Genomic DNA, 44,055 nt, shown 5'->3' with positions numbered 1-44,055 from the left:
CCCCTCTGCAATTCTTGAATCCGCTCTTTACGTCACCGACCTCGCCGCTGCCGAAGCCTTCTACACCGACATCCTCGGCCTCACTCCTCTCGGCAAGGTCGAGGGCCGCCATCTCTTCTTCCGTTGCGGAGCCGGCGTGCTGCTGATCTTCAACGCGGAGGCGACCAAGGTCCCGCTCGCGCCCGACGCGAGGCTGAAAGTGCCGCCGCACGGCACATCAGGCGAAGGCCATCTCTGCTTTGCGGCGACCGCCGATGAAATCAGCCGCTGGAAATCCCATCTGAAGGCGAAGAACATCGCTGTCGAAAGCGAATTCGAATGGCCGCAAGGCGGCCGCTCGCTTTATATCCGCGATCCCTCCGGCAATTCGATCGAATTCGCCGAGCCGAGAATCTGGGGACTTTGATGCATTCTCTCGACGGAAAAAAGATCGTCGTTGCCAGCCACAATGAAGGCAAGCTGCGCGAATTCGCCGATCTGATGGCGCCATTCGGATTCGAGGCGAAATCGGCGAAGGACTATGGCCTGCCCGAACCCGACGAGACCGGCACCACCTTCGAGGACAATGCCTATATCAAGGCCTTCGCCGCGGCCAAGGCGACGGGCCTGCCGGCGCTGTCGGACGATTCGGGCCTGTGCGTCGACGCGCTTGACGGCGCGCCCGGCGTCTACACCGCCAACTGGGCCGAAACGCCTGATGGCAGCAGGGATTTTGGCATCGCCATGCAGCGCACCGAAGTGGCGCTGCAGGAAGTCGGCGCCGCCTCGGCCGAGCAGCGCAAGGGTCGCTTCGTCGCCGTCATCTGCCTCGCCTTTCCTGATGGCGAGGCCGAATATTACCGCGGCGAGGCCGAAGGCACGGTGGTCTGGCCGCCGCGCGGCGAGCTCGGATTCGGCTACGACCCGGTGTTCCTGCCCGACGGCTTCAAAAAGACCTTCGGCGAGATGAGTGCCGAGGAAAAACACGGCTGGAAGCCCGGCCAGGCCACGGCGCTGTCGCACCGCGCCCGCGCCTTCCAGAAATTCGCCCAAGCCCGATTGGGTCTGGCCAGGTCAGGTTCGGCATGATCAGGCCCGGCGCCACCATGCCGCTCGACCGCAGCCCCGGTTTCGGCGTCTATGTGCATTGGCCGTTCTGCGCGGCCAAGTGCCCCTATTGCGACTTCAACAGCCATGTCCGCCACCAGCCGGTCGACCAGGAGCGCTTTGCCGCCGCCTTCGAGGCGGAACTGGCGACGATGCGCCAGCGCACCGGCCCACGCGAGGTGACCAGCATCTTTCTCGGCGGCGGCACGCCGTCGTTGATGAAGCCGGAAACGGTGGCCAGGGTCCTGGACGCCGCGGCGAAGAACTGGACGGTGCCCGACGGCATCGAGGTGACGCTGGAGGCCAATCCCTCCTCGGTCGAAGCCGAACGCTTTCGCGGCTATCGCGCTGCGGGCGTCAACCGGGTCTCGCTCGGCGTGCAGGCGCTGAACGACAAGGATTTGCGCTTCCTTGGCCGGCTGCACAATGTGGACGAGGCGCTGCACGCGATCGGGCTCGCGCGGGAGATATTCCCAAGGCTCTCCTTCGACCTGATCTACGCACGGCCAGGCCAGACGCCGGAGGCCTGGGCATCGGAGCTCGAACAGGCGATCGGCCACGCCGCCGACCATCTGTCGCTCTATCAGCTGACCATCGAGGAAGGCACGCCGTTCCACGCGCTGCACGCGGCGAAGAAATTCATCATCCCCGACAACGACCACGCCGCCGACCTCTATGCGCTGACGCAAGAGGTGACATCGGCCCATGGTTTGCCGGCATATGAGATCTCAAACCACGCCCGGCCGGGTGCCGAAAGCCGGCACAATCTGACCTACTGGCGCTATGGCGAATATGTCGGCGTCGGCCCCGGCGCGCATGGCCGCTTCGTCGAGAACGGCCACCGCGTCGTGACCATCGCGGAGAGGATGCCGGAAACCTGGGCCAATCTGGTCGAGGCCAAGGGCCATGGCGTCACCGGAGGCGAGACCCTGACGCGCTCCGAAGAGGCTGACGAGTTCCTGCTGATGGGACTGAGGCTGGCGGAAGGCATCGACCTGTCGCGCTACGAAGCGTTTTCCGGGCGCGGCCTGTCGAGCGCACGGCTGTCGGTGCTGCAAGGCGAAGGGCTGGTGGCGCCGATCGGCAACGCCCGCCTGCGCGCCACGCCCGCCGGCATGATCGTGCTCGACGCCGTGGTGGCCGATCTGGCACGGTAGGCTGGGATGCTGCTCCCAATCTCGAAGCCAAGATTACGCTTCTGGAGGCGGCTGTTTCGCGGTATCTGAGTTGAGACCCGACCGGTGAGGCTATCCGAATGAACCTGCCGCTCTCCTGGCAATTCTGGGCGCTGTTGTCGGCGACTTTCGCGGCGCTGACGGCGATCTTCGCCAAGGTCGGCATCGAGACCATCAATTCCGATTTCGCCACCCTCATCCGGACAGCCATCATCCTGGTCGTGCTTGCGGCGATCCTCGCCGCCAGCGGCCAATTCCAATCGTGGGCCTCGATCTCCGGGAAGACCTGGCTTTTCCTTAGCCTGTCGGGACTGGCGACCGGAGCCTCGTGGCTCTGCTATTTCCGCGCGCTGAAAATCGGCAATGCGGCGCAGGTGGCGCCCATCGACAAGCTAAGCGTCGTGCTTGTGGCGGTGTTTGGCGCGGTCTTTCTCGGCGAGCGGCTCACCGGTGCGAACTGGCTTGGCGTCGCCCTTATCGCGGCGGGCGCGGTGCTGGTCGCTTATCGAGGGTAGTGCTGCGCCGTGGCGGGCGTTCTTGGTTTCGAGACGGGTGATGAAAATATCGAAGCGATTGGGCATCGTCCGGTCAGTGCTCCGTCGTGCTGTCGGGTTCGTTGTCGGGTAGCTTGATCTCTGGTGGCGGGCGGCGCGCGGGCCCCTGCTTGCCGTCCGTGGTGGCGGGCGGCTTCCCGTCTCCTTGCGCGGCAAAGCGCTTGCGGCCTGCATAGTAGGGCTCGAAAGCGTCCTGTATGGTCAGTCTGTCCATCCTGTCCTCCCGGGGGAATCAGGGGCTAAATCTGCGAAAGACGGTTTCGTTCCCTACTGTGGCGAAGGAATGGCGCTCGCCTTGCATTACAGCGGCTTTTGCAACCCGGCGCGGGCCGTGCCAAACAGGGCGGATGATTTCGGAACGTCCTTCGCGGCTCCATCTGGACGCGGGCGCGCCGCTGACGGAGAAGGCACCGGTGACTGGCGAGACGGGAAAGCGCAGCTATGTGATCGGGCAGACCGAGATCGCGGCCCGGCCGCTCGAACCGGCACTCTATCTGGTGGCGACGCCGATCGGCAATCTCGCCGACATCACGCTGCGCGCGCTTGAGACGCTGGCCGCCGCCGACATGGTCGCCTGCGAGGACACGCGCGTGTCGCGCGTGCTGCTCGACCGCTACGGCATCCGCCGCCGCACCACGGCCTATCACGAGCACAATGCCGGCGAGGCCGGGCCAAAATTGATAGCGGCGCTCCAGTCGGGGCAGAGCGTGGCGCTGATCTCGGATGCCGGCACGCCGCTGGTTTCCGATCCCGGCTACCGGCTGGTCGGCGAGGCGCTCGACCAAGGCATTCGCGTCGTGCCCATCCCCGGTCCGTCCGCGCCGCTTGCCGCGCTCACCGCATCCGGCTTGCCTTCGGATGCCTTCCTGTTCTCCGGCTTCCTGCCGGTCAAGGCGGGGCAGCGGCTGGCGCGGCTGGACGCGCTTAAAGCGGTGCCGGCGACGCTGATCTTCTTCGAATCGCCGCGCCGGCTGGCCGAGTCTCTCGGCGCGATGGCCGAAGCGCTTGGCGGCGAGCGCAAGGCAGCGATCGGCAGGGAATTGACCAAGACCTTCGAGGAGATGCGCACCGGCACGCTGCGGGCGCTGGCCGACCACTATGCGGCGGCCGATACGCCGAAGGGCGAGATCGTGGTGTGCGTCGGTCCGGCCGAAGCCAGGGCGAACGAGCCGGCCGATATCGACCGGATGCTGTTGTCGCTCGCCGCCGAAATGCCGGCTTCGAAGGCGGCGGCGGAAGCGGCGAAGATGACCGGCGGCCAGAAGCAGGCGCTTTACCGGCGGCTGCTGGAACTCAGGGACGCCTCTGGAGAGGACCGTGGCTAGGCTCCCGAGCGCCAGCCGTCAAAAGGCCTACCGGCGCGGCCATCGCGGCGAATGGCTGGCGGCGGCGGCGCTGGTGCTGAAAGGCTACCGGATCCTGGCGCGCCGCCATCGCACCCGTTTCGGCGAGATCGACCTGATCGCGCGGCGCGGAGACCTGGTGCTGTTCGTCGAGGTCAAGGCGCGCCGCACGCTGATGGAAGCGATGGAGGCGATCGCCCATGAATCGGAGCGCCGCATCGAAGGCGCCGCCGACATCTGGCTGTCGCGCCAGCCGGATTACGGCAGGCTGTCGATGCGGTTCGACATGATCGCCGTGCTGCCATGGCGCTGGCCTGTGCATGTCCCGAACGCGTTTTACGGGCGCAATTGAGGGCTGCGTCGCTCGGGTTCAGCGTTCGACGGGCCATTCGCCCGCGCCAAGTGCCGCGATCGCCGCGATTATGAGCCGGAACGCCTCGGCGGCGGCCGGCACGGTGGTGCGGGCGCGCAGGAAACTGTGCACGAGGCGCTTCTCCTCGTGCCAGCTCGCTTTGCCGCCGGCGGCCAGGATGCGGTCGCGATAGGCCTCGCCATCCGACGACAGCGGGTCGCATTCGGCGGTAATGACGACGGTGGGCGGCAGGCCGGAGAAGTCGGCGGCGCGCAGCGGCGAGAAGGTCGGATCGTCCGATGCCTGTCTCTTGGCCGAGCGGACGTGGCGGTAGAAGGCGACGTCGCCGGTCGACAGAAGCGGCGCCTCGGCATGCTCGATATAGGAGCGGGCAGTTTCGTCGCCGCCGAGGCCGGGATAGATCAGCACCTGGCCGGCCGGCCTCTTCGCGTGAGCGCGCGTCGCGTGACTGACCGCCGCCGCCAGATTGCCGCCGGCGCTCTCGCCGGACAGCAGCAGTGGCCCGTTCGCTCTGGCCGCCGCCCATTCGAAGGCGGCCAGAGCGTCGTCGAAGGCGGCGGGGTGGAGATGTTCGGGCGCCAGCCGATAGTCGACCGAGAGCACGGCAAAGCCGGTGCCGGCGCAGATCTCGGCGCAGATGTCGTCATGGCTGTCGAGCCCGCCGAGGATGAAGCCGCCGCCATGGTAATAAAGCATCGTGGCCCGCGCGGCCGTGCCTGCCATCCCGTAGTGCCGCACCGCGATGTCCCGGCCGGGGGCGGCGATGAGGTCGTCGCTCGCCGTCACCCCCGGCGGATAGGGCTGGCGAAGCGCCCGGCACATCCTGTCATAGATCGCACGCTGCTTGGCGATCGGCAGGTCGATCGTCTCGGGCGGATACCAGGCGTTGATGCCGTCTATATAGGCCCACAGCGCAGGGTCGAGCCGCGTCGCGTATTTGCTGCGACCGGTCATTTCAGTGCTGCCCACGGTTTCGGAAGGCATTGCCTCAAAGCTCGCTGTAAAGCCTGGCCGCGTTTTCAAAGCTGAAGCGCAGCGGCACCGAGCCCTCGACCTGCCAGACGGCGACGCTCTCGCCAGCCAGCAGCAGGCAGGCGCCGTCGGTGTCGGTGACGGCGCCGCCATAGAGCCGGTTGGCGAGGTTGAGGATTGCGGTCTGGTGCATGGCGGCACTGCCGCTGCCGCAGGCGTCCTTGACCAGCAGCACGCGAAAGCCGCGCGCCACGGCGTCCTTCACGGTGGCATCGATGCAGGCCTCGGTCCACACGCCAGATATGACCAGCCATTCGACGCCGGAAGCCTTGAGCCGATCGGCGGCCGGTCCCGCGCGGAAGGCGCTGGCCTCGGCCTTGATCAGCAGCGCCTCGCCATCAGCAGGCGCCACCTCACGGCAGATCTCGGTCAGCGGATCGCTCTTGTCGGAGAAGGCCGACTTGCCGTCGGTTCCAACAGGGTGAAAGGGCCGCTCCTGCTTGTCGAGATCGACAATGTAGGCCCAGTGATAGAGCGGCACATTGTTCTGCCGCGCCGCCGCCTGCAGCCGCTGGACGTTGGCGAGAATCTTGTCAAAACCCTCGACCAGGTAGCGCGGGTCCTGCCGGTGCTCTTCCTGCAGGTCGATGAAGACAGCGGCCACGGTGCCGCGCTTGACGGAGATAGGGCTTTTCATGCGGATGCGCCTGGCCCCCAAGATACTTCCAAACGCTGGAGGGACAGAGGGGGGCGCCAAGGAATGAGGCGCTCGTTCTGCAGCTGCGATGCGTCGCCGAGGCGGGCAGTGGATGTCAAACCTGCTTCTCCAGAAACTCATCCTCATAGGGGAAGCGCGACAGGAGCTCGGTGCCGGTCTCGGTGATCAGGATTTCATCCTCCAGCTTGACGCCCTCGCGGCCGCCCTTCTCGCCAATATAGCTTTCCACGCTCACCACCATGCCTGGCACGATATGGCCGTCGCGACCATAGGTTTCGTAGTCCATGGCGTGCGCGATGAAGGGCGTCTCGCCATGCATGCCGACGCCGTGCATGACCGAGGTGTAGCGCTGGTCGACGAAGCGGTCGGGGATCTTCCACGCCTTTTCGGCGATCTCGCGGAAAGCCATGCCCGGCTTCACGATCGAGATATTGTGCTGAACCTGGTCGTGCGCCATGCGGTAGAGCGATTTCTGATAGGGGGTCGGCTTGCCGGGCCCGCAGCGGAAGGTGCGCGAGAAATCCGAATAATAGCCATAGCAGCCGATCGTGTCGGTATCGAGCGCCAGCAACTCGCCCGGCCGGATTTTTCGCCCGCTGGCCTCGTTGAACCAGGGATTGGTGCGCTGGCCGGACGTCAACAGCCGCGTCTCGATGAACTCGCCGCCCTGGCGGATGACCTCGCCATACATGATGGCGAACAGCTCGTTCTCGGAAACGCCGGGCTTGATCGCCTCGCGCACCGCATAGACGGCGGCTTCCGCGCCGGCCATCGACACCTGCAGGCATTTCACTTCCTCCGGCGTCTTGACCGCGCGCACCGCCAGGATCTCGCCCTGGCAATCCCGGACCTCGCAACCGCGCTTTTCCAGCGCCAGCGCCTGCAGATGGCTGCAACGGTCGAGCCCGAGTTTCATCGAGCCGCCGCCATGCTGCTTCAGGAGTTCGGCGATCTCGTCGGCGAAGGGACCGGCGGTCTCGTCGTCGCGGCCCGATACCGACGACCAGACGAGCTTGGAAGGACGCGCCTCGTCGATCGTGTCGAGCACCATCGAGACATGGTAGCTCTGCGGATATTCGAACAGCACGATCGGCCCTTCGGTCGGAATGAAGAAATAACGGGTCGAGTTGCGCAGAAAATAGCCGAACATGTTGCGCGAGCCGGTGGCGTAGCGCTGGTTGTACGGGTCGAACAGCACCACGCCGCCATAGCCGGCCTCGCGCATCCAGCCGCGCAGCTTGGCCAGCCGGCCTTTTCGAAGGGCGTCGGCATCGATGAAGGACGGCTCGGTGTCGGACAGCCACATGCCGCCCGCCGAATCGGCCGCCGCGGGGTGGCGCATGCGGTCCTTGAAGTCGACGTCTTCAGTGCTGTCGGGGTCGAATACGACGATGCTCATGGGGGCTGACCTTGGGTGGTTTGCAAGATCAGACCATGGCGCAGGAGGGGCAGGGGAATTGTGCGGAAAACCGCGTGGGTTGTGCGGGATGCCGCTGGGGTAATGAGAGATGCAGGTGCCAGTCGCCCCCCGCTGTCCCGCCAACGTCTCTCAGTGCCAGCAGGACCTCTAATGCCGTCGCGCCAGCTTCGGCGGATGGCCGTGCTCCTCGCGAAAGGCACGCGCGAAGCTAGACATCGAGGCAAAGCCGCAGGCGAGCGCCACGTCGCGCACGGCGAGCGTCGAGTGCGCCAGGAGATCGGCGGCGCGTTTCAGCCTGAGCCGCCGATAGTAGCCATTGGGCGAGATGGCGAGTTCGGAGCGGAAGGAGCGTTCGAGCTTGTCGGACGACACGCCGAGCCGCGCAGTGAGCTCCGCCATGCCGAGCCGCTCCTCGACCGCGTCCTCCATGATGGCGATGGCCGACAGCACCAGCTCGTTCCGGACGCCGGTACGCAGGCGCAGCGGCATCAGCTTGCGGTCGACGCTGGAGCGCAGCTGGCTGTGCACGAACCATTCGGCGACGCCGGCCGCAAGCTCGGCGCCGTAGTCGCGGGTAATGATCTCCAGCATCATGTCGAGGCTGCCGACGCCGCCGGCCGAGGTGAAACGCTTGCGGTCGATGACATAGAGGTCGCGCCTCAGCTCGACATTGGGAAAGGCCTCGGTGAAGGCCGCCTGGCTGGTCCAGTGCAAGGTGCAGGCATGGCCGTCGAGCAGGCCGGCGCGGGCGAGGAAGAAGGCGGCGTCCGCCACCGCGCCGATATGGGCGCCACTGCGCAAGCTGCGGCGGATCCAGCTTGCCGCATCCTCGGCAACGAGATGATCGGCATCGCCGCCTGAGCAGACGACGATGCGGTCGACCTTCGGCGCATCCCCGGCATAGAAGCGCGGCTGGATGACGACGCCGTTCGAGGCCTCGACCGCGCCCTGGGTAGCGCCGACGATGATCCAGCGATAGCATTCCCGCTTCGCCAGCACATTGGTCGCGCGCAGCGGCTCGATGACCGAGCTGAACGCCATCATCGGAAAGCCGGGGAAGACCAGCACCGCGAAAGTGAGGGGCGTATCGGGAGATGTGTCGCGCGTGGGCATGGGGCGCTACAATTCGGGCAGATGGGGTTTGGGGTCAACGGGGTTGTGGCTGGCTTTCTGCGAAGTTGGCGCTGCCCCTCATCCGCCTGCCGGCACCTTCTCCCCGTATAGTGACGGGGAGAAGGGAGATACCGCAACCCCGGCTCCCTCTTGCCGCCGTTGGCGCAAATCGAGACACAGCGCCCCTCTCCCCGTCACTATACGGGGAGAGGATGCCGGCAGGCAGGTAAGGGGCAGCGCTGGCTTTGGAGACTGGCTCGTCTCAGCGGGGGGCGCCGCCGCTCAGCCCCCCAGCGCCTGCTCCAGATCCGCGATCAGATCGTCGCCATCCTCGATGCCCGCCGACAGCCGCACCAGCGAATCCGATATGCCGATCTCTTCGCGCTTCTCCGCCGGGATCGATCCATGCGTCATCAGCGCAGGGTGTTCGATCAGGCTTTCCACGCCGCCGAGGCTTTCGGCCAATGTGAACAATTGCGTGCGTTCGAGGAACCGTTTCGTGCCGGCGAGGTCGCGGTCGAGCACGGCTGATATCATGCCGCCGAACGCATGCATCTGCTGGACGGCGACGGCATGCTGCGGATGGCTGGCCAGACCGGGATAGATGACCCGGCGCACATCCTTGCGGGCCTCCAGCCACTGCGCGATCTTGAGGCCGTTCGACGAGTGCCGCTCCATCCTCAGCGCCAATGTCTTGAGGCCGCGCAGGGCGAGAAAACTGTCGAACGGGCCCGAAATGGCGCCGATGGCGTTCTGCAGGAATTTCAGGCGATCGGCCAAATCCTTGTTGTCGCCGACAACAGCCACGCCGCCGACCATGTCGGAATGGCCGTTGAGGTACTTCGTCGTCGAATGCACCACGACGTCGATGCCGAGCTCCAGCGGCCGCTGCAAATAGGGGCTGCAGAATGTGTTGTCGGCGACCGAGAGGATGCCCTTGCGCCTTGCAAGGGCCGCGACGCCTTCGAGATCGACGATGCGCAGCAGCGGGTTGGTCGGCGTCTCGACCCAGAGCATTTTCGTCTCCGGGCGGATTGCCGCCTCTATAACCGCAAGGTCGGTGCAGTCGACGAAGCTCACCTTGAGATCGGCGGAGCGCTTGCGCACACGCTCCATCAGGCGGAAGGAGCCGCCATAGATGTCGTCGGTGGCGACGATGTGGGCGCCGGAATCGAGCAGTTCCAGCACGGTGGCGATCGCCGCCAGCCCGGAGGCGAAGGCGAAGGCAGCCGAGCCGCTTTCAAGATCGGCCACCGCGCGCTCGAAGGCAAAGCGCGTGGGATTCTGGCTCCGGGCATATTCAAAGCCCTTGTGCACGCCGGGCGACTGCTGGCCATAGGTCGAGGTGGCGTAAATCGGCACCATCACCGCTCCGGTCAGGGGATCGTGGCTCTGGCCGCCATGGATGGTGCGGGTGGAGAAGGCCAGGCGGTTCTTTCCGGATGCGGTCATCGTGCACGGCGCCTCAAATGGTTGATCAGGTCGATGCGGGTTATCAGGCCGACGAACTCGTCGCCGTCGAAGATGATGGCGACCTCGTTGCGGTCGAATACCGGCAGCAGCGCGTCCAGCGTCTGGCTGGCCTGCAAAGTATGCAGATTGGAGGTCATCGCCGTGCGTACCGGCGCGTTGAAGCGCTCCCAGCGGCCCTCATAGGGGCCGTCGACCTTGGCCAGAATGTCGCTTTCGTCGACGATGCCGACCAGCTTGCCGTCGTCGAGCACCGGCAGCTGCGAGACATCGGAGCGGCGCATGCGGCCATAGGCGTTGAGCAGGCTTTCGTCCGGACCGACATAGACGGTGTCGCCGGTGCGGTGCGTGCGCATCACCAGGTCGCGCAGGTCACCATGCTGCTCGTGCTCGGCCAGCCCCTGCTCGGCCAGCCAGAAATCGTCGAAGACTTTCGACAGATATTTGTTGCCGCTGTCGCAGACGAAGGTGACAACGCGCTTGGGCGACGTCTGCTCGCGGCAATAGCGCAAGGCGGCCGACAGCAGCGTGCCCGAAGATGAGCCGGCCAGGATGCCTTCCCGGGACAGGAGATCGCGCACCGCCAGCATGCTCTGCTTGTCCGATATGGAATAGGCTTTCTTGACCAGCGACAGCTCGGCATTGGGCGGCACGAAGTCCTCGCCGATGCCTTCCACAGTCCAGCTGCCGGCCTCCACCATCTTGCCGGTCTTGATCAGCGGCGCCAGCACCGAGCCGACCGGATCGGCCAGCACCATTTCCGTCTTCGGCGATGCCTTGGCGAAGAACCGGCCAAGGCCGGTCAGCGTGCCGCCTGAGCCGACGCCGACCACCACCGCGTCGACATCGCCGTCGAGCTGCGAAAAGATTTCCGGACCGGTGGTGGTTTCGTGCGCCTCAGGGTTGGCCGGATTGGCGAACTGGTTGGCGTAGAAGGCGCCGGGCAGCTCGGCCGCGATCTTTTCGGCCATATCCTGGTAATATTCGGGGTGGCCCTTGCCGACATCGGAGCGCGTCATGCGCACTTCCGCGCCCAGTGCGCGCAGGTGCTGGATCTTCTCGCGCGACATCTTGTCGGGCACGACCAGGATGATACGGTAGCCCTTGGGGATGCCGACCTGGGCCAGGCCCAGCCCCGTATTGCCGGCCGTCGCCTCGACGATCGTGCCGCCTTGCTTCAGCCTGCCCTCCTTCTCGGCCGCCGCGATCATCGACAGTGCGATACGGTCCTTGATCGAGCCGCCAGGATTCTGGCTTTCGAGCTTGATGAACAGCCGGCACTTGCCGGTGTCGAATTGGGTCAGTTCGACCACGGGGGTCTGGCCGATCAGGTCGAGCACCGATCCGTAAGGCGGCCGCAGGCGCGACATTGCGTTTTCCGAAGCGGCGTTTTCCAAAGGGGCGCTATCCGAGGGCGCGATCTTGTGCCTGCTCATATCGATGCTCCATGATCAAGCGGCCGCCTCGTGCAGGGCGGCAGCGTATCCTCTTTTCCAGCCCTTTGCAGTGGGAAAGAAGATAGATCGTGCCAATCGACCGGCTAGATGGAGAATGAAATTCCGGGGCGGGCTCCGTCGTGCAAATCGCCCGCAGGCTTGTGGGGCGGCGTAGAACGCCGACGCCCTACCCCAGCAGCTGCTTGCTCAGCCTCGCACACTGGACGCGAATATCCGGGATGGCGTCGATCTCGAAGAAGGTGCCTCTGGTCAGCGGGCCGACGGCGAGGATTTTCCTGGACACCGTGCCGTCGCCGGCGATGATCTCGCAATTGGCCGTAACGTCGAGGCCGATGCGCAGCGGATCCGGCCGCGCCAGCCCGCGGTCGACCAGCGAGCGCACCACGCTGTTCGACGAGCCCGAGATGTCCCTGACGATGCCGGAGCAATCATAGATGCGGGCGACCTCGAATCTCTCCAGCCGCTTGGTGTGGCGCGACTGGACCTGGACCGTGAACTCGTCGCCCGCCGCGATGTCGACGACACGGCCGGCGACGAGGCGGATGCGGCCGGACTGCACCGCTTGCGTGACGCGGGCATGGACCTCGGGCGCCATGCGGTGGCGGTGGATGTCCCACCACGCCTTGGTGTGCTCGACGAAACGGCGCTTGGCGGAGGCCGGCCAGTTCTGCCAGATCTTCTGGTTGAACGGACGCAGGCCGTCGACGACGTCGCGCCAGTCGATGCCGGCCTTCTGGTTTTCCCGGATCAGGTCGCGGAACCAGCCGACGAAATAGGAAAGCTGGGTGCCGAGCGGGATATCGGCGACGTCGAGCTTGATCGGATTGCCCTTGCGGTGCGGCGAGGGCAGCAGGCCGCGCCGCGACACCGCGACGATCTCCGCGCGGTGGCCGCGCTGTTCGAGCGCCAGGAATGCGTCGACCATGCTGAGGCCCGTTCCCAGCACCATGACGCTCCGGTCGGGATCGAGCGCGGTGTCGGCCTCCGATCCCATCCGAACCGCATGGCCTTGCCCCATGGCCGGCACCTCGTCATGGCCGGTGGCGAGCACCGCCAGATGGGCGACGACGCTGGTGCCGTTGGCGAGCGCCACTTCGACCCCCGAGGCCGTGGGCGAGATCGACAGGCTCTCCTCATGGATCAGCCGAAGCCGTCCGGTCTCCCTCTCGCGCGCCTCGAGATCGTCCAGCAATTCGCCGAGATAGCGGGCATAGATGCTGCGCGGCGCGTAGACCGGCGCCTGCTCGGGCGTTGCCAGGCCGCGTTCCACCAGCCAGCGCCAGAAATTGCCGGGATCGTCGGCATAGGCGCTCATACCGGCGGCGCTGACGTTCAGCACATGCGCGGAGAGCAATGTGGAATAGGCGATGCCCTGGCCGAAATGCGGGCGCTTCTCGACCAGCGTGACGCGAAGGTCGGGATTGGGCTGTCTCAGCAGATGCGCGGCGAGCACGACCCCGCTGGCGCCGCCGCCGACGATGATGATCGAGTTGCCGCGGCCGCTCATGCCAGCCCCGTGCGACGCGCCGGCGTCAGGCCTTCACCGCAACCGAGAGGTCGTCGAGGCCCCTTGCGACCCCAAGGTCGTCGAGGCCGATGTCGCGCATCTCGGCGAGGCTGCGCTGGTCGAGCACCTCGGCGATCGCTTGCCGGACTTCCAGCATCAGATGTCGAACCTGGCATGTCGCCTCGTTACAGTCTTCACAGCGCTGGTATTGGGTACGGCTGGCGCAAGGGATCGGCGCCAGCGGGCCGTCGAGCACACGCACGACATGGCCGACCCTGATTTCCTCCGGTGGCCGCGCCAGGCGATAGCCGCCATCCTTGCCTTTGCGGCTCTGCACGAAACCGGCATTGCGCAATTCGCCCAGGATGGCGTCGAGAAACTTCTTCGGGATGCTGTTGCCGGTCGCGATGTCGTTGACGAAGGCAAGCTGCCCGGCCGGCATCCGTGCCAGATGGACGAGCGCCTTGAGGCCGTACTTGCCTTTCTTGGTGAGCATGATCCGAACGTTTCTCTGTCATGCGATGGCTCGAGGCCATCCTTTGCGAAACGCCTGGCGTGCCTCCCGCCGCGCTCAAGCATCCATGACACATAAATTCTACCAACATGATATACAAGCCAATCGCGATTGATCTTGCTTGATTTTCAAGCCATTGCGGCCATTTTGGACCTGACTTGTTACGCCTGGGACACAAACCGTGGCGCGACGGCCCGAGACCGGTGCCACCGGCGATCGCCGCGATACGGATGGGTATGACCTCTCATCGTCGCCTCCAAGTCTCTATGTCGATAAGTTTACTATACTTAAACGCGAACAGGCGGAACACGTTTTTAAATTCCAATCCATCTGAAGCATGGATTTGCCTTTCAAGCGGCTGCAACGTGAATTCTCGTTCGCGATCGGAGGCCGTAGCGGTGGCTGGAGCTTCCCGAACGTGATGATCTCGCCACTCTTGAAGCGCCATAGCCGCCAAATCCGCCTGGGGACCTCGGCACCGGCAGCTTTTTCCAACAAATCCGGCCCCGCTAGAAGAATTTAACTCTACAAGAACCATAGAATTAGCGGACTATCATGAAGCAATCCGGTTTTCCCCTGTTTCATGGAGCCCTTGATGTCCACCACCATTTCGCGACGCATCCTTCTCCTGTCTACGGCCGCACTTGCCGGCGCCGCCTTCCTCGGCCCGGCTTTTGCCGACGACCTCAAGATCACCATCGGCTACCAGACGGTGGTCGAACCCTCCAAGGTGCCGCAGGCCGATGGTGCCTATGAAAAGGCTACCAACGCCGCCATCGACTGGCGCAAATTCGATTCCGGCGCCGATGTCATCGCCGCGGTCGCATCCGGCTCGGTAGACATCGGCTATGTCGGTTCGAGCCCGCTGGCGGCGGCGGCGAGCCGCGAATTGCCGGTCCAGACCATCTTCGTCGTCGGCCTGATCGGGCCATCCGAGGCCTTGGTCGCACGCAACGGCGCCGGCATAGAGAAGGTCGCCGACCTCGCCGGCAAGAAGGTGGCCGTGCCCTTCGTCTCGACGACGCATTACAGCCTGCTTGCCGCGCTGAAACATGAGAATGTCGACCCGAAATCGGTCGAGATCCTCAATCTCAGGCCGCCGGAAATCGCCGCTGCCTTTTCGCGCGGCGATATCGATGCGGCCTATGTCTGGGATCCGGCGCTCGGCCAGGTCAAGACATCAGGCAAGGTGGTGCTGAATTCCTCCCAGGTCGCCGCCTGGGGCGCGCCGACCTTCGACGCCTGGATCGTGCGCACCGACTTTGCCGAAAAGAACCCGGAAGCGGTGCGCGACTTCGTCAAGGTGACGGGTGCGGCCTATGCCGAGTACCTGGCTAAGCCCGACGCCTGGTCGGCAGCGTCGCCGCAGGCGGCCGAGATCGCCAAGCTGACCGGCGCCAAGGTCGAGGAAGTGCCTGAACTGCTCAAGGGCTACGTCTTCCCGACACTCGAAGAACAGGCCTCCGACAAGTTCCTCGGCGGCGGCACGGTCAAGGCGATCGCGGCCGCGTCCGCCTTCCTCAAGGAGCAGGGCAAGGTAGACGCCGTGCTGCCGGACTATTCGAAATATGTGACATCGAAATACGTCACCGAGGCGCTGGCCTCGAACTGACCCGAGCGTTGGAGCGCCCCATGCCACGACGGGCAGGTGGCGCCCCGATGAGACGCGCGCGGCTTTCCTGACGCCGCGTGTCGTCTGTCCCGGAGCCGCTGACGAGGCGCGGCTTCGGGCAGGCGGACTTCAACGAACTCCTGCGAGGGCTCATGTCGCATCTCGTGCTCGACAGAATCTCGATCCACTATGACGGCCAGCCCGCACCCGCCGTCGAGCGGGTATCGATCGACGTCGCCAGCGATGACTTCGTCGTCCTTGTCGGCCGTTCCGGCTGCGGCAAGACCTCGCTGCTCAATGTAGCCGCCGGCTTTGTCGCGCCGGCACGCGGCACGGCCGCGATCGACGGCCGGCCGATCGCAGCACCCGGTTCGGACCGTGCGGTGGTGTTCCAGAACGACGCGCTGTTTCCCTGGCTGACGGCGCGCGAGAACGTCGCCTTCGCGCTCAGGCTGCGCGGTGTCGGGCCATCCGAGCGGGCGCGCCGCGCCGACGAATTGCTCGGCCTGGTCAAGCTCACCGATGCCGGCGACAAGCGCATCTGGGAGCTGTCCGGCGGCATGCGCCAGCGCGTCGGCCTTGCCCGGGCGCTGGCTGCCGAGCCGCAATTCCTGCTGCTCGACGAGCCGCTCGGCGCGCTCGATGCGCTGACGCGCGAGCGCATGCAGACGACGCTGCTCGACCTGTGGACGGCAAGCAATGTCGGCGTGCTGATGGTCACGCACGGCATCGACGAGGCGCTGGTGCTCGCCACCCGCATCGTCGTCCTGGCGCCCGGGCCGGGCCGGGTGGTGCGGACCTTGGAGCCGGGCTTCTCCAGGCGCTACGCAGCGGGCGAGGCCATCCGCGCCATCAAGGCCGATCCTGGCTTCGCCGCGGCGCGCGGCGAACTGACCGACGCGATCTTCGAGGGAGAGGCGGCATGACCATTTCCTCCTCCTACACCGAACGCTCCGGCTCCAGGACCGAAGAGGCCGACGGCCTGTCGGTGCCATGGTCGCGCCCGGTCCCGAAGCGCAAGGGCGTTTCGGCGCGCATGGTCAGCGCGGCTACCATTCTTCTGGTGCTGGCGCTTTGGACGCTGTCGGCCCGCCTGCAACTGGTGTCGCCGGTATTCCTGCCCTCGCCTGTGGCGGTGTGGAACAAATTCATCATCGTCGCCCGCGATGGCTTTGTCGACGCAACGCTCTTCCAGCATATCGCCGCCAGCCTGGGGCGGGTGTTCGCCGCGCTCGTCGCGGCGCTCCTCGTCGGCGTGCCGGTTGGCCTCGCCATCGGCATCAGCACCGTCGGCCGCGGCATTTTCGATCCGCTGCTGGAATTCCTGCGGCCGATCCCGCCGCTCGCCTATCTGCCGCTGGTCATCATCTGGTTCGGCATCGGCGAGCCGTCGAAGGTCCTGGTGATAGCCATCGCCATGCTGGCGCCGGTGGCCTTGTCGACCGCGTCCGGCGTCCGCGGCGTCTCGCAGGAGCGCATCAACGCCGCGCGTTCGCTTGGCGCGACGAGGCGCCAGGTGGTCCGCCACGTGATCCTGCCCAGCGCGCTGCCGTCGATCCTGACCGGACTGCGCATCGCGCTCGGCGCCGGGTGGTCCACGCTGGTCGCCGCCGAACTGGTGGCGGCGACGCGCGGGCTTGGCTTCATGATCCAGTCGGCGGCGCAGTTCCTGGTCACCGACGTGGTGGTCATGGGCATTTTGGTGATCGCGGCCATCGCCTTCGTGCTCGAATTCGCCATCCGCAGGATCGAGCGCGCGCTCGTGCCGTGGGCGGGACGCGAATGATCGGGAAACGGAGATGACGATGACCCATTCCACCGCCATGCTGTTCGCCCATTTCGGCACCTGGCTGCTGGGCCTGACTTCCGATGGCAAGGCGACAGAGGAGGACAAGGCGACAAGGGAGGACGGTCCGCGCTCGCCGGCGCCCGTCCGACTCCCGGCCGGGCGTGACCGCCTGCCGCCGCGAGACGAAAGCTTCTACTGGGCCTGGCAGTACTGGTCGCAGTGAGAGCGGCTCAACCGCGGGAACGGTTCGCCCACACGAGCCCGGCGAGACCGACCAGCATGACGATGATGCCGATGGTGAGCCATTGCGACTGGCCGCCGCCGATCGCGCCGATGCCTTGCAGCGACCACAGCGCGCCGACCGCCAGCACAATCAATGCCAGCAGATTTTTGATCAGTCTCATTGCCGGATTCTCCTTCCGAAGTTGATCGGTCGCGTCGTCGCCACCGCGATGAAAGAGGCAAAGGAATCGGTTCCGCAGCAGCATCTTCTACTTGGATGTTGCCGCTCGATCTTGTCAAACAAGACATGGATATCCGCTGGAACATCATCGTGAGTTGATCGCCGACCGTCGGGAAATCACTGACAGACTGTTACCGGGCGACTCTAAACGTGTGCCGATGCCATGGAACTGCCGGATGATTGCCGCATTTCGTGCCTTATTGTCTCCGTAACGGCTGGGGCCTGTCAAAAACGGAGCCTTCCCCCAAATATGAATAACAACAACCGGACCGCGCTTGCCGCGGTGACGATCGCTGCTGGCCTGATGGTCGGCGCCTCCGCCACTCCAGCCGCCTCCGCCGCCGGCCAATGCGGCCGCGCTTCCTGGTACGCCCTGCACTCCAGGACCGCGTCGGGCGAACGGATGAACCCTTCGGCCTTGACCGCCGCACACCGCACGCTGCCTTTCGGCACCAAGCTGCGGGTCACCAACCAGAACAATGGCCGCAGCGTCGTGGTGCGCATCAACGATCGCGGACCGTTCATCCGGGGACGCGTGCTCGACCTGTCGAAGGGTGCCGCCGGCCAGCTCGGCTTCATCGGTTCGGGCCACACCGCGGTCTGCATGGCGCGCGTCTGACCACCACTGCCCGGCCCGAGGGCCGGGCCCCTGGCCTTCGCACCTGCACAATGAGCCGGCTTGTACCGTCCAAGGCTGATTTCCAACGCTTCGGACCAAGAATGCGTATAGATCACGCCACGTGACGTATTGCATCGCAGCAATTAGTTGTTAACTTCCCCGCGAGACAGTTAGGGCCAGGCACTGCTCGCCGCCCCTTCGGTCGCAGGCCGCAGCGGGGTAAACGGATGTTCTACCAGCTCTATGAAATGAACCACGCCGCCCTGCAGCCGGCCCGTCTCTATGCCGATGCGGTGCGGCTGTTCTATTCCAACCCGCTCAATCCGTTCTCGCACACGTCCTGGGGCCGCTCGATCGCGGCGGGCGCCGAGTTGTTCGAGCGCACCACGCGCCGCTACGGCAAGCCGCAATTCGGCCTCGACAAGACGGTGGTCGACTGGAAGAGCGTGGCAGTGACCGAGAAGACCGTCTGGTCGCGGCCGTTCTGCAACCTGGTGCATTTCGAGCGCGCCGTTCCCGCCGGGCGGCGGCGAGATCCGAAGCTTCTGATCGTGGCGCCGATGTCGGGCCACTATGCGACGCTGCTGCGCGGCACGGTCGAAGCCATGCTGCCCCATGCCGACGTGCACATCACCGACTGGATCGACGCCCGCATGGTGCCGACGGCCGACGGCCAATTCGATCTCGACGACTATATCGACTATGTCGTCGACATGCTGCATGTGCTGGGCCCCGACACGCATGTGATGGCGGTTTGCCAGCCTTCCGTGCCGGTGCTGGCGGCCGTGGCGCTGATGGAAACGCGCGGCGACCCCTTCATTCCTGCGACGATGACCCTGATGGGCGGGCCGATCGACACGCGCCGCAACCCGACCGCGGTCAACCTTCTGGCCGAGGAGAAGGGCATAGACTGGTTCCGCGACAATGTCGTGATGCGCGCGCCCTGGCCGGTGCCGGGCTTCGGCCGCGAGGTCTATCCAGGCTTCCTGCAGCTTTCGGGCTTCATGAGCATGAACCTCGACCGCCACATCATCGCCCACAAGGACTTCTTCATGCACCTTGTGAAGCATGATGGCGACAGCGCCGAGAAGCACCGCGACTTCTACGACGAGTACCTGGCGGTGATGGACCTGACGGCGGAGTTCTACCTGCAGACGGTCGACACGGTGTTTGTCCGGCATGCCTTGCCCAAGGGCGAGATGACGCATCGCGGCACGCCGATCGATCCCTCGGCCATCCGCAATGTCGCGCTGTTCACGGTGGAGGGCGAGAACGACGACATTTCCGGCCTTGGCCAGACGCGGGCGGCGCACGATCTGTGCGTCAACATTCCCGCCGACAGGAAGGCGCATTACATGCAGCCCGCGGTCGGGCACTACGGCGTCTTCAACGGTTCGCGCTTCCGCGCCGAGATCGTGCCGCGCATCATCGACTTCATCACCAGCTATGGCCGCCAGAACCGGGTCGCCGTGAAACCGAAGCTGGTCCGCACCGCCAAAAGATAGGCAGCCGGCATTGCCGGCCCGATAGCGCCGCACAGGCCGGGCAGGCCTGTCGCACGGGTGCCGCTGCCATGCGTCTCGCGGGTAACCATGTCGCAAATCACCCAATCGTGGTAATTGACACGGACTGTAGATCGCCCTTAACCTTTCATTAATAACAAGGGCGAGCGGGGACAATGAATTCCTCACCAATGGCGCGAACGCTTCGTGCGTGCGCAGTAGCCGGACTGGCGACAATGATGGGAGGCTGGGTGGCACCGGCCCTGGCGGCCGGAGCGATGACGACCGGCGGCGTCGCGTCGCAACCGATCGGCCATTATGATTTCTGCAGGCTCAATGCCCGCGAATGCGCGATCCGTCCCGGCAATCTGGCGCCGGCCGCGATGACGGACAGGTTGTGGCGCAAGCTGGCCAAGGTCACCGCCAGGGTGAATGCCGCCGTCAAGCCGATGAGCGACATGGACATCTATGGCAAGGACGAGGTCTGGGCCTATCCCGCCAAGGGCGTCGGCGACTGCGAGGACTATGTGCTGGAAAAGCGGCGCCTGCTGTCCCGGATGGGCATATCGCTTGCCGATCTTCTCATCACCGTGGTGCGCAAACCCGACGGCGAAGGGCACTCGGTGCTGACGGTGCGCACCGACAGGGGCGACTATGTGCTCGACAATCTGACCGACAAGGTCAAAGCCTGGGACGACACTGGCTACCATTTCCTCAAGCGCCAGGCGATCGACAACACCGGCCGCTGGGTCTCGATCCGTGGCGGCCAGCAGGTGCTGGTCGGGTCCGTGGAGTAGGGACTGCGGCGGGCGGCGCGCCCAACCGCCGGATGTCGGCCCCGCCCCTCATTGCCCTGCCGGGCATTTCTCCCCGTATAGTGACGGGGAGAAAGACGCTGTCATCGACGATTTCCCCAATTGCCGACGTCGCAAGAAATACGCCAAGGGCGCGGCTGTCTCCCTTCTCCCCGTCCTATACGGGGAGAAGGTGCCGGCAGGCGGATCAGGGGCGGCGCCGACGTTGCAGTCACGCGCCGCGCGCACTCCCCAAAAAATTCCCACCCTCCATGAACCATTTCGGCCCGGCCGGCGACACACAGCCGTGAACCGAAACCAACCATGGAGACTTCAAATGACTGCTTTCCTGCGTAACACCCTTCTTGCCGCCGTCGCGGTGTCGGGCATGGCCGGATCCGCTCTGGCCGATCAGACCATTCGAAGCTGCGCCAACACCAATCTCAACGACCTGTGGAGCGGCCGCTGTTGCGGCGCCGCCGGCGCATCGGACTGCCTTGGCGGCGGCAATGGTGGCCGCGGCCATGGTGATCACGGCCGCGGTGGCAATGGCGGCAGCACGGCCGGCAAGAACTGATCTCATCACGGCGGCCCGCCGGCTGCTGCTGGCGGGCCGCCGTTTCGCGATCGGGAGCTCAGCCGCCGCGACAGCCGGGCAAACCCGGCCTACCGCCGTCGTCCCAGCGCCGCTCGGATAGAGAAGGTTATGCGGCGCAGTTCCTCCTCGTCGAGCTTTTCGATGTTCTCGGCCAGGAGGTTGGCAAGCTCGGTCGCGGCCGGGCTCAGGCCCGACGTGTCGAGCCGGACGCGCGGATGCGAGCCTTCGGCCAGTCGCGCCAGTTCCTCGGCGTCGTCCCAGATGATGTTGAAATAGCCGATGATCTTCTGGATCAGCGTCCAGGTCGGCGCGCCGCGCCTTCCATGCTCGAGCGCCGACAGATAGGCGGCGCTGACGCCGATGGCGGCGGCCATGTCCTTCTGGGTGACGCCGCGCTCGGCCCTCAGCGCCCGCAGCCTCTCGCCGAACGGGGTCACGATCCCATCCTCACGACCGGACCCGCCGCAGCCTGACATAGAGCGCGCCCGAGCCGCCATGATTGCGCGCGGCGTGATCGTGACTGGAGACCAGCGGCCGGAACGCCGGCGTCGACAGCCAGGCCGGCACCGCGCGGCGCAGCACGCCGTCGCCGCCCGACGAAGAGCCCTTGCCGGTGATGACCAGGACATAGCGGATGCCGCCGGCATGCGCGCGGTGCAGGAAGGAAAACAGCAGCGAATAGGCTTCGTCCTGCGTCATGCCGTGCAGGTCGACGCGGCCTTCGATGGGCAGCCGGCCTTTCGATAGTTTGTCCAGCGTCGGCTCGTCGAGCACATGGGAGACATGCTGGGCCTTCGGCTTCGCCGCGCCTGCCGGACCGGCAACGGGCCGGGCTTGTTGCGTCGGCGCCGGCTTCGCCTCGATGCCGAAATCCGGGACAGGCACGGCGGCCTTGCCCTTCAGCGGCTTGGCCGTGCGCGCCACCAGGTTCCACAGCACCCGGTCGTCCTCGCTCAATCTGTCGCTGCGGCGGGTCATGGCTTGGACCCCGAGACGAGCGGGCGCGGCACCAGTGCGTAGAAATCGGCCGGATTGCGCACCACGCCGGCGATCTCGCCGGCGGCGTCGCCCGACCCGGCGAAGAGATCTCCGCGCGCCGGCCCAGTGATGGCGGAGCCGGTGTCCTGCGCGATCATCAGGCACCGGAACGGTTTTGCCTCGAAAGCCGTCAGCGATGGCGCGTCGATGTAGAAGGGCGTGCCGAATGTGTGCAGCAGCCGGTCGACGGCGATCGAGCGGCCCGGGGTCAGCGGCACCTTGGCGGCGGCGATCGGCCCGAGCGTTGCGTCCTCGACCGCGGCCTCGCGGAAGAAGATATAGGAACGGTTCCGCCACAGGATCTCGTCGACGCGGCCCGGATGCGCCCTGAACCAGGCGCGGATCGACTGCATCGTCACGTTTTCCAGCGGGATCTCGCCGAACTCGCTCAACACCTTGCCGGGCCCGGTGAAGCGCTGGCCGGACTTGGCGGCATAGGTGACGCGGCACAGCCGGCCGTCGGTCATGAGAAGCCGCGCCGCGCCCTGCACATGGATGAAGAAGGCATCGACCTTGTCGGCCAGCCAGGCGATCTCCAGGCCCTTGCCGGCGAGCGCGCCGCGCTCGATCGCGCCGCGGTCGAAATATTCGGCCGGCCCGTCCGGCGTCCGGCGCGCGAAAGCGAGATAGGGGTCCATTCCGTCGGGCCGGTTGGCGTCGTCGACATCGACGAGATCGGCGGGACGCGACAGAAGCGGCACGGCAAAACGCTCCGTGCGCACCGGCGAGGCCTCGACCTCCGGTTCGTAGAAGCCGGTGACGAGGCCGGCGCCGGTCTCTGGACGCACCTGCATGGGGACGAAATGACGCTCGAAGAAGGCGCGGGCCTCAGACCGGCTGGCAGGAGGGGCCGCGCGCGCCTCGGCATAGGCACCGGCAAAGGCGTCGAAGTCGACGCCGAGCGCGCCGCTGCGATAGGGCTTGGCCAGGACATGGAAAGCGGAGCGGCGAAAGGCCTCGAAGGCCGCCAGATGGTCGTCGTCATCCCAGCCGGGCAGAGCGCCGAAGGATCTTTCGCTGAATGCCTGATGGAAGGACACGACAGGCCCGCCGCGGTCAGGGATTCAATCTTCTTCTTCGGTGGCGACGAGCTTCCAGTTCGGGTCGCGCGAGCGCGTGTCGCGGGCGAAGGTCCAGACGTCCTTGACCTCGGCGACGGTTTCGGGGTCGCCGTCGATGACCGCACCGGCCTTGTCGCGCGTCGCCGAAATCAGCTCGCTGATGATGCGCAGCGTGACATGCGCCTCGCCGCCCTTCATCTCGGCCGAGACGATGTCGGCCTTGTCGATGCCGACGAAGGAAGACTGGATCTTTTCCGACCGCGCCTCGCGCTCGCCGATCGCGGCGACGAAACCGTCATAGACATCGCGCGACAGAAGGTTCTTCAGCGTTTTGCGATCGCCGTCGGCATAGGCCATGACGATCATCTCGTAAGCCATCTTGGCGCCGTCGACGAAACCCTTCGGGTCGAAGGACGGATCGTTGTCCTTGATCGTGCGCAGGCCCTTGTTGAGGTCGGTTCCGGGCTTGGCAAAGGCGTCGATGGCCGCATAGACCTCGCCGGCCGGCTCGCCGGGCTGGCGCTTGCGCGGCAGCGACACGACATTCTCGGATTTCTGCGCATCCTTGTCGCCGGTGCGGGCGGCGGTATAGGGATCGAAAGGCGGCCGTTCGCTGCCGGTACGACGGCCCAGCACATTGCGCAGCTGGAAAAAGATCACAACTGCCGCAATCAGAAAGAAAATCGTGCCGAAGTCGAAGAAACCCATATCTTCCGCCAATCAATCCTGCCCTCGGCCGGACCGCCCGGCCAACAGGGCAGCGGTCGCATAGCGTTCAACATGCAAACCATATAGAACGCAAGGCGCAATCATTCAAATCAAAGGCAGCCATACCTATCTAACAGCCTCGGCGCCAGCGGCCGGCGGCCCGCTGGCAGGCAAAACAGACCAACGCCAGAACGATCGGAAGGGTCGGCAAGACTTGCGCATTTCGTTATTTCCCGTTTTTCTTCTGGCGCTTCCGCTGCTGGAGATCGCCGGCTTCGTCATAGTCGGGCGCCAGATCGGCGCGCTGGCGACGGTCGGCCTGGTGCTCGCCTCGAGCATCGCCGGGGCGCTGCTGCTCAGGCATCAGGGTTTTGGCGTCATGAGCCGCATCAGCACCGAGATGGGGGCCGGCCGCGATCCGAGCCGCCAGCTCGCGCACGGCGCCATGATCGTGCTCGCCGCGATCCTGCTGATCATCCCGGGCTTCATATCGGACATTTTCGGCATTCTCCTGTTCCTGCCGCCGGTGCGCGATCTTGCCTGGCGCAGGCTCAAGGGCCGCATCGTGGTGGCGACGAATTTCTCGGCCGGCGGCTTCCGCGGCCGGCCGCGCGACAAGGTCATCGACCTCGACGACGGCGATTATTCGCGCGAAGACGATTTCAAGCGCGGGCCGGACCACAATTCGCCATGGCGCCGCCTGAAGGACGACTGAGGCTATATTGATGTTCAGGTGATGCCGGCCTGACCTGAATCTCGACGCAGTCTGGATCCCCTCCGGTCGCAAGGCGGCAAACCTTGTCTTGTCATGCCGGCCATGGTAGCGAACGCCCGATTTCAATTCGGTCAGCAATGCTGCCCAGGCAAAAGGACACAAGGCTCATGGCCAGCAAAGATGACGCGCCGGTCGGCGCCAACGGAAACGGCAACACGGCGCAGCCCTCGCTCAACGTCCTTGCCCAGTATGTGAAGGACCTTTCCTTCGAGAGCCCCGGCGCGCCGAACTCGCTGCGCGGCCGCGATAAGGCGCCCGGCATCGCCATCAACGTCAACGTCAACGCCAATCCGCTCTCCGACAAGCAGTTCGACGTCAACCTGACGCTGAACGCCAAGGCGTCCTTCGACCAGGAAGTGCTGTTCAATGTCGAGCTGGTCTATGGCGGCGTTTTCGCCATCAGTGGCTTCCCGCAGGAACACATGCTGCCGATCCTGTTCATCGAATGCCCGCGGCTGCTGTTCCCGTTCGCCCGGCAGATCATCGCCGAGGCAACGCGCAATGGCGGCTTCCCGCCGCTGATGCTCGACCCGATCGATTTCGCGCAGATGTTCCAGCAGAAGCTGGCCGAGGATCAGGCGGCGTCGAAGGTCCAGGTGAGCTGATTCCGGCTCGTACGGATATTGCAGAAAGACCCGGCCTCGCGCCGGGTTTTTCGTTTTAGAGGCTGGTGTGGCCGGTTTGGCCGCAGAGCCCCCGACCTCGTCATCCTAGGGTCTCCGCGACGTCGCTTCGCTCCTGCTCCGCCGTAGGATGACGAAGGCGAGGAGAACGGCGCGCTTAGGCGCCCATCACCTTCAGCCACAGCGCCTTCTCACCCAGCGTGGCGACCATGCCGGCATGCGCAGCGCGCTCGGCTTCGCTCAGCCGCGGGGGCAGGGCGATCGGCCGTGCGCCGACCGAGATATCGATGTCTGCCACTTCGCCCGCGCCGTTCATCTGCACTGAAACGGTGTCCAGGATCAGAGCCGTCTGCTTGCCGCCGATCAGCTCGATATAGACTTCGGCCAACAGCTCCGAATCCAGCAAGGCGCCGTGCTTGGTGCGCCGCGCATTGTCGATGCCATAGCGCCGGCAGAGCGCGTCGAGCGAATTGGGACCCATCGGATGCCTGCGCCGCGCCAGCGCCAGCGTGTCGACGACGCGCCCGATGTCGACGGCCGGATGGCCGAGCCGGCCGAACTCGACATTGAGGAATCCGATGTCGAAGGTGGCATTGTGTGCGACCAGCTTGGCGCCGTCGGTGAAGGCGATCCACTCCTCGACGATCTCGGCGAAGGACGGCTTGCCTTGCAGGTCCGCCATGCTGATGCCGTGCACGGCCTGCGCCTCGGCATGGATCGAGCGGCCCTGCGGGTTGATGTAGTGGTGGAAGGTCTTGCCGGTCGGAAAGCGGTTGACCAGCTCGACGCCGCCAAGCTCGATGATGCGGTCGTCGCGCATGTCGAGGCCGGTGGTTTCCGTATCGAAAATGATCTCACGCATCGAATCAGTCGCTCCTGGTGAGCAGAATCGTGAGAGCGGAACAAAATGGCAATGGGCAATGACTTTTTTCCTTCTCCCCCTGTGGGAGACGGAAAAGAGGCGCCGATCTAACCTCTCAAATCCGCGATGATAGCTTTGACCTCAGCCCGCGCGGCATCCAGGCCCCGGCTGGTATCGATGACGAAGTCGGCCTGGCGGCGCTTTTGCGCATCCGGCACCTGGCTGGCCAGGATGGAGGCGAGTTTCTCTTCGCTCATGCCGGGCCGCGCCAGCACGCGCTGGCGCTGGACTTCGGCCGGCGCGGTGACGACGACGACCTTGTCGACGCGGTCGCGGCCGCCGGTTTCGAACAGGAGCGGAATGTCGAGGACGGCAAGCGGCGCGCCGGCGGCGCGGTTGCGCGCCAGGAACGCGTCGGCGTCGGCGCGCACCATCGGATGGATGATCGCTTCCAGCCTTTTCAGCGCGGCCGCATCGCCAAGCACCCGAGCGCCGAGCTTTGCCCGGTCGACGCCTCCGGCGCCGGTGGTTCCTGGAAACGCGGCCTCGACCAGGGGGGCTGCCTTGCCGGCATAGAGGCGATGCACCGTCTCGTCGGAATCGTGGACCGGGATGCCGGCCTCGGCAAACATTTTCGCGGTGGTCGACTTGCCCATGCCGATCGAACCGGTGAGGCCGAGCACGATCATGGTTTTGGCGCCAGATCGGCTTCGACGAGCGCGCGCAATTCGGGTGTGACCTGGGGCCGCACGCCGAACCAGCGCTCGAAACCCGGCACCGCCTGGTTGAGCAGCATGCCGAGGCCGTCCACCGTCTTCAGCTTGCGCGCGCTTGCCGCCGCAAGCAGCGGCGTCTCGAGCGGCACATAGACGATATCGGTGACGATCGCGTGGTCCGGCAAAAGGGCCGGGTCGGCGGCCAGACCCTCATTGCCTTGCATGCCGAGCGCCGTGGTGTTGATGAGCAGGCCGGCATCGGCAAGCAGTTCACCGGTCGCCGCCATGCCATGCGCCGAGACACCGGCGCCGAACCGGTCGCGCAATTCCACCGCCCGGGCAAGCGTGCGGTTGACGATGCGGATATCGCGGATGCCGCGCTGCTTCAGCGCGTGGATGACGGCGCGCGAGGCGCCGCCGGCGCCGAGCACCACCGCCGGGCCATTGGACGCCCAACCCGGCGCATGATCGTCGAGATTGGCGGCGAAGCCATGGCTGTCGGTGTTGCCGCCCCACAATTGGCCGCCCTCCAGCCACAGCGTGTTGACGGCGCCGATCTGCTGGGCTGCCTCATCACGGCGCTCGATCAGGGCGAACGCCGCCTCCTTGTGCGGGATGGTGACGTTGCCGCCGAGATAGCCGTTCGCTTGCAATGTGCTCAGGAATTCGGCGAAATCCTGCGGCGCGACATCGATCGCCTGGTAGCTGCCGTCGATGCCGTATCTGGCCAGCCAGTGGCCGTGGATCTTCGGCGAGCGCGAATGCTTGATCGGGTGACCGGTGACGAAGGCCTTTTTGGTCGCCTCAGCCATCGATCGCTCCCAGCGTGCGCAGTTCGGCCAGCAGCGGCAGCAGCGGCAGGCCGACGATTGTGAAGTGGTCGCCCTCGATCTTCTCGAAGAGCTGGATGCCTTCGCCTTCGACCTGGTAGGCGCCGACGCTCGACAGCGCCCTTGAGCCGACGCGCGCCAGGTGGCGGCCGATGAAGGCCGGATCGAGCTTGCGCATGGTGAGGCTGGCGATGCCGACATGGCGCCACAGCACCTCGCCGTCGCGGACCAGGACCGCGGCGCTGTTGAGCTGATGGGTCCTTCCCGACAGCGCCAGCAGATGGCGGCGCGCCCCTTCCATGTCGGCCGGCTTGTGGAACACCTCGTCGCCGAGCGACAGCGTCTGGTCGCAGCCGAGCACCAACGCGCCGGGCCTGCGCTCGCTTACTTCGGTGGCCTTGGCTTCGGCCAGCACCAGCGCGACATCCTCGGGCGAGGCGCCGCTGCCTTGCAGGGGCGCCTCGAGCGCGCGCTCGTCGACATCAGGCGCAACCGCCTCGACGTCGATGCCGGCACCGAGGAGCATCGCCTTGCGGAACGGACTGCCGGAGGCGAGGATGATTTTTTCGGTCATGCTGGTTCACCCAGGATTGGCGTTCCGTCGCGCACCCCTCACTTATCTCACCTGCACCTACCGCGTCTTCCCCCGCAGGGCAACGATTGCCGCCGCCGTTTCCTCGATCGAGCGGCGGCTGACGTCGATCATCGGCCAGCCATGGCGGGTACAGATCTGGCGGGCATAGGCGAGCTCCTCGTTGATGGCGGCGCGGTCGACATAGTCGCCTGGCACATAGGCGCTGCTGTTGCCGAGGATGCGGTTCTGGCGGACATGCGAGATGCGTTCGGCGGTGGCGACAAGGCCGACGATCAGCGGCGTCCTGGCGTTGACCAGGCTTTCGGGCACCGGCACGCCGAGCACGATCGGAATGTTGGCGGTCTTGATGCCCCTGTTGGCGAGATAGATGCTGGTCGGCGTCTTGGACGTGCGCGAAATGCCGACCAGCACGATGTCGGCATCGTCCATATTGGCCGGCAACTGGCCGTCATCATGTTCCATGGTGAAGTTGAGTGCGTCGATGCGGCGGAAATATTCGGCATCGAGGACGTGCTGGGCGCCGACGCGGCGGCCGGCCGGCGTGCCCAGATAGGACTGGAAGACGGTGAGCACCGGCTCCAGCACGGAGACGCAGGGCAGGCCCATGGCGGCGCAGCGCTCGTCGATGCCGCGCGCCAGCTTCTGGTCGACGACGGTGTAGAGAATGATGCCCGGCTCCTCCTCGATGTCCTCGAACACTTTGGCCACCTGTTTTTCGGTTCGGATGAGCGGGTAGATGTGCTCGATGGCGCGCGCATCCTTGTATTGCGCCGAAGCCGCGCGGCCGGCCGCGAGCAGCGTTTCGCCGGTGGCGTCGGAGATCAGGTGCAGGTGGAAGAAGCTCTGGGGTTTGTTCACAGGGTTTACCTAGGGCTGTGGGCGGATGTGGATAAAGCAGGGTTCGGAAAACCCGCCGGCCGGAGCGACTGTATCAGATGCCGGTTTGTCCACAATTCGATGCGCTGTAGGCTTCGTCGGGCGGCTGGGGACAAGTCCGTGGACGGAGATTTCTGCCTTTTGTCTGTCCACAGGACGTACCTGCAGGATCGCTGCTCTAGCGTGTTGAGTCCAATGGAAGATTCCGGCTCGTCCCCAGAACCCTGCAAGGGGCGATTGGAAATGCGCGACAATATGCTTGCTGGTGTTTTGACGGCCAAAGCGGGACAGGTGACAACCACCACAACCAACAGACTCTTAGAATCAGAAGATTCTTTAAAATAAGATATTTGATTAAAGGGAAGCCGGGAGAGGCGAGCGCTCTATGCCTGCAAGACGGATCATGCTGGACGTGCTGAAGGGTGGGACAGTGTTTCCGCCGCCGCTCTGGATGATGCGCCAGGCCGGGCGCTATCTGCCGGAATACCGCGAGACGCGCCGACGCGCAGGTTCATTCCTCGACCTCTGCTATGATCCCGACCTTGCCTTCGAGGTGACCATGCAGCCGATCGAGCGCTTCGGCTTCGACGCTTCGATCCTGTTCTCCGACATCCTTGTCGTTCCGCATGCGCTTGGCCGCGACGTACGCTTCGAAGAGGGGCGAGGGCCGCTGCTGACGCCGATCACGGCGGCTGAAATCGCGGCCCTGGACAGCACGGTGTTTCACGTGAATCTCGAACCGGTCTACGAGACGGTTCGCCGGTTGCGGGCGAAACTGCCCGATGAAACCGCCCTGATCGGCTTCTGCGGCGCGCCGTGGACGGTGGCGACCTACATGATCGCCGGGCACGGCACGCCGGACCAGGCGCCGGCGCGGCTGTTCGCCTATCGGGAGCCGGCGGCGTTTCGTCGGCTGCTCAAGGTGCTGACCGATCATTCGGCCGCCTATCTCATCAGGCAGATCGAGGCCGGCGCCGATGTGGTGCAGATATTCGATTCCTGGTCCGGCGTGCTCGACGATGCTTGTTTCGAGCTGTTCTGCGTCGAGCCGGTGGCCGAGATCGTGAGGCAGGTTCGAGCGGTCCATCCCGATGTGCCGATCATCGGTTTTCCCAAGGGCGCCGGCGCGCGCTACCGGAGCTATCGCGAGAAGACCGGCGTCACGGGGCTGGGGATCGACTGGACGGTGCCGCTGGAGACAGCGAAGGCGTTGCAGCGGGAAGGGGCCGTCCAGGGCAATCTCGATCCGCTGCGGCTGGTCGCCGGCGGCAAGGCGCTGGCCGACGGCGTCAGCGCGATCCTGGAGAGCCTGGGAAGCGGACCGTTGATCTTCAATCTTGGCCACGGCATTACCCCGGAAACGCCGATTGCGCATGTCGAGGCGATGGTGAAACTGGTGAGGAGCGCGACACGCTGATGGCCGGGATGAGCAACACCAACAGCACGGGCCAGGCGATGATGCGCATGGTGATCGGCATCGCGGCCCTGGTCGTGCTCACCGCGCTGCTGTTTCTGGCGGCCCCAGACGGCTTCTATCTCTGGGCCAAGGCGATCCACGTTCTTGCCGTCATTTCGTGGATGGCGGGCATGCTCTATCTGCCGCGGCTGCTGGTCTATCACGCCGACGCCGAGAAGGGTTCGGTGCAGTCGGAGACTTTCAAGGTGATGGAGCGCCGGCTGCTGCGCGGCATCATCAACCCGGCGATGATCGTCACCTGGGTGTTCGGCCTATGGCTGGCCTGGAAAGGTTTCGGTTTCCAGGGCGGCTGGCTGCACGGCAAGATCGCGCTGGTGCTGGTTCTGTCGGGCATCCACGGCTATCTGGCCGGCGCTGTGCGAAAATTCGCTGAGGATCGTAACGAAAAACCCGCGAGGCACTGGCGGATCGTCAACGAGATCCCCACATTGCTGATGATCGCTATCGTGATCCTGGTCGTCGTCAAGCCGTTCTGAACCTTCGGACCTCTCTCACGACCTGCTAAAAGGCGGCTTGCTCTTTCAGCCGGCCGACGATAAAAGACGGGTCTTCCTTCCCGTCATGCGCCGCCCTTCATTGCTTTTGGCCGCGCCCGGCATTTATCGCATCCCGCCGATTTCCTCCCAAAAGCCTACCCAGAGTCTATCCTAATGCAAGAAATGAAACTCACCGAGTTCAAGAACAAGAAACCGCCAGAGCTGATCGCCTATGCCGAATCGCTCGAGGTGGAGAACGCCAGCGTCATGCGCAAGCAGGAGCTGATGTTCGCAATCCTCAAGAAGCTGGCCGCCCAGGACATCGAGATCATCGGCGACGGCGTGGTCGAAGTCTTGCAGGACGGTTTCGGTTTTCTGCGCTCGGCCAACGCCAATTATCTGCCGGGCCCCGACGACATCTATATTTCGCCCTCGCAGATCCGGCGCTTTTCGCTCAAGACCGGCGATACGGTCGAGGGGCCGATCCGCAGTCCGAAAGAGGGCGAGCGCTATTTCGCGCTGCTCAAGGTCAACACGATCAATTTCGACGATCCCGAAAAGATCCGCCACAAGATCCACTTCGACAATCTGACGCCGCTCTATCCGACCAAGCGGCTGAAGATGGAGATCGACAACCCGACCTCCAAAGATATCTCGCCGCGCGTGATCGACCTGGTGGCGCCGATCGGCAAGGGCCAACGCGCGTTGATCAACGCGCAGCCGCGTACCGGCAAGACGGTTCTCATGCAGAACATCGCCCACTCGATTACCGCCAACCATCCGGAATGCTACCTGATCGTGCTTCTGATCGACGAGCGGCCGGAGGAAGTGACAGACATGCAGCGCTCGGTGAAGGGCGAGGTGATCTCCTCGACCTTCGACGAGCCGGCGGTGCGCCACGTGCAGGTCGCCGAAATGGTCATCGAGAAGGCCAAGCGGCTGGTCGAGCATGGCCGCGACGTCGTCATCCTGCTCGATTCGATCACCCGCCTCGGCCGCGCCTACAACACCGTGGTGCCGTCTTCCGGCAAGGTGCTGACCGGCGGCGTCGACGCCAATGCGCTGCAGCGGCCGAAGCGTTTTTTCGGCGCGGCCCGCAACATCGAGGAAGGCGGTTCGCTGACCATCATCGCCACCGCGCTGATCGACACCGGCAGCCGCATGGACGAAGTCATCTTCGAAGAGTTCAAGGGCACCGGCAACTGCGAAATCCAGCTCGACCGCAAGGTCGCCGACAAGCGCATCTACCCGGCCATGGACATTCTGAAGTCGGGTACGCGCAAGGAAGACCTGCTCGTGCCGCGCGCTGACCTGCAGAAGATCTTCGTGCTGCGCCGCATCCTGGCGCCGATGGGAACAACCGACGCGATCGAGTTCCTCATCGACAAGCTGAAGCAGACCAAGACCAACGCGGACTTCTTCGATTCGATGAATACGTAGTTCGCAGAGCGAACTCCACTTCTTCGTGATCCTCGGGCTTGACCCGAGGATCCATGCCATGGCCTCGGCCAAAGAGCGCGGCGGACTGGATCTTCCACCTGTTGCAGCGCTCGAAAGTCACGGCATGGATCCTAGGGTCTCCGCGACGGAGCTTCGCCCTAGGATGACGAACTCTGTGGTCTTCGTCGCAATAGCCCTTCCAATTCATCCGGATCGCTCACCGCCGGCAAACACACCTGCCCCGTGCACAGCCACGCGCCCGGCCTGTCGGCGGGAGGCAGGATCCCGCCCGGCAACAGCGTTCGATTCGCCTGTGTACCGATCGCCACCACAATATCCACCCGACGCGGATCGGGATTGCGATTCGCTACTGGAACGAGCGTCGGATTCGCCAGATCGTCCACAAGCACCAGCTTTAGCGGCTCTATGGCGAGCGCCGAGGCGTTGACGATGCCGGCCTGGCCATAGGCCTGGTGCGCCGCGCGGCCGGCGGCATGTTCGGCGACTTTCGTCGCTTTCTCCTGCAGGTCGAGATCGCCGGTCAGCGCGGCGAGCCGGACCAGCGCCTCGATGACCTGACCGGTGGCCGACGCAATAGCCTCGTCGACATCGCCCCTGATGCGGATCGGCACGTCGGTGCTGTCGGATGCCGTGAGATAATAGCCGGTGCCGTCGGCATCGGCGTGCCAGCGGTCGAGCTGCTCGACGAATTGCCGGGCCCGATCGGCGTAGCTCCAGTCGCCGGTGGCTTCGAACAGGGCGATCGCCGCATTGGTCATCGACGTATAGTCGCTCGACAGGGCCGGGAACAGTTTCTTGGCGCCGAGCATGGAGTGCGGCAGCCGTCCGCCCTCGGCGGCGGAGGCGATCTGGTCGAATGCGGTCTTGGCCGCGTCGATCCAGTCTTGCCGCGCCAGCGAGCGGCCGGCCTCGGCAAGTGCTGCGATCATCTGGCCGTTCCAGTCGGCGAGGACCTTGCCGTCGCGGCCTGGCCTGACGCGCCGTTCACGGACTGCCAGCAGCCTTGCCTTGAGAGCGGCCAGAAGCGGCTGCTCGGCAATGCCTTGCCCCTGCTGGGCCGGCGTCTGGTGGACAACGGGCTTGCCTTCCCAGCCGGGTGGGCTGGAGAGTGTGAAGTGATTGAAAAACAACGGTGAATCGTCGCCGAGCGCGGCCTCGATCTCTTCCCGGCTCCAGGTGTAGAAAAGGCCCTCCTCGCCCTCGCTGTCGGCATCCAGACTGGCGGCGAAGGCGCCGCCATCGACGCCCATCTCACGCAGCAGCCAGTCGACGGTCTCCTCGATTCGGACCCGGAACAAATCCTTTCCGCCCGCGGCATGGGCCCAGTTGCAAAAACGGATGAGTTGCGCGTTGTCGTAGAGCATCTTTTCGAAATGCGGCACCAGCCATTGCGCGTCCGTGGAATAGCGGCTGAGACCGCCGCCGACGTGATCGTAGATGCCGCCGGCCAGCATCCGTTCGAGGCTCAGGAGGACATCGTCGCGGTGACCGGCATTGCCGTCGCGCAGCCACGACAGCCACAGTGTCTGCATGAATGGCGCATTGGGGAATTTCGGCGCGCCGCGCAAGCCGCCGAGATCCTTGTCGATCATGCCGTCTATGCCTCTGGCGAGCGCGGCAAGCGTGTCGGGGTCGAGCGCGGTGCGGGCATGCGCGCCGGCGAGCCGGGTCTCGACATGCGAAGTCAGCCCGTCGGCGCTCTGGTTCAGGCTGCCTCTTTTCTCGCGCCAGGCCTTGTCGATCGCCTCCATCACCTGGATGAAGCCCGGGCGGCCATAGCGCGGCTCGCGCGGGAAATAGGTGCCGCCCCAGAACGGCTTGCCGTCCGGCGTCAGGAACATGGTCAGCGGCCAGCCGCCCTGCTCGCCCATCGAGGACAGCGCCGCCATGTAGATCTGGTCGATGTCGGGACGCTCCTCACGGTCGACCTTGATATTGACGAACAGACGGTTCATGACGGCGGCGACGTCATCGTTCTCGAAGCTTTCATGGGCCATGACGTGGCACCAGTGGCAGGCGGCATAGCCGATCGACAGCAGGATCGGCCGATCCAGCGCCCTCGCCTCGTCAAGCGACGCCGGCGACCAGGCCCGCCAATGCACCGGATTGCCGCTGTGCTGCTGCAAATAGGGGCTGGCTTCGTCGGCAAGCAGATTTTGCGCAGGCAGTGTCACGATGAGCGGTCCGGCGAAACAGGGGTTGGATAGTGAAGCTAGTGCGGTCCAACAAGGCGGGCAAATGATTTCGGCCGACACCATCGTCGCGCTTTCCAGCGGCCGCCTGCCGGCCGGCGTCGCCGTCATCCGCACTTCGGGGCCAAAGACTCGATTCGTTGTCGAAACGATCGCCGGCGGTATGGTTAAGGGGCGCGTGGCCAGCCTGCGCAAGCTGCGGGCGCCCGATGGCGGCGTGCTCGACAGTGGCCTGGTGATCTTTTTCCCCGGCCCCGGCAGCTTCACCGGCGAGGACGTGGCGGAATTCCAGGTGCATGGCGGCCGCGCCGTGGTGGCGAGGCTGTTGGAGACGATCGCCGGTTTCGAAGGCGTCAGGCACGCCGAAGCGGGCGAGTTCACGCGCCGGGCCTTCCTCAATGGCAAGGTCGATCTGGTAAGGACGGAAGCGCTGGCCGATCTGGTCAACGCCGAGACCGAGGCGCAGCGGCGCTTCGCGGTGCAGAATGCCGAGGGCGCGCAAGCCGAGCTTTATCTGAGCTGGCGGCAGCGGCTGATCCATGCGCGCGCCATGATCGAGGCCGAGATCGACTTTGCCGACGAGGACGATATTCCCGGGTCCGTTTCGGACACGGTCTGGTCTGACGTCTCGGCGATGATTGGGGAGATCGACCGCCACATTGCCGGGTTTCGTGCCGGCGAAATCCTCCGCGACGGGTTCGAGGTCGTTATCCTCGGCGCCCCAAACGCCGGCAAGTCGAGCCTGTTCAACGCTTTGGCGCGGCGCGATGCAGCTATTGTAACGGATGAGCCGGGCACGACGCGGGACCTGCTCGAGATCGTACTTGACCTCGAAGGCCTGCGGGTCAGGCTGACCGACACCGCAGGCCTGCGCGATGCGGCCGGCAAGGTGGAAGCGATCGGCATCGAGAAGGCGCGATCCAAGGCGCATGGCGCCGACCTCTTGCTCATCCTCGAGGATATGGCCGACCCACATCCCGTTGCTCTTCAACGCGAGGGGATCGCGACCCTGCGCGTGGGCACCAAGCTCGATCTGGTGCACGGGCAAGCCGCTGCCGGGGGCTATGATCGCGCCATCTCGACGAAGGACGGGACCGGCGTGGCGGAGCTGTTGACCGAAATCGCCAGGCTCGCGGCCGCGCAGGTCGCCGAAGCGGGCGACATCCTGCCCTCACGGCTTCGCCACGTTGAATTGCTAGGCGAAGCCAACCGCTTCCTGCTGCGCGCGGCCGAGAGCCCGGACGCCGGGCAGGAACTGCGCGCCGAGGATCTGCGGCTGGCCGCCGACCGGCTCGGCCGGATCGTCGGCGCCGTCGATGTCGAGGACATGCTGGATGTGATTTTCTCGCAGTTCTGCATCGGGAAATGATTCACGTGGAACATTGTCGGGGCGCGGACGCCGTCGAGCCTCCCTTCTCCCCGTCACTGTACGGGGAGAAGGTGCCGGCAGGCGGGTGAGGGGCAGCGCTGACCTCGGCTCTTATCACGACGGCCCCGGCCGATGACTCACGTGAAACAGAAAGGCTCTCCGACCCGACGTTGTTTCACGTGAAACGGCTGCGCCGGGCCAATCGCCAGCGTCGGCGCTGCCCCTCACCTGCCTGCCGGCATCCTCTCCCCGTAAAGTGACGGGGAGAGGGGTGCTGTCATCGCCGGCTTGGCCAATTGCTAACGTTGCAAGAATGGGCGCCGGCGTTGCGGCCGATTCCCTTCTCCCCGTCACTAGAGAAAAGGTGCCGGCAGGCGGATGAGGGTCGGTGCCGACCTAGCACTTGACTCACGTGAAACACGCAACGAGGTTCGCCGTCCTGTTTCACGTGAAACTCCCGCGAAGTTTCTTGACACCGTCCCGCTGCGAGGACATCTCTCCACCAAACTTCGAATCCAGGGCGTTTGAAATGACCGATCACTATGATGTGGTTGTGGTGGGTGGCGGCCATGCGGGCAGCGAGGCGGCCAGCGCGGCTGCGCGTGCGGGCGCCAGGACAGCGCTGGTGACGCTGCGTTTCGACACGATCGGCGTGATGTCCTGCAATCCGGCCATTGGCGGGCTCGGCAAGGGCCATCTGGTGCGCGAGATCGATGCCATGGACGGGCTGATGGGCCGGGTGGCGGATGCCGCCGGCATCCAGTTTCGCCTGCTCAACCGGCGCAAGGGGCCGGCCGTGCGCGGCCCGCGCACCCAGGCCGACCGGAAACTTTACCGGCTCGCCATGCAGGAAGCGATCCGGCAGCAGAACGGTCTCGATGTGATCGAGGGCGAGGTGCTCGACTTCGACATCGACGATTCGGGATGCCTGCGCGCCGTTCTCCTGGCCGATGGCCGGCGCCTTGCCAGCGGCGCGGTGGTCCTGACCACCGGAACCTTCCTACGCGGGCTGATCCATATCGGCGCGAAGAAGATTGTCGCCGGCCGCATGAACGAACAAGCGAGCCTAGGGCTGTCGGCGACGATGAGCCGCGCAGGCTTCAAGCTCGGCCGGCTGAAGACCGGCACGCCGCCGCGCCTCGACGGGCGCACGATCGACTGGGCGTCGCTGGAAAGCCAGGCGGCGGATGACGAACCGGTGCCGTTCTCGCTGCTGACCGACCGCATCGAGACGCCGCAGATCGAATGCGGCATCACGCGCACGACCGCGGCCACGCATGAACTGATCCGCGCCAATCTCGGGCGCTCGGCCATGTATTCGGGCTCGATCGAAGGCGTCGGGCCGCGCTACTGTCCGTCGATCGAAGACAAGATCGTCAAGTTCGGCGACCGCGAAGGCCACCAGATTTTTCTCGAGCCGGAAGGCCTGGACGACGACACGGTCTATCCCAACGGCATCTCGACCTCGCTGCCGGAGGAGGTTCAGCTCGAAATCTTGAAGACCATCCCGGGGCTGGACCGAGCGGTGATGCTGCAGCCCGGTTATGCCATCGAATATGACCATGTCGACCCGCGCGAGCTCCATCCGACGCTGGAGACAAAGCGCGTCGGCGGCCTGTTCCTCGCCGGGCAGATCAACGGCACGACCGGCTATGAGGAGGCCGCCGCGCAAGGCCTGCTCGCGGGCCTCAATGCCGCAAGGCGGGCGTCGGGCAGCGAGCAGATCGTGCTCAGCCGCACCGAAGCCTATATCGGCGTCATGGTCGACGATCTGACCAGCCGCGGCATCAGCGAGCCTTACCGCATGTTCACCTCGCGCGCCGAATTCCGGCTTTCGCTGCGCGCCGACAATGCCGACGAGCGGCTAACGCCGCTGGCTGCAAGGCTGGGTATAGCGTCAGCCCGGCGGATGCAGCGGTTCGGCGAGGTGGAGCAGCGCCTCGCCGAAGCGCGCCGGCTGGCGCTCGGCGTAAAGCTGACACCCAACGAGGCGGCGCGCCACGGGCTGGAGGTCAATCGCGACGGCGTGCGCAGATCCGCCTATGAACTGCTCGCCTATCCCGGCGTCGACGTGGCTTGGCTGGCCCGAATCGATAGGAATTTCGGGACGATCGACGCCAGGACGGCGGAGCGCCTCGAAACGGAAGCGAAATATTCGGTTTATCTCGATCGCCAGAAGAGCGACGTCGCCCAAATCCGGCACGAGGAAAGCCGGCTCATCCCCGAGTCGCTCGACTTCGCCGAGGTGCCGGGACTATCGAACGAGCTGAAGCAGAAGATGCATGCGCGGCGACCGCGTTCGGTTGCCGACGCGCAGCGCATGGAAGGCATGACGCCGGCGGCGCTGGCCATCATCGTCGCTCATATCAGGCATTCCGAGAGCGCGCAAAGGGACGTCGCGTGAGCGCTGGCTCCTGGGAGAGCCTGCGCAACGCCGCCGGTCCGGTTTCACGTGAAACATTCGATCGCCTCGTGGTGTTCGAAGGGATGTTCCAGAAATGGAACCGCAGCATCAATCTCGTCGCGCAGTCGACGGCCGGCGATGTCTGGCAACGCCACATACTGGACAGCGCGCAGCTCTGGCGAATCGAGGACAAAGCGCGGCGATGGGTCGATATCGGCTCGGGCGGCGGATTTCCGGGACTGGTCCTGGCGTTCCTGCTTGCCGAGCGTGACGGCGCCAGCATCGACCTGGTCGAGAGCAATCGCAAGAAAGCGGGATTCCTGCAAGCCGTCGTCGGCCAGTTCGGCCTGCCGGCGCGTGTCGTGGCGCGCCGCATCGATGACAGCCATGCGCTTGTCGCGGCACCGGAAATCGTCACGGCGCGGGCGCTGGCGCCGCTTTGGACCTTGCTTGAGCTGGCGGGACCGTGGCTGACATCAGGCGCGCGTGGGCTGTTCCACAAAGGCCGGGATTACCGCGCCGAAGTGCAAGAAAGCGTTAACCGCTGGAGCTTCGATCTGGTAGAACATCCAAGCATGACCGACCCTGGCGGCGTCATCCTTGAACTGTCCAATGTGCGACCTGTCTGAACAAAGACCTGTCCAAATCCGTGTTGGCGACCCAAAATGAATTCCTGGCATAGACCCATGATGAAGAACGGCCCTCGAATCATCACCGTAGCCAACCAGAAGGGCGGTGTCGGCAAGACCACCACTGCCATCAACCTGGCCACCGCGCTGGCGGCGATCGGCGAGAAGGTGCTGATCGTCGACCTCGATCCGCAAGGCAATGCCAGCACCGGCCTCGGCATCGACCGCAAGGACCGCACGGTGTCGTCCTATGACGTGCTGACCGGCGAGCTGGAGCTGGAGGAGGCGGCGATCCCGACGGCGGTGCCCGGCCTGTCGATCGTGCCGTCGACCCTCGACCTGCTCGGCATCGAGATGGAGATCGCCTCGGCGCCGGACCGGGTGCTGCGGCTGCGCAACGCCCTGCGCGCCGCATCGGCGCGTTCGGCCGGGTTTGGCTATGTGCTGATCGACTGTCCGCCGTCGCTCAATCTCTTGACCTTGAATTCGATGGCGGCGGCCGATTCCGTTCTGGTGCCGCTGCAATGCGAGTTCTTCGCGCTGGAAGGTCTCAGCCAGCTGCTCGAAACCGTCGAGCAGGTGCGCCGCTCGATCAACCCGGATCTCACCATCCAGGGCATCGTGCTGACCATGTATGACGGCCGCAACAACCTCGCCAACCAGGTGGTGCAGGACGTGCGCGAGCATATGGGCGACAAGGTCTACGAGACCATCATCCCGCGCAATGTGCGGGTCTCTGAAGCGCCGTCCTACGGCAAACCGGCGATCCTCTACGACCTCAAATGCTCCGGCAGCCAGGCTTATCTGCAGCTTGCGTCGGAAGTGATCCGCCGCGAGCGTAAATTGCGCGCCGCTTAACAAGCGGCCGCGCATGGAGCAAAAGCCGATTCGATACCGAAACAATCTGGAACCGAAATGAGCGAAGACCTTTCGAGAAAGAGACTGGGCCGCGGGCTGGCAGCGCTGATCGGCGAGATCGACCGTCCGAGCGCGCCGGAGAAGCCTGGGATGAGTGCCGACGGCAAGGTGCCGATCGAGTTCCTGACGCCCAATCCGAAAAACCCGCGCCGGCATTTCGGCGACGCCGAGTTGACCGACCTGGCGCAATCGATCCGCGAGCATGGCGTGGTGCAGCCGGTGGTGGCGCGGCCTTCGCCGTCGCAGGCCGGGCGCTACGAGATCATCGCCGGCGAGCGGCGCTGGCGTGCCGCGCAACGCGCCGGATTGACCGAGATCCCGGTCATCGTGCGCGAGGTCAACGACCGCACGGCGCTGGAACTGGCAATCATCGAGAACGTCCAGCGCGCCGATCTCAACCCGGTCGAGGAAGCGCTCGGCTATCAGCAGCTCATCGACGATCACGGCTACACCCAGGCCGATCTCGGCCAGGTCATCGGCAAAAGCCGCAGCCATGTCGCCAACACGCTGCGGCTGCTGAAGCTGCCCGACGTGATCCGCGACATGCTGGTCGACGGGGCCTTGTCGGCGGGCCATGCCCGCACGCTGGTGACGGCGGAGGACCCGGCAGGGCTTGCCAAGCGCATCGTCGAGGAAGGGCTCTCGGTGCGCCAGGCCGAAGCGCTGGCGCAGATGCCGGCCGGTCCGACCCCGGCGAAGCCGAAGCAGGCGAAAAGCGCGCCGGAAAAAGACGCCGACACGCTGGCGCTGGAAAAGCTGATGACCGGCACGCTCGGCATGATCGTGACCATCGACCACACGAACAAAGGCGGCGAGATTCGCGTGGCGTACCGGACGCTGGAGCAGCTTGACGAGCTGTGTCGGAGATTGAAACAAGAGCGGTAGTTAGCCGGCGAACTTCAACAAAGCGGAAGCTACAACGCAGGGAAAACGAGGGCTGGCTGTCCGCCAGCCCTTTCGTTTGAAGCGCTGGCGATTGGCGAAAAAGCAGCGCCATCGGCATCCGTCGCCAGCCGCGCTCGCGGCTTGACAGTGCCCGGCAACGGCGTAACCTCTATTAGACAAGGCTTAAATTAATTGCCCTAGCGTGCCGGTCAGTCGCGGCGAGGGCTATCTGCCATTCCTGCAACAGGCGTGAAATGGCACCGCCTCGCCAAAGCAATATGCCGACGCGCGCCTGACGCAAATGGGAGGTGCAAATGGCAGTCCGTTGGCAATTGTCCGGAAGTTACTTCGAAAACTGTAGCTGCGATGTCGTGTGTCCTTGCCTGCTGTCCACCAACGCGCAGCTGACATCAAGGCCGACGAAAGGCTTTTGCGACGTCGGTCTGGTCTTTCATATCGATACGGGCAGTTACGGCGACGTTCGGTTGGATGGGCTCAGCGTCGCCATGGTTGCCCACACGCCGGGTCCGATGGCAGACGGCGATTGGACGGCCGCCGCCTATATCGACGAACGGGCCGATGACAGGCAGACAGAGGCGCTAGGCGCCATCTTCACTGGCGTCGCGGGCGGCCCCATGGCGGTGCTGGCACCCTTGATCGGCACGAATCTCGGCGCCAAGAAGGTGCCGATAAGCTACCGGATAGACGGCAAGAAGCGGTCGGCGGAGATTGCCGGCGTCATGCGAATGGCGGTCGAGCCGCTGCCGACGATGCGCGAGGACGGGCAGATGTGGGCGGCCACTGGCCATCCCGTCAATCCCGACTGGCTCGCCTTGGCGATGGGGGCGGAAGGCAGTACATTCAGCGACCATGGCATGAGCTGGGACAATTCCCGCCGGAACGGACATTACGCCCCGATCAACTGGTCCGGCCAGCAGTAGCCGTTGGCCGCAGAGTACGGGACGTACTTCGTCCATGGTGCAGACGTTGCAGCGATACATCATTCTCGCGCTGCTGATCGCTATCGCGGCGGCGGCATGGACCTTGCTCATCCGGCAGCAGACGGGCATGGACGCGGACATGCGCATGGAAATGTACTCGCTCACCATGGGCATGAAGGCGCCGCTGTTTCTTGCCGTCTGGATGATCATGATGATTGCCATGATGTTTCCGACGGCCGCCCCCATGATCCTGACATTTCACCGGGTCCAGGCCGGCAAACGGGGCCGGGGCGAGACCTTTGTTTCGAGCTGGGTGTTCGTGGCCGGGTACATGCTGGTCTGGGGCGTGATGGGCGTTATCGCCTTTGCCGGCGCGGCGGGTGCGGAGGTGCTCGCCGGGCATGTGGGATTGTCCACGGCGACGGCCGCGCGTTTCGGCGGCGCGCTGCTGATGCTTGGGGGCGCCTATCAACTTTCCCCGCTGAAGGATCTGTGTCTGGCCAAATGCCGCACGCCGATCGGCTTCATCCTGACCTCATGGCGCGATGGTTACTGGGGCGCGGTTCGCATGGGTCTGGAGCATGGACTTTTCTGCCTGGGCTGCTGCTGGCTTCTGTTTCTCGCCCTCTTTCCTCTCGGGATCATGAACGTTGCCGCAATGGCCGTGGTCACCTTGCTGATATTCGCGGAAAAGACCCTGCCGTCTGGAAATGGGATCGCGAAGCTGTCGGGGATCGCTCTGCTGCTCTATGGCGCGGCGGTGCTGGTCTTTCCACAGGCGCTGCCGACCTTTGAGCCGGTAGGCGCCATGACAATGAATTGACCAACGGAGGCAGCGCCCGGCGCCAAAGGGCCTAACGTTGCGCCAATCTCGCGCTCTCCACCGCGATCCCGAGCAGCGCCTGCCTTGCCAGCGCCACCGACAGGTCCGGCCTTCGCCGCGTCTGCAGCACGGCGGTCTGCAGCCGGGTCAGCGCGCGGCCGAGCGCCTCGACGCCCCAGCGTTCCAGCGCCTTCTCCACCAGCTTGCGGCGCGAGAAGAAAACCGGCGGGCGCGCCGCCGCCACCACCGACGCGGCATTGCGGCCGCCGGCCTCCATCTGGCCGCGCATGGACTGCATCGCCTGAAACTGCCGCATCGCCGAGGACAGCACCAGGAAGGGTTGGCCGCCTGCCTGGCAATGGCGGGTGAAGGCGGTGTCGAACTCGCCGACCTTGCCTTCGAGAAGCGCGTCGACGGCATCGTCGAAGGACGCGCCGGAAACGTCGCCGGACATCGCCCTGACGTCGTCGAGGCCGATTTCCTTCTGGCCATGGACATAAAGCAGCAGCTTGTCGATCTCGCCGCGCGAGGCCAGCCGGTCGCCGCCGAGATTGCGGCGCAGCGCCTGTCTTGCCTCAAGCGTCATCGTCGCGCCGGTCTTGCGCAGCTCGTCGTCGATTACGGCATCGATGTCCCTGGCCTCGTCGGCATAGCAGGGCAGCGCCATGGCGTTGTCGGCCGCCTCGACGACGGCGCGCAGTCCGACGCCCTTCTTCAGATCGCCGGCCTCGATGAGGATGATCGCGTCCCGCACGGGCTCCGCCGTCAGCGCCTTGACGTCGTCGGCCAGCGCCTTCTGGCCGCCGGCATTGCGCACCCACAGCAGGCGGCGGTCGGAAAACATCGGCACGGTGCGCGCCTCGTCGAGCAGCCGGCCCTCGTCGCGCTCGACTTCGGAGCCGTCGAGCCTGACCACCGAGAAGGGGTCGTCGAGCGGCAGGCCGGTCGCGGCGGCAAAAGCCTTGGCGCGCTCCGAGACAAGGCCGCGATCGGGGCCATAAAGCAGGACGATCGCCATGCGCGGGTCCGGCTTCGCGAGCCAGGAATCCACCTCGTATGCTTTCTTCTGTGCCATCGAGGGTGGTTAGCATGATGTTGGGGCGGAGTGAACGTCTTCCAGTTCAACTCCGAAGGACTGCTTCGAGGGAAGATCGACCCCCACTCCGTCGAGCTGCGCTCGACACCTCTTCCCCGATCGACGGGGGAGAGGAAGGGCGCGGGTTCGCCAAGGTTGACGCCTTTCTCTCCTTCCATGGGGAGAAGAACAGCGCGGGTTCGCCAAAGCTTGGCGCCTTTCCTCTCCCTCCGGAGGGGGGA

47 protein-coding genes are annotated in these 44,055 nt (G+C 65.2%); 26 read left to right on the top strand and 21 right to left on the bottom strand.

Annotated features, from left to right (window positions below):
• The 4 genes from LB541_RS08620 to LB541_RS08605 all read left to right on the top strand — a co-directional run.
• On the top strand, positions 1-406 hold a 406-nt coding region (locus tag LB541_RS08620), incomplete at its 5' end, for a VOC family protein (RefSeq protein WP_224618180.1).
• Entirely contained in the window at positions 406-1,068 is a 663-nt protein-coding gene (rdgB, locus tag LB541_RS08615; protein ID WP_224618179.1) for an RdgB/HAM1 family non-canonical purine NTP pyrophosphatase, read from the top strand. The genes LB541_RS08620 and rdgB, both read left to right, overlap by 1 nt.
• Positions 1,065-2,243, top strand: a complete 1,179-nt coding sequence (gene hemW, locus LB541_RS08610) for a radical SAM family heme chaperone HemW (protein WP_140649503.1) — start codon at positions 1,065-1,067, stop codon at positions 2,241-2,243. Before rdgB ends, hemW begins: the two co-directional genes overlap by 4 nt.
• 98 nt (positions 2,244-2,341) lie before the next feature.
• Positions 2,342-2,776 (top strand): EamA family transporter, encoded by a 435-nt coding sequence (locus tag LB541_RS08605; RefSeq protein WP_140491827.1) that lies wholly within the window; start codon positions 2,342-2,344, stop codon positions 2,774-2,776.
• Positions 2,777-2,849: 73 nt separating this feature from the next.
• On the opposite strand, the gene LB541_RS08600 is transcribed toward LB541_RS08605, so the two are convergent.
• Positions 2,850-3,029, bottom strand: a complete 180-nt coding sequence (locus LB541_RS08600) for a hypothetical protein (protein WP_140491829.1) — start codon at positions 3,027-3,029, stop codon at positions 2,850-2,852.
• 199 nt (positions 3,030-3,228) lie between these two features.
• Here LB541_RS08600 and rsmI point away from each other — a divergent pair, with 199 nt between their 5' ends.
• Together rsmI and LB541_RS08590 are read left to right on the top strand one after the other, a co-directional pair.
• Positions 3,229-4,140, top strand: a complete 912-nt coding sequence (gene rsmI, locus LB541_RS08595; RefSeq protein WP_181171610.1) for a 16S rRNA (cytidine(1402)-2'-O)-methyltransferase — start codon at positions 3,229-3,231, stop codon at positions 4,138-4,140.
• Positions 4,133-4,510 carry a YraN family protein gene (locus LB541_RS08590; RefSeq protein ID WP_181168306.1) on the top strand — a complete coding sequence of 126 codons (378 nt, stop codon included), beginning with the start codon at positions 4,133-4,135 and terminating at the stop codon, positions 4,508-4,510. The genes rsmI and LB541_RS08590 overlap by 8 nt, the downstream gene beginning before the upstream one ends.
• An 18-nt stretch (positions 4,511-4,528) precedes the next feature.
• On the opposite strand, the gene LB541_RS08585 is transcribed toward LB541_RS08590, so the two are convergent.
• From LB541_RS08585 to LB541_RS08550, 8 genes are all read right to left on the bottom strand, one after another.
• A complete protein-coding gene (locus tag LB541_RS08585) occupies positions 4,529-5,485 on the bottom strand; it encodes an alpha/beta hydrolase (RefSeq protein WP_140649497.1) in 957 nt (318 codons plus the stop codon).
• Positions 5,486-5,519: 34 nt separating this feature from the next.
• Positions 5,520-6,200 (bottom strand): isochorismatase family protein, encoded by a 681-nt coding sequence (locus LB541_RS08580; RefSeq protein ID WP_140491835.1) that lies wholly within the window; start codon positions 6,198-6,200, stop codon positions 5,520-5,522.
• A gap of 115 nt (positions 6,201-6,315) precedes the next feature.
• The gene (locus tag LB541_RS08575) at positions 6,316-7,620 is read right to left on the bottom strand and encodes a M24 family metallopeptidase (RefSeq protein WP_140649495.1); all 1,305 of its coding nucleotides are present in this window, start codon (positions 7,618-7,620) and stop codon (positions 6,316-6,318) included.
• A 168-nt stretch (positions 7,621-7,788) separates the two neighbouring features.
• Complete coding sequence (locus LB541_RS08570; RefSeq protein ID WP_140514117.1) at positions 7,789-8,754, bottom strand: GlxA family transcriptional regulator; 966 nt, start codon at positions 8,752-8,754, stop codon at positions 7,789-7,791.
• Between the two features lie 282 nt (positions 8,755-9,036).
• The gene (locus tag LB541_RS08565) at positions 9,037-10,206 is read right to left on the bottom strand and encodes a trans-sulfuration enzyme family protein (protein ID WP_140554727.1); all 1,170 of its coding nucleotides are present in this window, start codon (positions 10,204-10,206) and stop codon (positions 9,037-9,039) included.
• The gene (locus tag LB541_RS08560; RefSeq protein WP_140649492.1) at positions 10,203-11,660 is read right to left on the bottom strand and encodes a pyridoxal-phosphate dependent enzyme; all 1,458 of its coding nucleotides are present in this window, start codon (positions 11,658-11,660) and stop codon (positions 10,203-10,205) included. Before LB541_RS08560 ends, LB541_RS08565 begins: the two co-directional genes overlap by 4 nt.
• A gap of 187 nt (positions 11,661-11,847) precedes the next feature.
• Positions 11,848-13,188, bottom strand: a complete 1,341-nt coding sequence (locus tag LB541_RS08555; protein ID WP_140628372.1) for an FAD/NAD(P)-binding protein — start codon at positions 13,186-13,188, stop codon at positions 11,848-11,850.
• Between the two features lie 25 nt (positions 13,189-13,213).
• The gene (locus tag LB541_RS08550; RefSeq protein ID WP_140649490.1) at positions 13,214-13,684 is read right to left on the bottom strand and encodes an RrF2 family transcriptional regulator; all 471 of its coding nucleotides are present in this window, start codon (positions 13,682-13,684) and stop codon (positions 13,214-13,216) included.
• 613 nt (positions 13,685-14,297) lie between these two features.
• Here LB541_RS08550 and tauA point away from each other — a divergent pair.
• The 4 genes from tauA to LB541_RS08530 all read left to right on the top strand — a co-directional run bounded on the left by tauA (position 14,298) and on the right by LB541_RS08530 (position 17,326).
• Positions 14,298-15,314, top strand: coding sequence for a taurine ABC transporter substrate-binding protein (gene tauA, locus LB541_RS08545; RefSeq protein WP_224618178.1), 1,017 nt, complete (start codon positions 14,298-14,300; stop codon positions 15,312-15,314).
• 152 nt (positions 15,315-15,466) lie between these two features.
• Positions 15,467-16,240: a taurine ABC transporter ATP-binding protein gene (locus tag LB541_RS08540; protein ID WP_140649488.1), complete on the top strand. Its 774-nt coding sequence runs from the start codon at positions 15,467-15,469 to the stop codon at positions 16,238-16,240.
• Complete coding sequence (gene tauC, locus LB541_RS08535) at positions 16,237-17,100, top strand: taurine ABC transporter permease TauC (protein ID WP_140649486.1); 864 nt, start codon at positions 16,237-16,239, stop codon at positions 17,098-17,100. Before LB541_RS08540 ends, tauC begins: the two co-directional genes overlap by 4 nt.
• Before the next feature lie 19 nt (positions 17,101-17,119).
• Positions 17,120-17,326, top strand: coding sequence for a hypothetical protein (locus LB541_RS08530; RefSeq protein ID WP_224618177.1), 207 nt, complete (start codon positions 17,120-17,122; stop codon positions 17,324-17,326).
• 7 nt (positions 17,327-17,333) lie between these two features.
• On the opposite strand, the gene LB541_RS08525 is transcribed toward LB541_RS08530, so the two are convergent.
• Positions 17,334-17,507 carry a hypothetical protein gene (locus LB541_RS08525; protein WP_224618176.1) on the bottom strand — a complete coding sequence of 58 codons (174 nt, stop codon included), beginning with the start codon at positions 17,505-17,507 and terminating at the stop codon, positions 17,334-17,336.
• Positions 17,508-17,816: 309 nt separating this feature from the next.
• On the opposite strand from LB541_RS08525, the gene LB541_RS08520 reads away from it, so the two are divergent.
• From LB541_RS08520 to LB541_RS08505, 4 genes are all read left to right on the top strand, one after another.
• Positions 17,817-18,185, top strand: a complete 369-nt coding sequence (locus LB541_RS08520) for a septal ring lytic transglycosylase RlpA family protein (protein ID WP_140491856.1) — start codon at positions 17,817-17,819, stop codon at positions 18,183-18,185.
• A 227-nt stretch (positions 18,186-18,412) separates the two neighbouring features.
• Positions 18,413-19,690 (top strand): polyhydroxyalkanoate depolymerase, encoded by a 1,278-nt coding sequence (locus LB541_RS08515; protein WP_224618175.1) that lies wholly within the window; start codon positions 18,413-18,415, stop codon positions 19,688-19,690.
• A gap of 173 nt (positions 19,691-19,863) precedes the next feature.
• The gene (locus LB541_RS08510; protein WP_224618174.1) at positions 19,864-20,484 is read left to right on the top strand and encodes a transglutaminase-like cysteine peptidase; all 621 of its coding nucleotides are present in this window, start codon (positions 19,864-19,866) and stop codon (positions 20,482-20,484) included.
• 334 nt (positions 20,485-20,818) lie between these two features.
• Positions 20,819-21,058, top strand: coding sequence for a hypothetical protein (locus tag LB541_RS08505; RefSeq protein ID WP_140491863.1), 240 nt, complete (start codon positions 20,819-20,821; stop codon positions 21,056-21,058).
• A gap of 89 nt (positions 21,059-21,147) precedes the next feature.
• On the opposite strand, the gene LB541_RS08500 is transcribed toward LB541_RS08505, so the two are convergent.
• The 4 genes from LB541_RS08500 to LB541_RS08485 are packed head-to-tail and all read right to left on the bottom strand — an operon-like array spanning position 21,148 to position 23,886.
• Positions 21,148-21,516, bottom strand: a complete 369-nt coding sequence (locus tag LB541_RS08500) for a helix-turn-helix domain-containing protein (RefSeq protein ID WP_224618173.1) — start codon at positions 21,514-21,516, stop codon at positions 21,148-21,150.
• A 10-nt stretch (positions 21,517-21,526) separates the two neighbouring features.
• Positions 21,527-22,057, bottom strand: coding sequence for a Smr/MutS family protein (locus LB541_RS08495; protein WP_140625316.1), 531 nt, complete (start codon positions 22,055-22,057; stop codon positions 21,527-21,529).
• The gene (locus tag LB541_RS08490) at positions 22,054-23,157 is read right to left on the bottom strand and encodes a murein transglycosylase A (protein ID WP_224618172.1); all 1,104 of its coding nucleotides are present in this window, start codon (positions 23,155-23,157) and stop codon (positions 22,054-22,056) included. Before LB541_RS08490 ends, LB541_RS08495 begins: the two co-directional genes overlap by 4 nt.
• Positions 23,158-23,181: 24 nt before the next feature.
• Positions 23,182-23,886 carry a Tim44/TimA family putative adaptor protein gene (locus LB541_RS08485; protein ID WP_140514105.1) on the bottom strand — a complete coding sequence of 235 codons (705 nt, stop codon included), beginning with the start codon at positions 23,884-23,886 and terminating at the stop codon, positions 23,182-23,184.
• Positions 23,887-24,100: 214 nt separating this feature from the next.
• Between LB541_RS08485 and LB541_RS08480 the strand changes: the two genes are divergently transcribed.
• Together LB541_RS08480 and secB are read left to right on the top strand one after the other, a co-directional pair.
• A complete protein-coding gene (locus LB541_RS08480; protein ID WP_140625318.1) occupies positions 24,101-24,601 on the top strand; it encodes an FxsA family protein in 501 nt (166 codons plus the stop codon).
• A gap of 167 nt (positions 24,602-24,768) precedes the next feature.
• Positions 24,769-25,266, top strand: a complete 498-nt coding sequence (gene secB / locus LB541_RS08475; RefSeq protein ID WP_140491875.1) for a protein-export chaperone SecB — start codon at positions 24,769-24,771, stop codon at positions 25,264-25,266.
• 175 nt (positions 25,267-25,441) lie between these two features.
• Here secB and dnaQ read toward each other — a convergent pair whose 3' ends face one another.
• The 5 genes from dnaQ to LB541_RS08450 form a co-directional block, all read right to left on the bottom strand.
• On the bottom strand, positions 25,442-26,146 hold the full coding sequence (gene dnaQ, locus LB541_RS08470; protein ID WP_140514104.1) for a DNA polymerase III subunit epsilon: 705 nt from the start codon (positions 26,144-26,146) through the stop codon (positions 25,442-25,444).
• Positions 26,147-26,253: 107 nt separating this feature from the next.
• Complete coding sequence (coaE, locus tag LB541_RS08465; protein ID WP_224618171.1) at positions 26,254-26,835, bottom strand: dephospho-CoA kinase; 582 nt, start codon at positions 26,833-26,835, stop codon at positions 26,254-26,256.
• The gene (locus tag LB541_RS08460) at positions 26,832-27,674 is read right to left on the bottom strand and encodes a shikimate dehydrogenase (protein WP_224618170.1); all 843 of its coding nucleotides are present in this window, start codon (positions 27,672-27,674) and stop codon (positions 26,832-26,834) included. Before LB541_RS08460 ends, coaE begins: the two co-directional genes overlap by 4 nt.
• Positions 27,667-28,266 (bottom strand): Maf-like protein, encoded by a 600-nt coding sequence (locus tag LB541_RS08455; RefSeq protein WP_140879387.1) that lies wholly within the window; start codon positions 28,264-28,266, stop codon positions 27,667-27,669. The genes LB541_RS08460 and LB541_RS08455 overlap by 8 nt, the downstream gene beginning before the upstream one ends.
• A gap of 57 nt (positions 28,267-28,323) precedes the next feature.
• Complete coding sequence (locus LB541_RS08450) at positions 28,324-29,145, bottom strand: pyruvate, water dikinase regulatory protein (protein ID WP_140491905.1); 822 nt, start codon at positions 29,143-29,145, stop codon at positions 28,324-28,326.
• 403 nt (positions 29,146-29,548) lie between these two features.
• Between LB541_RS08450 and hemE the strand changes: the two genes are divergently transcribed.
• From hemE to rho, 3 genes are all read left to right on the top strand, one after another.
• Entirely contained in the window at positions 29,549-30,580 is a 1,032-nt protein-coding gene (hemE, locus tag LB541_RS08445) for a uroporphyrinogen decarboxylase (RefSeq protein WP_140514100.1), read from the top strand.
• The gene (hemJ, locus tag LB541_RS08440) at positions 30,580-31,116 is read left to right on the top strand and encodes a protoporphyrinogen oxidase HemJ (RefSeq protein WP_140491911.1); all 537 of its coding nucleotides are present in this window, start codon (positions 30,580-30,582) and stop codon (positions 31,114-31,116) included. Before hemE ends, hemJ begins: the two co-directional genes overlap by 1 nt.
• A 174-nt stretch (positions 31,117-31,290) precedes the next feature.
• Positions 31,291-32,556 carry a transcription termination factor Rho gene (rho, locus tag LB541_RS08435; protein WP_140491913.1) on the top strand — a complete coding sequence of 422 codons (1,266 nt, stop codon included), beginning with the start codon at positions 31,291-31,293 and terminating at the stop codon, positions 32,554-32,556.
• A gap of 158 nt (positions 32,557-32,714) precedes the next feature.
• On the opposite strand, the gene LB541_RS08430 is transcribed toward rho, so the two are convergent.
• Positions 32,715-34,751, bottom strand: a complete 2,037-nt coding sequence (locus LB541_RS08430) for a thioredoxin domain-containing protein (protein WP_224618169.1) — start codon at positions 34,749-34,751, stop codon at positions 32,715-32,717.
• A gap of 64 nt (positions 34,752-34,815) precedes the next feature.
• Between LB541_RS08430 and mnmE the strand changes: the two genes are divergently transcribed.
• From mnmE to LB541_RS08395, 7 genes are all read left to right on the top strand, one after another.
• On the top strand, positions 34,816-36,138 hold the full coding sequence (gene mnmE / locus LB541_RS08425) for a tRNA uridine-5-carboxymethylaminomethyl(34) synthesis GTPase MnmE (protein ID WP_224618168.1): 1,323 nt from the start codon (positions 34,816-34,818) through the stop codon (positions 36,136-36,138).
• Between the two features lie 529 nt (positions 36,139-36,667).
• Complete coding sequence (mnmG, locus tag LB541_RS08420; RefSeq protein ID WP_224618167.1) at positions 36,668-38,542, top strand: tRNA uridine-5-carboxymethylaminomethyl(34) synthesis enzyme MnmG; 1,875 nt, start codon at positions 36,668-36,670, stop codon at positions 38,540-38,542.
• The gene (gene rsmG / locus LB541_RS08415; RefSeq protein WP_140514096.1) at positions 38,539-39,171 is read left to right on the top strand and encodes a 16S rRNA (guanine(527)-N(7))-methyltransferase RsmG; all 633 of its coding nucleotides are present in this window, start codon (positions 38,539-38,541) and stop codon (positions 39,169-39,171) included. The genes mnmG and rsmG overlap by 4 nt, the downstream gene beginning before the upstream one ends.
• A gap of 57 nt (positions 39,172-39,228) precedes the next feature.
• Positions 39,229-40,029 (top strand): ParA family protein, encoded by an 801-nt coding sequence (locus tag LB541_RS08410; protein WP_140491929.1) that lies wholly within the window; start codon positions 39,229-39,231, stop codon positions 40,027-40,029.
• Positions 40,030-40,086: 57 nt separating this feature from the next.
• Positions 40,087-40,974: a ParB/RepB/Spo0J family partition protein gene (locus LB541_RS08405; protein ID WP_140491933.1), complete on the top strand. Its 888-nt coding sequence runs from the start codon at positions 40,087-40,089 to the stop codon at positions 40,972-40,974.
• A 314-nt stretch (positions 40,975-41,288) separates the two neighbouring features.
• Positions 41,289-41,915 (top strand): DUF1326 domain-containing protein, encoded by a 627-nt coding sequence (locus LB541_RS08400; RefSeq protein ID WP_140563872.1) that lies wholly within the window; start codon positions 41,289-41,291, stop codon positions 41,913-41,915.
• A gap of 34 nt (positions 41,916-41,949) precedes the next feature.
• Positions 41,950-42,738, top strand: a complete 789-nt coding sequence (locus LB541_RS08395; protein WP_140514094.1) for a DUF2182 domain-containing protein — start codon at positions 41,950-41,952, stop codon at positions 42,736-42,738.
• 31 nt (positions 42,739-42,769) lie between these two features.
• On the opposite strand, the gene holA is transcribed toward LB541_RS08395, so the two are convergent.
• Complete coding sequence (gene holA, locus LB541_RS08390) at positions 42,770-43,813, bottom strand: DNA polymerase III subunit delta (protein ID WP_224618166.1); 1,044 nt, start codon at positions 43,811-43,813, stop codon at positions 42,770-42,772.
• Positions 43,814-44,055 lie beyond the last annotated feature (242 nt).

The sequence above is a fragment of the Mesorhizobium sp. BR1-1-15 genome (assembly GCF_020165475.1).
In the GTDB taxonomy this organism is placed as follows: Bacteria; Pseudomonadota; Alphaproteobacteria; order Rhizobiales; family Rhizobiaceae; genus Mesorhizobium.
This window is presented reverse-complemented; position numbering and strand designations above follow the sequence as displayed.

Excerpts from the sequence above, each read along its gene's own strand:
- LB541_RS08560 (WP_140649492.1), bottom strand. The coding sequence starts at position 11,660 with ATGAGCAGGCACAAGATCGCGCCCTCGGATAGCGCCCCTTTGGAAAAC.
- LB541_RS08575 (WP_140649495.1), bottom strand. The coding sequence starts at position 7,620 with ATGAGCATCGTCGTATTCGACCCCGACAGCACTGAAGACGTCGACTTC.
- secB (WP_140491875.1), top strand. The coding sequence starts at position 24,769 with ATGGCCAGCAAAGATGACGCGCCGGTCGGCGCCAACGGAAACGGCAAC.
- LB541_RS08505 (WP_140491863.1), top strand. The coding sequence starts at position 20,819 with ATGACTGCTTTCCTGCGTAACACCCTTCTTGCCGCCGTCGCGGTGTCG.
- LB541_RS08565 (WP_140554727.1), bottom strand. The coding sequence starts at position 10,206 with ATGACCGCATCCGGAAAGAACCGCCTGGCCTTCTCCACCCGCACCATC.
- LB541_RS08400 (WP_140563872.1), top strand. The coding sequence starts at position 41,289 with ATGGCAGTCCGTTGGCAATTGTCCGGAAGTTACTTCGAAAACTGTAGC.
- LB541_RS08540 (WP_140649488.1), top strand. The coding sequence starts at position 15,467 with ATGTCGCATCTCGTGCTCGACAGAATCTCGATCCACTATGACGGCCAG.
- tauC (WP_140649486.1), top strand. The coding sequence starts at position 16,237 with ATGACCATTTCCTCCTCCTACACCGAACGCTCCGGCTCCAGGACCGAA.
- LB541_RS08495 (WP_140625316.1), bottom strand. The coding sequence starts at position 22,057 with ATGACCCGCCGCAGCGACAGATTGAGCGAGGACGACCGGGTGCTGTGG.
- tauA (WP_224618178.1), top strand. The coding sequence starts at position 14,298 with ATGTCCACCACCATTTCGCGACGCATCCTTCTCCTGTCTACGGCCGCA.
- LB541_RS08605 (WP_140491827.1), top strand. The coding sequence starts at position 2,342 with ATGAACCTGCCGCTCTCCTGGCAATTCTGGGCGCTGTTGTCGGCGACT.
- rdgB (WP_224618179.1), top strand. The coding sequence starts at position 406 with ATGCATTCTCTCGACGGAAAAAAGATCGTCGTTGCCAGCCACAATGAA.
- hemJ (WP_140491911.1), top strand. The coding sequence starts at position 30,580 with ATGGCCGGGATGAGCAACACCAACAGCACGGGCCAGGCGATGATGCGC.
- rho (WP_140491913.1), top strand. The coding sequence starts at position 31,291 with ATGCAAGAAATGAAACTCACCGAGTTCAAGAACAAGAAACCGCCAGAG.
- LB541_RS08600 (WP_140491829.1), bottom strand. The coding sequence starts at position 3,029 with ATGGACAGACTGACCATACAGGACGCTTTCGAGCCCTACTATGCAGGC.
- LB541_RS08455 (WP_140879387.1), bottom strand. The coding sequence starts at position 28,266 with ATGACCGAAAAAATCATCCTCGCCTCCGGCAGTCCGTTCCGCAAGGCG.
- LB541_RS08525 (WP_224618176.1), bottom strand. The coding sequence starts at position 17,507 with ATGAGACTGATCAAAAATCTGCTGGCATTGATTGTGCTGGCGGTCGGC.
- LB541_RS08585 (WP_140649497.1), bottom strand. The coding sequence starts at position 5,485 with ATGACCGGTCGCAGCAAATACGCGACGCGGCTCGACCCTGCGCTGTGG.
- mnmE (WP_224618168.1), top strand. The coding sequence starts at position 34,816 with ATGATTTCGGCCGACACCATCGTCGCGCTTTCCAGCGGCCGCCTGCCG.
- dnaQ (WP_140514104.1), bottom strand. The coding sequence starts at position 26,146 with ATGCGTGAGATCATTTTCGATACGGAAACCACCGGCCTCGACATGCGC.
- LB541_RS08510 (WP_224618174.1), top strand. The coding sequence starts at position 19,864 with ATGAATTCCTCACCAATGGCGCGAACGCTTCGTGCGTGCGCAGTAGCC.
- LB541_RS08570 (WP_140514117.1), bottom strand. The coding sequence starts at position 8,754 with ATGCCCACGCGCGACACATCTCCCGATACGCCCCTCACTTTCGCGGTG.
- LB541_RS08550 (WP_140649490.1), bottom strand. The coding sequence starts at position 13,684 with ATGCTCACCAAGAAAGGCAAGTACGGCCTCAAGGCGCTCGTCCATCTG.
- hemE (WP_140514100.1), top strand. The coding sequence starts at position 29,549 with ATGCCTGCAAGACGGATCATGCTGGACGTGCTGAAGGGTGGGACAGTG.
- LB541_RS08395 (WP_140514094.1), top strand. The coding sequence starts at position 41,950 with ATGGTGCAGACGTTGCAGCGATACATCATTCTCGCGCTGCTGATCGCT.
- LB541_RS08485 (WP_140514105.1), bottom strand. The coding sequence starts at position 23,886 with ATGGGTTTCTTCGACTTCGGCACGATTTTCTTTCTGATTGCGGCAGTT.
- LB541_RS08410 (WP_140491929.1), top strand. The coding sequence starts at position 39,229 with ATGATGAAGAACGGCCCTCGAATCATCACCGTAGCCAACCAGAAGGGC.
- LB541_RS08555 (WP_140628372.1), bottom strand. The coding sequence starts at position 13,188 with ATGAGCGGCCGCGGCAACTCGATCATCATCGTCGGCGGCGGCGCCAGC.
- holA (WP_224618166.1), bottom strand. The coding sequence starts at position 43,813 with ATGGCACAGAAGAAAGCATACGAGGTGGATTCCTGGCTCGCGAAGCCG.
- LB541_RS08580 (WP_140491835.1), bottom strand. The coding sequence starts at position 6,200 with ATGAAAAGCCCTATCTCCGTCAAGCGCGGCACCGTGGCCGCTGTCTTC.
- LB541_RS08530 (WP_224618177.1), top strand. The coding sequence starts at position 17,120 with ATGACCCATTCCACCGCCATGCTGTTCGCCCATTTCGGCACCTGGCTG.
- mnmG (WP_224618167.1), top strand. The coding sequence starts at position 36,668 with ATGACCGATCACTATGATGTGGTTGTGGTGGGTGGCGGCCATGCGGGC.
- LB541_RS08405 (WP_140491933.1), top strand. The coding sequence starts at position 40,087 with ATGAGCGAAGACCTTTCGAGAAAGAGACTGGGCCGCGGGCTGGCAGCG.
- LB541_RS08520 (WP_140491856.1), top strand. The coding sequence starts at position 17,817 with ATGAATAACAACAACCGGACCGCGCTTGCCGCGGTGACGATCGCTGCT.
- LB541_RS08460 (WP_224618170.1), bottom strand. The coding sequence starts at position 27,674 with ATGGCTGAGGCGACCAAAAAGGCCTTCGTCACCGGTCACCCGATCAAG.
- hemW (WP_140649503.1), top strand. The coding sequence starts at position 1,065 with ATGATCAGGCCCGGCGCCACCATGCCGCTCGACCGCAGCCCCGGTTTC.
- coaE (WP_224618171.1), bottom strand. The coding sequence starts at position 26,835 with ATGATCGTGCTCGGCCTCACCGGTTCGATCGGCATGGGCAAGTCGACC.
- LB541_RS08515 (WP_224618175.1), top strand. The coding sequence starts at position 18,413 with ATGTTCTACCAGCTCTATGAAATGAACCACGCCGCCCTGCAGCCGGCC.